Genomic DNA, 55,535 nt, shown 5'->3' with positions numbered 1-55,535 from the left:
GCAGCGGTACGAGCCGTCCCCCGAGGTCGAGGCGGTCTGGGCCGGGATCTACGCGGACGCCGACCAGAACGGCGAGCTCGTCCGCCTCGGCGAGGCCCTCAGCGACGTCGCCGAACTCGTCTGGCGCTGGCGCAACGACCACCTGGTCGCGACCCGGCGCGCGATGGGCGCGAAGACCGGCACCGGCGGCTCGGCCGGCGTGGCCTGGCTGGAGAAGCGGGCCCAGAAGAACGTGTTCCCCGAGCTCTGGACGGCCCGCAGCCATGTCTGACCGCCTCAGGGACAGGGCGGTCGAGCTCGACGCCGCCGACGGCCTCGCCAAGCACCGCGAGAGGTTCGCCCTCGACGACGCCACCGTCTACCTCGACGGCAACTCGCTCGGCGCGCTGCCCGCGCACGTCCCGGCCCGGATGGCCGACGTCATCACCCGCGAGTGGGGCGAGCTGCGCATCCGCTCGTGGGACGAGTCCGGCTGGTGGACCGCGCCCGAGCGGATCGGCGACCGCATCGCGCCGATCGTCGGCGCCGCACCGGGACAGGTGGTCGTCGGCGACTCGACGAGCGTGAACGTCTTCAAGGCGGTCGTCGCGGCCGCCCGGCTCGCCGGCGACGACCGGGACGAGATCCTCGTCGACGCGACGACCTTTCCCACGGACGGGTACATCGCGCAGTCCGCGGCGCGGATGACGGGCCACGCCATCGTGCCGTGCGACCCGGCCGACATGGCGGCCGCGGTGAGCGGCCGCACGGCCGCCGCGCTCGTCAACCACGTCGACTACCGGACCGGCCGGCTCCAGGACCTGCCCGGCATCACCGCCGCCCTCCACGCGGCGGGCGCGCTCGCCGTCTGGGACCTGTGCCACAGCGCGGGCGCGCTGCCCGTCGGGCTCGACGCCCACGGCGTCGACCTGGCCGTCGGCTGCACCTACAAGTACCTGAACGGCGGCCCCGGTGCGCCCGCGTACCTGTACGTCGCCGAGCGCCACCAGGCCGCCTTCGACTCGCCGCTGCCCGGCTGGAACTCGCACGCCGACCCGTTCGCGATGACCCCCGGGTACGAGGCGGCCGCGGGCGCCGTGCGGGGCCGGGTCGGGACCCCCGACATCCTCTCCATGCTGGCGCTCGAAGCGGCGCTCGACGTGTGGGACGGGGTCGCCGTCGAGGACGTGCGGGCCAAGTCCCTCGCGCTGACGGACTTCTTCCTGGAGTGCGTCCGCGCGTACGCCCCCGAGGGCAGGGTCGAGTCGGCGACGCCCTCGGAGCACGCCGAGCGCGGCAGCCAGGTCGCGCTGCGCTGCGCCGGGGCCCCGGCCGTGATGGCCGAGCTGATCCGGCGCGGTGTGATCGGCGACCTGCGCCGCCCGGACGTGCTGCGGTTCGGCTTCACGCCGCTGTACGTCGGCTTCGCGGACGCGGAGCGGGCCGCACGGGTCCTCGCGGAGGTCCTGACCGACCTCGACGTCTGAGGGGCGCAGGTCCGATGATCGCCTGATCTGCGGGGGCTCCGGTGCTGATACCGTCCCCGCAGGTCAGGCCAATTCGGCCCCGTACCCGAGAGGTTGGAACAGCATGCCGGACCCCGCCGCGCGCGATGCCGCCGAAGAGGCGTCGGCCTTCTCGCACCCGGCCGTCCCCCCGGACGCCTCCGCCGCGTACGGCGACCACCCGGACCAGGTGGTCGACTTCCACGCCCCGCGCGACGGACGCACCCGGGCCCCGCTCGTCGTCGCCCTGCACGGCGGCGCCTGGCGGGCACCGTACGACCGGCAGCACCTGACCCCCTTCGTGGACTTCCTGGCCCGCCGGGGCTTCGCCGTGGCCAACGTCGAGTACCGGCGCGGCAGCGACGTCCCCCGCCAGGGCGGTACGGCCCCGGTCGCCGGCCGCTGGCCGGAGACCTTCGACGACGTGGCCGCCGCCCTCGACGCCGTCGCGGAACTGGCTGCCCAGCACCTGCCGCAGGCCGACACCGGCCGGATCGTCCTCACCGGCCACTCCGCCGGCGGCCACCTCGCCCTCTGGGCCGCCGCCCGCCACGTCCTGCCCGCCGGCTCCCCCTGGCGCCTCCCCGAGCCGCCCGCCCTGCGCGGCGTCGTCTCCCTCGCCCCCATCGCCCACTTCGCGCGGGCGGTCGAGCTCGGCGTGTGCGGCGGCGCGGTCACCGAACTCCTCGGCGGCGAGGCCGAGTACGCGGCGCGCGCGGCCCACGCGGACCCCGCCCTGCTCCTCCCGACGGGCATCGCGACCACCCTCGTCCAGGGCCGCGAGGACGTCGTCGTCCCCCACGCCGTCGCCGACGCCTACGCCGAGGCGGCCGCCAGGGCCGGCGAGGAGGTCGGCCTCACCCTCCTGGAGGACGTCGGCCACTTCCCCCTGATCGACCCGGCCGCAGACGCCTGCGCGGTCGTCGCCGAGGAGATCGCCCAGCTGGCCTTCTAGGGCCCCTGCCGGGGACCTTCCTAGTACTCAGGGGGGACCCGGAAGGATCCGTACAGAGCCGGACGACCGGGTTCGCGGGCACCCGTACCGTGGTTCGCGTGACCCAGACACAGGCTTCCGAGACGAGCCGCAGCCCCGAGTTCCGCCTGGTGCAGGTGGCCCTCGGGGGGCTGCGCCAGGAACTCTTCCACGACGCGTTCGCGTACCGGCCGCTGCCGCGCATGGACGTGGAGAGCGGCCCGACCCGCTTCCTGCCGGCGCGGATACGGGTGTACGCCGGGCTGCTGCCGCACGCGGTCGTCGCCTTCATGGCGATGATCGTGTTCTTCATCGGTCTCGAACGCTTCCACGGCGGCATCGGCCCGATCGGGCTCGTCGCCACCCTCACGCCGACCGCGATCGTGCTGCTCACCCTGGTCAGGCCGGTCCTGTCCTTCTGGGCGTCGCTCGGCACGACGCCGTTCATCGGGGCGGTCGCCGGGTTCGGGACGGGCTGGCCCTGGGCGGCGAACTCGTTCGCCGCGCACCTCGTGGTGCTCGGCGTGGTCGCGGCCCGCACCCGGCCCCGCACCGCCGTGTGGATGTGGACCGGGACGGCGTGCTACGCGCTGTTCGCCGAGGTGTTCCTCGGCAGGGGCGGCGGTACCGACGCCGTGCCGATGCTGTTCGTGGCGGCGCTGGTCCTGCTCACCGTCACCGTCTTCCAGGTCCGCCGCCAGGCCGACCGCGAGGTCACCGCCCAGCAGACCGTCACGGCCCGGGAGATCTCCAAGCGGACCGTCCTGGAGGAGCGGACCACCATCGCCCGCGAGCTCCACGACGTCGTCGCCCACCACATGTCGGTGGTCGCCATCCAGGCGGAGGCCGCCCCGTACCGCGTCGAGAACCCGCCGCCGGAGCTGGAGCAGGCCTTCCTCACCATCCGGGAGAACGCCGTCGCCGCACTCACCGAGCTGCGCCGCATCCTCGGCGTCGTACGGGCCGAGGACTACGAGGCGCCCGACGCCCCGCAGCCGACCCTCGGCGACCTGGACGCGCTGATCCGCAACGTCGCCGAGGCCGGCCTCGACGTCGAGAAGACGGTGACCGGCGCCGTGCGCGAGCTGCCCCAGGGCGTCGAGCTCTCCGCCTACCGCATCGTCCAGGAGGCCCTGTCGAACGTGCTGCGGCACGCGCCGGGCGCGGCGGCGAAGGTCGAGGTCAGCTATGTCCTCGGCGGCCTGGGACTCCGGATCGCCAACGGGCCGGCGCGCGGCCTGGCGAAGCCCTCCCCGGGCGCCGGGCACGGCATCACGGGCATGCGGGAGCGTGTGACGATGCTGGGCGGGGAGATGACGGCCGAGGCCACCGACGACGGCGGCTACGAGGTGACGGCCTTCGTCCCCGTGAGCCGCGAGGAGGCCCCGCAGTGATCCGCGTACTGATCGTCGACGACCAGATGATGGTCCGCGAGGGCTTCTCGGTGCTGCTCGGCGCGATGCCGGACATCGAGGTCGTCGGCGAAGCCGTCAACGGCCGGGAGGCGATCGCCCAGGTCGCCGCCCTCCACCCGGACGTGGTCCTCATGGACATCCGGATGCCCGAACTGAACGGCATCGACGCCACGCGGGAGATCGTCGCCGCCGACGCGGACGCGAAGGTGCTCGTCCTGACCACCTTCGACCTGGACGAGTACGTGTACCAGGCGCTGCGCGCCGGTGCCTCCGGCTTCCTGCTCAAGGACGCCTCGGCCCGGCAGCTCGCGGACGGGGTGCGGGTGGTCGCGGCCGGTGAGGCGCTGCTCGCGCCGACCGTCACCAAGCGGCTGATCACCGAGTTCGCCAAGGCGCCGGGGACCTCCCCGCGCCCGCCGGCGATGGCGCAGATCGGGGAGCTGACCGAGCGGGAGACGGAGGTCCTCGTCCTCATCGCCCAGGGCCTGTCGAACGCCGAGATCGCCGAGCACCTCGTCGTCGCCGAGTCCACGATCAAGACGCACGTCAGCCGCATCCTGGTGAAGCTGGGCCTGCGCGACCGCACGCAGGCGGCGGTCTTCGCGTACGAGGCGGGCTTGGTGCGGGTCGGCGGCTGACCCCGGTCGACGGGGGTAGCGTCCGCCCATGGACGCTGCAGACGCTGTGTACGACCCCTGGTCGCCGGAGTTCGTCGCCGACCCGTATCCCGCCTACGCCGAGCTGCGCGCGACCGGCCGCGCGCACTGGCACGCCCCCACCCGCCAGTGGCTGGTCCCGCACTACGAGGACGTGTCGGCGCTGCTCCGCGACCGGCGGCTCGGCCGGACGTACACGCACCGCTTCACCCACGAGGAGTTCGGGCGGGAGGCGCCGGACGCCGCGCACGAGCCGTTCCACACGCTCAACGACCACGGGCTGCTCGACCTGGAGGCGGCCGATCACGCGCGGATCCGGCGGCTGGTGTCGAAGGCCTTCACGCCGAGGACGGTCGAGAACCTGGCGCCGACGGTACGCGGGCTGGCCGCCGGGCTCGTCGGGGACCTGGTGGCGGCGGGCGGCGGCGACCTGCTCGCCACGGTCGCCGAGCCCCTGCCGGTGGCGGTGATCGCCGAGATGCTGGGGATCCCGGCGGATGACGAGGAACGGGGGCGGCTGCGGCCCTGGTCGGCGGCGATCTGCGGGATGTTCGAACTGAACCCGTCGGAGGAGACGGCCCGGCGGGCGGTCCGGGCCTCGATCGAGTTCTCCGACTACCTGCGGGAGCTGATCGCGCGGCGGCGGAAGGCGCCGGGGGAGGACCTGATCTCGTCCCTGATCGCGGTGGAGGGGCTGACGGAACAGGAGATGATCTCCACCTGCGTCCTGCTCCTGAACGCGGGCCACGAGGCCACGGTGAACACCACGGTCACCGGCTGGTGGACCCTCCTCAAGGAGGACGTGCGTCCGGATCCCGAAAAGTTGTCCACAGCTGTGGAAGAACTTCTGCGGTACGACACCCCGCTCCAGATGTTCGAGCGCTGGGTCCTCGACGACATCGAGCTCGGCGGCCAGGTCATCCCGCGCGGCTCCGAGGTCGCCCTGCTCTTCGGCTCCGCCAACCGCGACCCGGCCCGCTTCGGCCCCACCGCCGACGCGCTCGACCTCACCCGGGCCGACAACCCCCACGTCACCTTCGGCGCCGGCATCCACTACTGCCTCGGCGCCCCGCTCGCCCGCCTCGAACTCACCGCCGTCTTCGGTGAGTTGCTGAGGCAGGCGCCGGGAATGCGGCTCGCGGCCGAGCCGGTGCGGACACCGGGGTACGTCATCCGGGGCTTCGAGGAACTGCTCGTCGAGGTGTGAGCCGCCGGGCCGCACCCGGTCACGTCCCGGCGTCCCGGCCCCGCCGGGCCGGCCGCCGTCACCCGGTCACGTCCCGGCGGCGCAGCCCCGCCAGGCCGGCCGCCGTCAGGGCCGTCGCCAGGGCGGTCAGGACCAGCACCGGCGGCCAGGCCATGGCCGGGCCCGGCAGCCTGGGCAGATGTCCGAACGGGGAGAGGTCCAGGGCCGCCTGCGGCAGCCCGAGCGCCGGGCCGACCCAGCCGAGGGCCAGACAGAGACCGGCCACCCCCCAGGCGGCGCCGGCGGCCCGGGGGAGGGCGCCCCACAGCAGGACGGCGACCCCGGCGAGCACCCACACGGCCGGGAGCTGGACGAGCGCGGCGCCCAGGATCGGGCCGGCGTCGTGCCCGTACGAGAGGGCGAGGCCGAGCCCGGCCAGGGCCAGGATCAGGGCCGAGCCGCCGAACGCGATCACCAGGTGCCCGGCGGCCCAGCGGAGCCGGCCCAGGGCGCCCGCGAGGAGCGGCTCCGCCCGGCCCGAGGTCTCCTCGCCGTGCGGCCGCAGCACCGAGCCGACCGCGTACAGGGCGGCGACCATCCCGAAGAGGGACACCATGGTGGCGAGGAAGGCGTCCGTCAGAGCGCTCTGCCCGCCCATCCGCTCGAAGACCTCGCGGACCCGCTCGTTGTCGCCGACGATGTCGGCCGCGCCCTCCACCATCCCGCCGAACACGAGCCCGCCGAGCAGGAACCCGGCCGACCAGCCGAGGAGCGTCCCGCGCTGGAGCCGCCAGGCGAGCGCCCCGGCCGTCGCGAGGCGCCCCTCGGCCGGGCCCGGCCGGGTCGCCAGGAAGCCCGCCCCGACGTCCCTGCGGGCGGCCAGCGCGTACGCCGCCGACGCCTGGAGCAGGACGGCCGCACCGGTCAGGAGCAGCACCCACCAGCGTTCGCCGGCGAAGGCGCGGACCTGCTCGGCCCAGCCGACGGGGGAGAGCCAGGTGAGGACCGAGGAGCCGTCGGAGGTCCCCGCGTCGCCGGCCGCCCGCAGGACGAAGGCCAGGCCGAGGACGGCGGCCGCCAGGCCCTTGGCGAGCCGGGCGCTCTCCGTGAACTGGGCGGCGAGCGCGGCGGCGGTCGCGAAGACCATGCCGGTGCCGCCGATCGCCAGACCGAGCGCGAGCGCTCCGGCCGCGCCCTGTCCGGCGAGGCCGGCGGTGACGATGAGGGCGACGGCCGCGTTCAGGCCGAGGGCGGCGAGGAGGGCCGCGGTGAGCGGGGCGCGGCGGCCGACCGCCCCGGCGGACAGCATCTCCTGACGGCCCGTCTCCTCCTCCTCGCGGGTGTGCCTGACCACCACGATCAGGCTCGCGACGGCGGCGAGGACCGCGCCGAAGGTGCCGAAGCGCCAGGCGACGAGCCCGCCGAGGGAGTCGCCGAAGACCGGTCCGTACAGCGCGCGCATCGAGCTGTCGGCGGTCATGGAGGCGGCGAGTTCGGCCCGCTCGGGGGCCGTGCCGTACAGCCCCTCCAGGGAGCCCGCGCCGCTCGCGGCCATCCCGCCGACGACGAGCGCCCAGACCGGGATCGTCAGGCGGTCGCGGCGCAGGGCGAGCCGGGTGAGGGCTCCGGTGCCGGCGAGGCTCATGACGCCACCTCGTCGGTGTAGTGGCGGAGGAACAGCTCCTCCAGGGTCGGCGGGGTCGAGGTCAGGCTCCGTACGCCCGACTCGGTAAGGGAGCGCAGGACGGCGTCGAGCTTGTCGGTGTCGACCTGGAACCGCACGCGGCCCCCCTGGCCCCCCTCGGTCTCCTGGAGGGCGAAGCCGTGGACGCCGGGCAGGCGGGCGAGTCCGTTCGGCGGGCCGGCGAGTTCGGCGGTGACGCTGGTACGGGTCAGGTGACGCAGCTCGGTCAGCGAACCCGACTCGACGGTCCGGCCCTTGCGGACGATGCTGACCCGGTCGCAGAGCGCCTCGACCTCGCTGAGGATGTGGCTCGACAGCAGGACGGTCCGGCCCCGGTCGCGGGCCTCCTCGACGCAGCTCCGGAAGACCTCCTCCATCAGCGGGTCGAGGCCGCTGGTCGGCTCGTCGAGGACGAGCAGGTCGACGTCGGCGGCGAAGGCGGCGACGAGCGCGACCTTCTGCCGGTTGCCCTTGGAGTAGGTGCGGCCCTTCTTGGTGGGGTCGAGCTCGAAGCGCTCGATCAGCTCCGCGCGCCGGGCCCGGTCGAGGCCGCCGCCCCCGCGCAGCCTGCCGTACAGGTCGATGACCTCGCCGCCGGAGAGGTTGCGCCAGAGGGTCACGTCCCCGGGGACGTACGCGATGCGGCGGTGCAGGGCGACGGCGTCCTGCCAGGGGTCGCGGCCGAGCACCCGGGCGCCGCCGGAGTCGGGCCGCAGCAGGCCCAGGAGGACCCGGATGGCGGTGGACTTCCCGGCGCCGTTGGGACCGAGGAAGCCGTGGACCTCGCCGGTCTCGACGGCGAGGTCGAGGCCGTCCAGCGCGTGGGTGCGCCCGAAGGACTTGTGGAGTCCGGCGACGCTGATTGCCTTCGTCATGCTTCAGAACGTACGGTGATTTCACAAAATTGTGAAGTTAAGGAACCGTATAAAGTCAGGGGATGGGTGAGAGCGAGATGACCAGGGCCGACGGGGGCCGCGAGGAGGCGGTCTCCCGCTTCGTGGAACGCTTCGCCGCCGAGATGACCGCCGCCGGCATGCAGCGCATGGCGAGCCGCGTCTTCGCGGCCCTCCTCGCCTCCGAGACGGCGTCCATGACCTCGGCCGAACTCGCCGAACAGCTGCGGATCAGCCCGGCCGCCGTCTCCGGCGCGATCGGCTACCTCACCCAGGTCGGCATGGTCAGCCGCGAGCGCGACCCCGGCACCCGCCGCGACCGCTACGTCCTCCACAACGAGCTCTGGTACGAGACCTTCACCCGCCGGGACCAGGTCCTCGTCCGCTGGGAGAAGGTCCTGGGCGAAGGCGCCGAGACCCTCGGCCCCGACACCGCCGCCGGCCGGCGCACCGCCGAGACCGCCGAGTTCTTCCGCTTCCTCCACGGCGAGATGGCCGGGATCATGGACCGCTGGCGCGACCACAGGGCCGCGCGCGGCACCTCTCAGGGGACCTGAGCCTCCACCGGCGGCGCGAGCCGGTCGAGCAGCGCCGGGAACTCCTTCCCGTCGGCCTCCCGGTACGGCCCCGCCGGCCACAGCGGGCGCCCGTCGATCCACGGCACGACGAACGGCGCGCCCGACGGGGTGCGGTCCCGCCAGCCGTGCAGCCCCGCGGGACCCGTCGGCCGCTCCGGCAGCCCGCGCCGCGGGTGCTTCGGCGAACCCGGCAGCACGAGCGGCAGCACCCCCTCCGGCCGGTCGTCCGGGCCGCCGTGCATCGGGAAGAACACCAGCACGGGGGCGCCGCCGTGCGGGTCGTACAGCAGCACGTACCGGCGCGGGACGGGCGTGTGGCTCGTCGCGGCCCGGGCCATCAGCCGGGCCACGCGCCGCCCGTGGGCCAGCACGTGGTGGCCCGCGTACACCAGTCCGGCCAGCGGCAGCGCGGCCGCGAACCACAGCTTCGGGACGTCCTCCTCCGGCGGCCCGGTCAGCGCGACCGCGCCCACGGCCGCGCAGAACGCCAGCGCGACCAGCACCCGCTGCACCCCCGCCAGCCGCCGCAGGCTCCGCACCCGCCACCACCGCACCCGCCGCACGTCCGCCTCCGGGCGCGGCGCCCTGTCCTGCGGCATCGCCTGCCGCTGGGCGTGGGCGGCCAGCACGGCGTACGTCGGCCGGTACCCGGCCGTCGCCTCGCCGCCGCCCTCCGGCGCGAAGGCGCCCGGACCGTGCCCGGTCTCCGCGTCGTGGTCGTGGCCGATCTCGGCCTCCGGCGGCCCGCAGCTGAGAACCGGATGCGGGTCCTCCCACACGAAGGGACGCGGACCGGACGGGGCGACGGGGCCGTCCACGGCGACGGAGCCGTTCGTGGTGAGGGCGTCCGGGCCGGTGAGGAGGCGGTCCGGGCCGGCGACGGGGCTGTTCGTGGTGAGGGCATCCGGGCCGGTGAGGAGGCGGTCCGGGCCGGCGACGGGGCTGTTCGTGGCGAGGGCGTCCGGGCCGGTGGCGGGGCCGTTCACGGTGACGGCGTCCGGGCCGGTGAGGGGCTCGGAGGGCCGGTCCTGCGGCTGCCTCGGGACCGGCCGGTACGCCAGGCCCTCCGCCGCCGCGTCCGCCACGACCCGGCGGCGCACGCGCTCGCCGCGGAGCGGCTTCGCCCAGATCAGCGGCCCGCCGCCGGGCGGTGCGAGGATCCCGCCCACGCGCGGGTCGCCGCACCACCAGAGCACGCCGTCCGGGCCGGGCCGCACCGACTCGTACCGGTGCCGGGTCGCGATCACCGTCAGCGGCCACGTCTCGGTGCCGTCCGGGGCGCGCAGGACCAGGGTCGTCGCGTGCCCGGTGCGGGCGAGCGCCACCGCGGGGTGCGCCGACCAGGTGCCGGCGGCGAGCGTCCGCCGCATCCGTCGCGCGAGGGCGAGCGAGCCGGTCCCGGCGCCGAGCGCGAGGATGCCGACCACGCAGAGCAGCACGGTCGTGTCCTCGCGCCACGGCTCGCCGAGCAGCGCCCAGGCGCCGGCGGCCGCGGGGAGCACCGCCGCTCCCGCGACGATCAGCGCGCCGGCTCTCCGCCGGTACCGCTCCAGTGCCCCCGCCGTCTCCTCGACGTCCAGCGCGCACGCCATCGCACGTTCCCCCCGCCCGTTGAATGTCCGCTGACGCTAGGCCCCGCCCGGCGCCCGCGCCAAGCCCCGCCGAGGCGGTGGCCGGAACAAGACGACCGGAAAATGCCCCCGGCGGATGTCGAGCGGTGTCCGGGAGCTCCGACCCCTGGGCGAGAGCGGGCCGCAGGGGCGGTCCGCGGCACCGGAAGGCAGGACCCCGTGAGCGGCCGGATCATCCACTTCGTCCACCAGTCCCTCGACGGCTTCATCGCCGGGCCGAACGGCGAGTTCGACTGGCCGGCCATGGGCCCCGAGCTCTCCGCGTACACCGACGAGCTGATCGCCGGCGACACGGTCTTCCTCTACGGCCGCCGGGTCTGGGACCTGATGTCCGGCTTCTGGCCGAACGCCGGGCAGTACTCGCAGGACCCGCACGACCTGGCCTTCGCACCGGTCTGGCGGGAGGCCCCCAAGGTCGTCGTCTCCCGGACGCTCGCCGGAAAGGACCCGGGCTTCAACACCACGGTCGTCTCCGGCGACGTGGTCGCGGAGCTGACCGCGCTCGCCGCGACCGGCAAGAACCTGGTGCTCTTCGGCGGCGCCGAGCTCGCCGCCCACCTCGGCGCGCACGGCGCCGTCGACGAGTACCGCGTCGTCGTCCACCCCGTCGTCCTCGGCGGCGGCACCCCGGCCTTCCGCCCCGCCGAGCACCGGACGGAGCTGGAGACCGTGGAGACCCGGATCTTCGACGGCCGCTCGGTCCTCCTCCGCCACCGCGTCGTACGGGGCGCCTGAGCCGGCCGTCGTAGGGGGCGGCTGGGGCGGCCGTCATACGGGGCGCCTGAGCCGACCGTCGCACGGGGTGCCTGAACCGGCCGTCGTGCGGGGCAGCGGCTCAGGCCGGCGGCAGGAGCTCCCGGGCCGGGTCGCGGGGCAGGGTCAGCCCCCAGGCGCCAGGGCGGACCGTCCAGGTGCGGCGGCGGACGGGGCCGGTGAGGCGGCCGTCGGCGCGGTAGCGGAAGTCCGGGCCGGAGACGGTGAGGACGTGGGCGGTGGCCCGCCGGGGCGGCGCCGCGGACGGGTGGACGGTCACCTGGGCCGTACCGGCGGCCGAGCGGACCGTGAGGCCCTCGACGGGGTCGTCCACGTCGGCGAGGAGGACGCCGTCCACCTCGACCCGCAGCCGGTGGGTGCGGACCGCGAGCGCCGTGGGCGCCGGTCGGACCAGCGTGCGGACGAGGGAACGGCAGGTGCCCCAGACGGACGGGGCCGCCGACGACAGGGCCGGCACGGCCGGTACGAGGAGGTCGCCCAGGACCACCCCGTCGCTGTCGTCGACCAGCAGGTCCAGGCGGCGCACGGCCCCGTCCAGGACCGCCCTGGCCGCCGCCGGCGTGGAGTGCGGCACGCCGAGCGCGTGGGCCACTTCCCGGGCGTCCGGCGGGCCGATCGGGACGAGCGCCAGGGCCGCCCCGGCGAGCTCCCGCTCCCGGTGCAGGAGCGCCACCGTACGCAGCAGCGCGCGGTCGTCCCCGAGCACCACGAGGCGCCGGGAGCCGCGCCGGGCCAGGGCCCGGCAGAATTCCTCGGGGCCGTCCGGCAGGCAGATCTTCGCCTCCGCGCCCGCGGACAGGACATCCTTCGCGATCCGCACGGACTCGCCGTCACATCGGCGGGCGACCGGGTCGACGATGACCAGCAGCTGGTCGTGATCCGACACCTCGGTCCTTCCTCGGGTAGCATCTTTGTGCAAGAGCCCCTTGCGCTATTGCGCCAGGGGCTTCGTCTATTCCGGGGCACACCGGTGAGGCGGCGTACGCCCCCTGACCTTGGACATGCCCCACCCGGAAGGGGTGTACGCCTGTGCCCGCACTTGTGCTGCTCGGTGCTCAGTGGGGTGACGAGGGCAAGGGAAAGGCCACCGACCTCCTCGGTGGTTCCGTTGACTATGTAGTGCGTTACCAGGGCGGCAACAACGCCGGCCACACCGTCGTCGTAGGCGACCAGAAGTACGCGCTGCATCTTCTCCCTTCCGGAATCCTCTCGCCGGGGTGTACCCCGGTGATCGGAAACGGTGTCGTCGTCGACCCGGCGGTCCTGCTCTCCGAGCTGAGCGGACTGAACGAGCGCGGCGTGGACACGTCGAAGCTCCTGATCAGTGGCAACGCCCACCTGATCACCCCGTACAACGTCACCCTCGACAAGGTGACGGAACGGTTCCTCGGTAAGCGCAAGATCGGCACCACGGGCCGGGGCATCGGCCCCACCTACGCCGACAAGATCAACCGCGTCGGCATCCGGGTCCAGGACCTGTACGACGAGTCGATCCTGGAGCAGAAGGTCGAGGCGGCGCTGGAGGGCAAGAACCAGCTCCTCGCCAAGCTCTACAACCGGCGCGCGATCCAGGCCGAGCAGATCGTCGAGGAGATGCTCCAGTACGCGGAGCAGATCAAGCCCTTCGTCGCCGACACGACGCTGATCCTCAACAAGGCGCTCGACGACGACAAGGTCGTGCTCTTCGAGGGCGGCCAGGGCACCCTGCTCGACGTCGACCACGGCACGTACCCCTTCGTCACCTCCTCGAACCCGACCGCGGGCGGCGCCTGCACCGGCGCCGGCGTGGGCCCGACGAAGATCAGCCGCGTCATCGGCATCCTCAAGGCCTACACGACCCGTGTCGGCGCCGGCCCGTTCCCGACGGAGCTGTTCGACGCGGACGGCGAGGCGCTGCGCCGCATCGGCGGCGAGCGCGGCGTCACCACCGGCCGTGACCGCCGCTGCGGCTGGTTCGACGCGGTCATCGCCCGTTACGCCACCCGCGTCAACGGCCTGACGGACTTCTTCCTCACCAAGCTCGACGTGCTCACCGGCTGGGAGCAGATCCCCGTCTGCGTCGCGTACGAGATCGACGGCAAGCGCGTCGAGGAGCTGCCCTACTCGCAGACCGACTTCCACCACGCGAAGCCGATCTACGAGATGCTGCCCGGCTGGTCCGAGGACATCACCAAGGCCCAGACCTTCGCCGACCTGCCCAAGAACGCGCAGGCCTACGTGAAGGCCCTCGAGGAGATGTCCGGCGCCCCCATCTCCGCCATCGGCGTCGGCCCCGGCCGCACCGAGACCATCGAGATCAACTCCTTCCTGTAGGAGCCCGGTCCCCTCTCACCGCCTGCGCCTCACTCGCACGAGGCGCAGGCGGTGTGCTTTGCCGCCGCGCTCGTGGACGGCTCGGCCCGCCGGCCGCCGGCCGCCGGCGGATCCTGGCGGGGACGTCAGCCGCCGAGCCCGGTGTCCCGACCGGGTCGGAACGGGAGAGTGCGGTCCGTCCAGGATCCCCAGAGCCGCTCCCGGTGTGGCACGAGGCTTGAACTCGCCTTGTGGGACTGGTGGTTCGGCCGCGTAATGAGGGGTCACGTCTGAGCGGCTCCACCTCGGGGGGATGCATGGAAGCGAACGGAACGCCGCCACCGAAGCCGACCCACACACCCGCGCCCAAGCCGGCGCACGCGCCCGCGCCGGCACATACGCCCACGCCCAAGCCGGCACATACGCCCGCGCCCAAGCCGGCGCACGCGCCCACGCCGAAACCGGCGCACGCTCCGCCGCCGGCCGCTCCGCCGCCGCGGCACGGGCTGGTGATCAGCAAGCGGCTGCTGTGGGTCCACGGGGGCGCCTACCCGCTGGAGAACATCGTCCGCGTCTACACCTTCGTGCTCAGGCCGCGCCGGGCGGAGGCCTTCGCCCGTTTCCTGAAGCGGGGCGGGGTGACGCTCGCCCTGTTCCTGATCCTCCTGCAGATCGAGGACTCGTCGTCGAGCTCATGGGACTCCTACGGTTCGAGCAACGACGACGGCCTGATCGAGGTCGCCCTGTTCCTCGTCGGGATCCTGCTGCTCTACTTCTTCGGCGCGATGTGCGCGGTGGTCTTCGCGATGCCCCACGACGTCCTCGCCATCGAGACGAACGGGCGGTCCACGGCCCTGGTGACCGGCAAGCGCGCCTACCTGGACGGACTCGTCCGCTCGATCGCCGAGGCGATCGACAAGCCGGACGCCGAGTTCCAGGCCCCGGTGGGAACGCTCTCGATCACCAACTACGGCGACTACTACTTCGGGGACTCGGTGAACATGTACGGCGGCAGCGGCAACACGGGGGTGTCCAAGTGACCGGCGGCGACCACTACTACGGCGACGTGGTGCGGATGGACCACACCACGAACAGCGTCGGCATCGACAAGCGGACGGTCGTGACCGGCGGAACCGCCGCCGTCCCGGAGCTGGAGCGGGCCGTCCAGGAGCTGCTGCCGCTGCTCCAGGAGCTGCGCGGGCAGCTCCGGCCCCTCGCGGCCCGGACCGTGGAGGCGGCCGAGGCGGAGATCGGCGGCTCGGCCGACCCGGAGGCACGCCGCACCGCCCTGGAGCGGGTCGGCGGGATCCTGGAGTCCGTGGGCACGGCCGGCGCGCCCGCCCTCGCCCTGATCCACCAGATCCTGGGCATGCTCGGCGGCTGAGCGCCGCCGACGCCGCGAACGGCCGAGGCTGCCCGCCCGGCCGAGGCTGCCCGGCCCGGCAGGGACCGGTTGTGTCCGGCCGGGACCGGCCGTGCCCGGTCGTGCCCGGTCCGGACCCGCCGTGCCTGGTCGGGACCGTTCGTGTCTGGTCAGTGCCGGTCGCGCCCGGCCGGGACCGGTGGTCGTTCAGGACCGGTGGTACTCGTTCGGTTCGCCGTCCAGCATCGGGTAGAGGAGCAGCCGGTCCTTGCCGTTCAGCTTGTCGACGACCGCGTGGCGGGACAGGCCCTCCTGGCATTCGCGGTCCCAGGCGGTCGTGTCGCGGGTGCTGGGGCCGAGGATCAGCATGTCGCCGACGCCCGCGAGGACGGCCGTCGTGCCGCAGGCCCAGTCCTCGGAGGTGGTGACGCCGTCGATGGTGCGCGGGTATCCGTCGATGACGCTGATCACGGGGGCGCCGACCGGGCCCTGGGTGATCGTGACCTCCGAGGTGTAGCGCTCGTCGTTCTTGCCGTACATCTCCGGCGCGGGGACGCGCGACCAGTGGCCGAGGAACTCGGCCGGGACGACCGCGGGGCCGCTGGGAGCCTTGCGGAAGGTGGCCTTCGCCGCGCCCGAGGTCCATTCCAGGACGTCGGGGGAGCGCAGGCTGAGGGTCTGGTGGGCGGCGGGCGTGCAGCGCGCGGCGGGCACGCTGGTGGTCACGTCGGACTCGCCGTAGACGACCTTGTCCTCGTCGGCGGAGACGAGCCGGGAGCGGCCCATGCACAGCCGGTTCTCGGTCACCTGGACGTAGACGGCGCTCTTGGAGCCCGCCGCTCCCTGGGTGATCTCGATCCGGGCGGTCTCCCGGGGGAACTGGGGCGACCCCTGGAGGACGCCCTCCCAGGCGCCGAGGAAACCGGCCGGGACGATCCCGGCGGGACGGGCCGAGACGTCGCCCGTCGTGCCGACGGGCTTGTTCTTCTGCTCGTCCGTGCCGGTGTCCGGGTCGGGCCAGAAGGTGTACGCGACACCGGCCGTGGCCGCCACCACGAGGGCCGTGAGACCGGCGACGAGCGCGGTACGGCGCGGCCGCCGGGCTGGGGTCCCGGGCGCGGTGGAGGCGGTGGAGGACGCCGGGGCCGTGGTGGAGGAACCGGTGGCGGAGGAACCGGTGGCGGAGGCGGCCGTGGAGCGGGTGGACGGCAGGGGAGTGGGCGGGGTCGGGTCGCCGGCGGCCGGCGAGAAGCCGCCGCTCCCGGTGCTCGTGCCGGAACCCGTGGGGGCTCCGTCCCCCGTCATGCTCTCCGCCTCCGTCTCCAGGAGCCGCGCCGTGTGGCGGCCGATGGGGGCGAGGACGTCCGCCGGGAGCCAGGGATCGGCGACCGGGACGGTCTCGGCGATCTCGGCGGCGGACGGGCGGGCCGCCGGGTCCTTGGCGAGGCAGGCCCTGATCAGCCCGGCGAGCTCGGGAGCCACGTCCGTCAGGTCGGGCTCGTCGTGGGCGATGCGGAACATGGTCGCGTGGACGCCGCTGTCGGCCGTCCCGAACGGCGCCCGCCCCGTCGCCGCGTAGACCAGGACCGAGCCGAGGCAGAAGACGTCCGACGCGGGCGTCAGACGGTCGCCGCGCACCTGCTCGGGCGACATGAAGCCGGGCGACCCGACGACGGCTCCGGTGCTGGTGAGACCGCCGCCCTCGGCGACCGTGTCGACGGCGCGGGCGATGCCGAAGTCGATGACCTGCGGCCCGTCGACGGTCAGCAGCACGTTGGACGGCTTGAGGTCGCGGTGGACGAGCCCGGCGGCGTGGATGTGGACGAGGGCCCGGGCCAGACCCGCGGCCAGCGAGCGCACGGTCGTGGGCGGCAGCGGCCCGAACTCGTCGCCCACCACCGTCCGCAGCGACGGCCCCGGCACGTAGCCGATGGCCACCCACGGCGCCTCGGCGTCGGTGTCCGAGCCCAGCACGGGCGCCGTGCCCGTGCCCCCGACCCGCTCCAGGGCGGCGACCTCGCGGGCGAACCTCCGCCGGAACTCCTCCTGGGCCGCGAGCTGCGCGTGCACCACCTTCACCGCGACCGTCCGCCCGCCGGCCGAACGCGCCAGGAACACCCGGCCCATCCCGCCGACCCCGAGGCGGCCGATCAGTCGGAACGGGCCGATGCCGACCGGGTCTTCCGCGTTCAATGGCTCCACGTCGTCAGAGCATGCCAGACAGTCCCCCACCCGTCCCGTGAAGATCCCGTCGAGGTCCACCGGGCGCAGGGGCTCCTCGCCGCGGTCGGGGGCTCCTCGTCCCGCACGGGCGCTTCTCCCTTCCTTCGGGTGGACGGGCCGGGGTTGCCGGGGGTGGGGAGCGTGGGTGTAATGGCGACGAGGGGGCCTTCCGTCTGAGGAGTACCCCATGCGTGTCGTCGAAGTGACCGCCTACGGCGGACCCGAGGTCCTCAGAATGGCCCGGCGGCCCGAACCGCAGGCCGGGGACGTCCCGGGCCGGGTACGGGTGGCACTGAAGGCCGCCGGAGTGAACCAGGCGGATCTGCGGATCCGCGCCGGCCACTACGCCGATGCCGTCGGCGCGCTCAAGCCCCCCTTCGTCCTGGGCACCGACTTCGCGGGCAAAATGCTCGACCCCGTCCCCGGGATGCCCGCCGGAACCCGCGTCGCCGGTTTCGTGCCCTGGTACGAGGAGCTGACCGGCGAAGGCACCTACGCCGAGGTCGTACAGGTCGCCCCGGAGTGGCTCGCCCCGATGCCGGACGATCTGGAGTTCACCAAGGCCGCGTCCCTCCCCCTGGCCTCGGCCACGGCCCAGCAGGCCCTCGACCGCCTCGACCTCCCGGCCGGGGCGACGCTGCTCGTGACGGGTGGCAGCGCGGTGGTGGGCCGACTGGCGATCCAGTACGCCTCGGCCGCCGGGATGCGGGTCGTGGCCGTCGCCCACGAGGGCGACGAGAGCGAACTGAGGCTCCTCGGCGCGGAGCACGTCGTCACGCGCGGCACACCCGAGGACGTGATCGCCAAGGTGATCGCCGGTGATCCGGACCGCGTGGACGCGGTCTTCGACGGGGCGCTCGTCGGCGGCGCCCTCCTCCCCGTCCTCAAGGACGACGGTGTCTTCCTCGCCATCGCCCCCGACCGCGTCCCCCCGTCCGAACGGGACATCCGCGTCGAGGCCGTCCGCGCCACACCGGACGCCGTCCGCCTCCGCCAGAGCCTCCAGATGGTGGCGGACGGGAAGCTGATCACCCGAGTGGCCGACGTCATGCCCCTCGCGGAGGTCGCGGAAGCCCACCGCCGAGCGGAGGCCGGCCACCGCCCCGGTCGCATCATCCTGATGATCTGACCCCACCCGAGGCACTCCCTGCGGGGCGCGGCGGGTCAGGCCGCACCCCGCAGGGAGTCAGCACGCGCCCGACCCGCCCCGCGGGTCACGCCGCCCCGCCCCGCGCCTCACCCGGCCCCGCCCCGCGGGTCACGCCGCCGTCAGGCCCTCCGTGTCCGCCCACGTGGTGAGGGCGGTGGCTATCGCCTGCGGCTGGTCTTCCGGGGCCTGGTGGCCCGCCGGGCCGCAGGGGACGGTGGTGAGGGCGGATATGTGGGCGGCGCACCAGGCCGCCGTGGGCGGGTCGATCATCAGGGTCGGGGAGTCGGAGAAGGTCAGCAGCAGCTTCGGGACCTCCGGGGAGGCCGCCAGCCAGGCCCCGTACGCCTCGACGCGGGCCACGACCTGTGCCGGGTCCCCGTCCAGCGGCATCGCGCGGGCCCACTCCAGCATCGGCCGACGGGACTCCGGCGTCGGGTAGGGCGCCCGGTAGACGTCGTGGTCGGTCTTGCCGAGCCCCGTCGCGACGGTGTGGGCGAAGGAGTCCTCGACGAAGGTGTTCTCCTCCAGGACCATCCGCTCGCCCACCCCCGGCGTCCGGAAGGCGTCCCACCGCTCCCGCGCCCTCTCCGGGAACTCCTCCCAGCCCATCGGGCGCACGATCGTCTCCATGAACGCCATTCCCCGCACCCGCCCGGGGTGCCGGGCGGCCCAGTCGAAGGCGAGCGAGCCGCCCCAGTCGATCCCGACGAACACGACCTCGTCGAGCTCCATCGCCTCGATCCAGGCCTCCAGGTACCGCGCCTGGTCCGCGTAGTCGTAGGCGATGTCCGGCTTCCCCGAGCGGCCCATTCCGATGAGGTCCGGCGCGAGCAGTCGCCGCCCGCCGCCGACGGCCGGCAGGACGTGGCGCCACAGGTGGGACGAGGTCGGGTTGCCGTGCAGGAAGACGAAGGGAGTGCCGGTCCCTTCGTGGGACTCGTGGAACATCGTCGAGTCGAGGACGTCGATCACGGGCATGGCGTTCACTCCCCTAACGTTCGGACCACTAACGTTCGTGGCACTAATGAAGGTATACCGTTCGGGGCACCAACGCAACGGGTAATCTGCGCGCCATGACCGAGCACTCGCCGGAGTTCCGGGAGACCCCGGAGCGCCTTCGCGCCCTTCCCAGCCGTCTCCTCGCCCTCACCGCCGCCCAGGCCGACCGCCTCGTCAGTGCGGGACTCGCCGCCGAGGACGCCCGCAAGTGGCACTACGCGGCCCTGGTCTCCCTCGACGAGCACGGTCCCGCCAGTCAGGCCGACCTCAGCCGCCGCACGGGCGTCCACCGCAGCGACCTCGTCTCCGTCATCAACGAACTCGCCGACCAGGGGCACGTCGAGCGCACCCCCGACCCCGCCGACCGCCGACGCAACGTCATCACCCTCACCGCGCGCGGCCGCAGGCACCTCGCACGCCTCGACCAGATCCTCGCCGACGCCCAGGAAGAGCTGATGGGTCCCCTCACCGTGGCCGAACGGGCTCTGCTCTCAAGCCTGTTGGAGCGTCTCCTCGACCGCTGAGGCGAAAACGGAGTGCGCTGAGCGGACGCGTCGAGACAACCGGAACCCCAACCGTCACAACTTCTGGTCTAGACCTTGACAGGTCCAGACCAATCGCGCTTCGCTGTGCCTTCCCACCCGGAACCCACCGGGAGTCCCCCGGTGTCCCGCCCGGATTCCGTCAGGACTCCACCCGGACCCCCACCCGGAAGGAAGCACGCATGCTGCGCAAGTTGGTCACCTCGCTGGCCGCGCTCTGTACGGCCGTCGGACTCACCGTTCTCCTTCTCCCCGCCGCCTCCGCCGGTGCGGCCGCCGCCTGCGCGGCCGCATGGAACTCCTCGAGCGTCTACACGGGCGGGATGACGGCCTCGCACAACGGCCATAACTGGCAGGCCAAGTGGTGGACCCAGAACGAGACTCCCGGCACGACCGGAGAGTGGGGCGTCTGGGCCGATCAGGGCGCCTGCGGCGGCGGGCCCACCACCCCGCCCACCACCCCGCCGCCGAGCTCCGGATTCGTCGTCTCCGAGGCCCAGTTCAACCAGATGTTCCCGAACCGGAACCCCTTCTACACGTACGCCGGGCTCACCGCCGCGCTGAAGTCGTACCCGGCCTTCGCCACCACCGGCAGCGAAACGGTGAAGAGGCAGGAGGCCGCGGCCTTCCTCGCCAACGTCTCCCACGAGACCGGCGGCCTCTACTACATCGTCGAGCAGAACACCGCCAACTACCCCCACTACTGCGACACGAGCCAGTCCTACGGCTGCCCCGCCGGCCAGGCCGCGTACTACGGCCGCGGCCCCATCCAGCTCTCCTGGAACTTCAACTACAAGGCCGCCGGCGACGCCCTCGGCATCGACCTGCTCAACAACCCCTGGCGCGTCGAACGCGAACCGGCCGTCGCCATGCAGACCGGCCTCTGGTACTGGAACACCCAGAACGGCCCCGGCACCATGACCGCCCACAACGCCATGGTCAACGGCGCCGGCTTCGGCCAGACCATCCGCTCCATCAACGGCTCCCTGGAGTGCGACGGCCGCAACCCGGCCCAGGTCCAGAGCCGCGTCACCAAGTACCAGGAGTTCACCCAGATCCTCGGTGTCCCCGCCGGCGCCAACCTCTACTGCTGACGCCCGCCGTACGGCCACCGGAAGGGGCCGGTCCGCACCCGCGGACCGGCCCCTTCCCGTCGCCCCTTCCCGTCGCCTTTTCCCGTCGCCCCTTCCCGTCGCTCACTCCCGCCGGGCGGCGAACGCCGGCCGGGCCCCGGCTCCACGCTGGACCCGGGCCCGTCCCGCACCTCCGAATCCCGCAGCCGCACGCGCTGTCACTGCCTGGACACCCAGGTCATCGCCAGGGGTGGAGCGAGAACGGCGAGGAGGGCGGGCAGCTGGTCGAAGCCCGCCACCTCGAACTCCAGGGCCATCGGCAGGAGCAGGACCAGGCCGGTCAGCAGGATGCCGAGTGCGGGCAGGTGGGTGCGGGGGCGGAAGCGGCGGAGCCGGTGCATGTCGTCCGCGTCGACGTACCCCTTCGTGAAGCCACCCGCGATCAGGAGCCACGGCCAGATCCAGATGGCGAAGGTGATGAACCAGCCGGGTCCGTCGCGCTCGGCGTTCTCCGCCACGCGCGCCCCGGGGTCGCGCGGCGCGAAGTACACGTCCACCTTGGTGCCGGGGGCGGGCGGCTCGTAGCGGGTGTACACGCCGGGGAGGGTGACCTCGCGCGCGTGGTCCTCGTACGGGATCCGCAGGGTGAGGTCGGTGAGGTAGTACGGGTCCTCGTCCTGGCCGCCGGGGTGGAACTCGGGTTCGCCGGCGAGGCGGACGACGGCGACCTCGTACTCGCCGTATCCGGCGCGCTCCAGGCGCTCGGTCTCGCGGCCGTAGTCGCCGCTGACCATGAAGACCAGCACGAAGGCGGCGAAGGCGGCGAACGGGGTGCCGAAGGCGAACAGGTACGGCAGGACGGGGTTCGGCCGCCGGGTGTCCCGGTACGGCTTGGCCAGCGGGTCGTGCGCGCGTGCGGCGGCCTTGTAGGAGGCGAGGACCCAGCCGGCCGCGAAGAGCACGGCGAGGCCGGCGAGGGCCGGTTCGACGACGAGCGGGGGGTACGGGGCGACCGACCAGAGCGTGGCGGCCACGGCGGCCGTCCCGCTCAGGAGCATTCCCCAGCCGGTGATCGTGGTGGCAGCGCTACGCCCTGGCGTGTCCATGGCGCGCACTGTGGCACAGGGGCCGGTCCGGGCCGCCTGCCGCCCCCCTGGCCCGGGTCCAGGGCCCTGGCCCGGCTCCAGGGGTCGGCAGGCGACCGCCCCCTGGTCCGGCCAAGGGCCGGCAAGTGACCGCCCCCTGGTCCGGGCGCCGTTGAACCTTCCCGCGCCTCCAGCCCTCCGCGCCTCCCACCCCCACCCCCCGGGGCTACTCGGTGGGCACCCGGCCCTCGGGCTGTGCGCTGACGGCCTCCAGGGCGGCGGAGAGCCGCTCCAGCACCCGTACCGTCTCGTCGAAGGCCTCCTGCCCGCCCAGCTCCCGCAGGAGTGCGGCGGCCAGTTCGGCGTGGCCGGGGTCGATGCGGCGGACGGCGGCGCGGCCGGCCTCGGTGGGGGCGAGGAGTTTGGCCCTGCGGTGGGCCGGGTTCGGCTCGTAGACGGCCAGGCCCTCCCGTACGAGCAGGTCCGCGATCCGCTGCACGCTCTGGCGCGTGATGCCCATGGCGCGGGCGATCCCGGCGACCGGCAGGGGCCGGGGGAGTACGGCGCCGAGGACCTGCCACCAGGCGGCCGTCAGGCCGGCGGGTTCGGCCAGCTTCTCCGAGACGGCGAGGAACTGGCCGTTGAGCCGGAAGACGCCCAGGGCCGTACGGGAGAGGGCGTCCTGCCGCTGCCGGCGGCTCTCGGGTTCGGAACTCATGCGCGCCTCACGAGTTCAGCTCGGCGAAGGCCGCCGGGTCGGAGTCGTGGAAGAGGCGGAACCAGGCGTCCCGCTTGCCCTCGTAAGCGCCCAGTCGGGCGAAGATCTCGCGGGCGAAGGCGACCGGTTCCGTCGGGCCCGCCGTGATCAGGTCGCCGGCGGTCACCGCGTCGGCGTCGACGTAGTGCCCGGCGCCCTTGTAGCCGGTCGCGGCGAGGTGGAACGAGACGGCGCCGGTGTGCGGGCGGTCGTCGAGCAGGCCCTCCTTCGCGAGTCCCGCGGTGGCGCCGCAGATCGCGGCGACCGGCACGCCGGCGTCGAGGAAGGTGCGGGCCTTGGCCGTGAAGGGGGCGAGCTCGTCGCCCTCGTCGTACTTCTCGGCGCCCGGAAGGATCAGCAAGGCGCTGTCCTCGGGGCCGAGCTCGTCGAGCGCGAGGTCGGGGACGATCCGGATCCCGGCGATCGTCGTGACGGGCTGCCCTGCGACCGGGCCGACGGTCCGGACGGTGAATCCGGCGCGGGCGAGCCAGGCCGTGGCGTGGCCCGTCTCCCAGTCGGCGAGGGTGTCGTAGACGGCGAGATGAACGGTCCTGGTGTCGCTCTCGGTTCCCATGACAGAAGGCTGTCATGATGACAGTTTGCTGTCAATCAAGAGCCTGGACGAGGCCCGGCAGAGCAAGGTGTCGCGTCCGGCCCGGTCTCGGTGGACAAGATGGCCATGGCCCGTCCCACCTGCGATTCCTTACCCTCGACCGCATGACCCCTCATGTCATCGAACCCGATCCCCAGGCCGGCGCGGCCGTCAAGGCCGCCGACCGCGCGCACGTGTTCCACTCCTGGTCCGCCCAGGGCCTGATCGACCCGCTCGCCGTGGCCGGCGCGGAGGGTTCGTACTTCTGGGACTACGACGGAAACCGCTACCTGGACTTCACCAGCGGTCTCGTCTACACGAACATCGGCTACCAGCACCCCAAGGTGATCGCCGCGATCCAGGAGCAGGCCGGGAAGCTCGCGACCTTCGCGCCCGCCTTCGCCGTGGACGTGCGCTCCGAGGCCGCACGCCTCATCGCCGAGCGCACCCCGGGCGACCTGGACAAGATCTTCTTCACCAACGGCGGTGCCGAGGCCGTCGAGAACGCCGTCCGCATGGCCCGGCTGCACACCGGCCGTACGAAGGTGCTCTCCGCCTACCGCTCGTACCACGGCGCCACCTCCACCGCGATCAACCTGACCGGTGACCCGCGCCGCTGGGCCTCCGACAACGGCTCCGCCGGCGTCGTGCGCTTCTGGGCGCCGTTCCTCTACCGCTCGCCCTTCTACGCCACCACCGAGGCGGAGGAGAGCGCGCGGGCCCTCCAGCACCTGGAGGACACGATCGCCTTCGAGGGTCCGGCGACGATCGCCGCGATCATCCTGGAGACCGTGCCCGGCACCGCGGGCATCATGACCCCGCCGCCCGGCTACCTCGCCGGCGTCCGCGAGATCTGCGACAGGTACGGCATCGTCTTCGTCCTCGACGAGGTCATGGCCGGCTTCGGCCGCACCGGCACGTGGTTCGCCGCCGAGCACTTCGACGTCGTGCCCGACCTGATGACCTTCGCCAAGGGCGTGAACTCGGGTTACGTGCCCCTCGGCGGCGTCGCCATCAACGCCGAGATCGCCGCCACCTTCGACAAGCGGCCCTACCCGGGCGGACTGACCTACTCCGGCCACCCGCTGGCCTGCGCCGCCGCCGTCGCCACGATCAACGTGATGGCGGACGAGAAGGTCGTCGAGAACGCCGCCCACATCGGCGAGACCGTCCTCGGCCCCGGCCTGCGCGAGCTCGCCGAGCGCCACCCGTCGGTCGGCGAGGTCCGCGGCATGGGCGTCTTCTGGGCGCTCGACCTGGTCAAGAACAAGGAGACCCGCGAGCCGCTCGTCCCGTACAACGCGGCCGGCGAGGCCAACGCGCCGATGGCCGCCTTCGCCGCCGCCGCGAAGAAGCAGGGCCTGTGGCCCTTCGTGAACATGAACCGCACCCACGCCGTTCCCGCCTGCAACGTCTCCGAGGCGGAGGCCAAGGAGGGCCTGGCGGCGCTGGACGCGGCGCTTTCGGTGGCCGACGAGCACACCGCGTAACCGCAGTACCGGGGAGGTCTCCCCCGTCTGGACTAGGGTGTCCCGAAACCGGACGGAGGGGGCCTGCCCATGCCCGCGAGCGGAGCTGTCACCCGCAACACCTTGCGACAGCAGATCGCCGACGCGCTGCGTGACGAGGTGCTCGCGGGCCGTCTCCAGCCGGGTGAGGAATTCACCGTCAAGCAGATCGCCGAGCAGTACGGGGTGTCGGCGACGCCCGTACGGGAAGCGCTCGTCGACCTGTGCGCGCAGGGACTCCTCGATTCCGACCAGCACCGCGGATTCCGCGTCCACCAGTACTCGGTCGACGACTACCGGCGCATGGTCGAGGCACGGATGCTCGTCGTCGACGGCATTTTCCGCCGCCACGCGCCCGCGGTGGTCCTGGCCCCGCAGACCCCGCGGAGCCCGTCGTCCCCGCCGCTCTCCGCCCCCGATCCCGACCTCGGCGTCGGCGTCGCCCTCGTCTCCGTACGCCGACGGGGCGAGGCCGCCGCCCGCGCCGCCCGTGCCGGGGACCTGGACATCCTCATCGGCTACGACATCCGCTACTGGCGCGAGCTGGGGCGGCTCGTCGCCGCCAACACCTACATCGCCGACTTCCTGCACAGGCTGCGCGTCCAGGCCTGGGTCTTCTCCGTGCCCTACCTGCGCTCCGAGCAGGACCTCCTCGGCTGGCTCTGGGGCGGGCACGTCGAGCTGGTGGACGCGGTCACCCGCGGCGACGCGGAGGCCGCCGTCGAGGTGGTACGGGCCTACAACGCGCACTCGCTGGAGTGGGCGGACCGCCTGGAGCAGCGGGCGAGCTGAACGTCACGGGGCCGACAGGTCGGGTTGAGGCCCGGCCTCCGGGGGCAGGTCCTGAGCGGGTGGGCGTCGTCGGTCGCGCCGCCGACTACCCTGGCCGTCCCTGCAACCGACGGAGAGCGAGCCTCCCTTGGCCTGTGACCTGTGGCTGGTCCCCCTCGTCGACGTGCTGTGCCACAGCCCCGACAACCCCTTCGCCGAAGAGATAGCCGTCTTCGACTCCGTGCTCAGCGCGTCCGGTCTGCCGACCGTGCCCGTCTACGCGTACATGCCGGGGCTCTCCGGGGACGTCGCCCCCGTCGCGGGCTTCGACTACGAGGCCCTGCACTTCCTGCGCCGCGCGTACCTCCTCCAGGTGTGCGGGCTGCCGGTCGAGCCGGTGGGCGAGCTCGGCGGGGACTACGAACAGCTCCTGGAGATGTTCGAGGCGACCGCCCAGCAGTCCCACCTGGTCTGGCACTACGACCACGCGGGCGCGTACGTGCCGGTCGACTTCCCGGCGCCGCTCACCACGGACGAGCTCCTGGAGGGCGGCGGTCCGCTCGGCTCCTCGTACGGGCTGCTCAGGGAGCTCGAGTTCGTGGCGCCCTCGATCGGCATCGACCCGGCGAACCCGCCGGCCGCCCCGCTGCCGCCGGAGCGACCGACCTCCCTGGAGGAGCCGGCCGCCCCGGTTCCGTCCGACGGCGGCCCCTTCGCGCGGGAGCGTCACGTGTGGCTGGGCCTGCACGCGGCGGCGGTCCGCAGCCTCGCCCAGGGATCGATGATCATCCTGAGCTGAGCTGAGCTGAGCCCCGCCAGCGCCCCCCGACAGGCCCTAGCGGGCCTCCGGGGGGCGCTGGCGGGGCATGTTCGGGCGGGTGCCGGGCGGAAGGGGGAAGCGGCCCGAGGGGTGGTGGCTCTCGGCGCGCGCGGGCATCACGCCCACCGACTGGAGCGCAAGCGGCGCCGGGCCCGAACGGAACTCGACCATCCAGTCCGCGGTCTCCGCCCGTACGAGCTCCGTCACGTCCTCCGAGAAGCGGCGCAGCACCCCGAGACATCGCTCGGCGGCCTCGCTCGCGGTGCCCTCCGTGGGCCCCAGTACCTCCCGGACGCTCTCCGAGGCCCAGTCGAACTGCAGCGCCTGGAGACGGCGCTGCACGGCCTGCGCCGTCGCCACGTCCCTTATCCAGCCCGACGTCAGCCCGAAGTACCGGTCGCAGGCCATGCAGGCCGCGCCGAGCAGCAGCGACAGGTAGCCCCAGCCGGCCGTGCCCGCGGCCACCCCGGTCAGGTCGAGCAGCGGCAGCGCGGCGCCCGCGATCACGCCGACGGCCGTGCCGATCCGCAGGGCCCGGGCGCAGCGGCGCTTCCAGACGCGGTCCGAGAGGTACCACTCGGCGGTGCGCAGGGCGTTGGACTCCACCCAGCGGTACAGCTCGTCGAGCCGTTCCGCCGGTTCACCCCAGTCGCCCAGGGGGAACGGCGTACCGGTCAGATCGCGGTGGACGTCTCCCCCGGGGGGTCCCGGCGGCGGCTGCATCTCCGGCTGCTGGCTCACCGGGGGACTCCTCTGTTCAGCTCAGTGCTCATGTCCTTCTGTGACGTGCGGTGCACGTGGTGCCTGCCCTTCCTACCGCCGAATGGTGGGCGGCGGGCCCGGAATCCCGGGATTTCCGCCCGCAAGAGGGTGTTGATCAGGTAGAGGAGGCCGCAGTTTCTCACCCGAAAGAGTGATGGAGGCAGGGCGGGCGGGGACCACGTAGGCTCGGCGTACCGACACATACGGACGTACCGAACTCCAGGAGTGACCGTGATCCCCGGTGGCCAGCCCAACATGCAGCAGCTTCTCCAGCAGGCCCAGAAGATGCAGCAGGACTTCGCCCGTGCGCAGCAGGAGCTGGCCGCGACCGAGGTCGACGGGCAGGCGGGCGGCGGTCTGGTGAAGGCGACCGTCACCGGCTCCGGCGAGCTGCGCGGCCTCGTCATCGACCCCAAGGCGGTCGACCCGGAGGACACCGAGACCCTCGCCGACCTGATCGTGGCCGCCGTCCAGGCCGCCAACGACAACGCGCAGCAGCTCCAGCAGGCCAAGCTCGGCCCGCTGGCGCAGGGCATGGGCGGCCTGCCGGGCATGGGCTTCTGAGCCCGGTCTTCTAACGAGCACTTCCAGCCACTACCGTAAGAATCAAGCACTCCCGAGAAGGGCGTTCCGTTGTACGAAGGCGTGGTTCAGGACCTCATCGACGAGCTGGGCAGGCTGCCGGGCGTCGGTCCCAAGAGCGCGCAGCGGATCGCCTTCCACATCCTCCAGACCGAGCCGACGGACGTCCGCCGGCTCGCGCACGCGCTCCTGGAGGTCAAGGAGAAGGTCAGGTTCTGCGCGGTCTGCGGCAACGTGGCGCAGCAGGAGCAGTGCAACATCTGCCGGGACCCGCGCCGCGACCTCAGCGTCATCTGCGTGGTCGAGGAGCCGAAGGACGTCGTCGCGATCGAGCGGACGCGCGAGTTCCGCGGCCGGTACCACGTCCTCGGCGGCGCGATCAGCCCCATCGAGGGCGTCGGCCCCGACGACCTGCGCATCCGTGAGCTCCTCGCGCGGCTCGCGGACGGTGCCGTCACCGAGCTGATCCTCGCGACCGACCCCAACCTGGAGGGCGAGGCCACCGCGACGTACCTGGCGCGGATGATCAAGCCCATGGGGCTGAAGGTGACCCGTCTCGCGAGCGGGCTCCCGGTCGGCGGCGACCTGGAGTACGCCGACGAGGTGACCCTCGGCCGAGCCTTCGAGGGACGGAGGCTGCTCGATGTATGACGACAGGGCCGGTGCGCTCTCGTGCGCGCTCTCAGAGAGGCTGCTCGATGTCTGACGCCACACTGCACTCCGTCACCCAGGACCCCGACGACTTCGCGGTCCAGATCTCCGACTCGATCGAGAGCTTCATCGTCGCGACCACCGAGGTCGCCAAGGGCGACGAGCCGGACAGCGCGGTCCCCTTCCTGCTCCTGGAGATCTCCCAGCTGCTCCTGACGGGTGGCCGGCTCGGCGCGCACGCGGACATCGTCCCGGACGAGCGGTACGAGCCGGACACGGGCCCCGAGCCGGACGTCGACGACCTGCGCGAGCGGTTCGCGGTGATGCTCGACCCGGTCGACGTCTTCTCCGAGGTCTTCGACCCCTACGAGCCCCGCAAGGCCCCGGTCCCGGCCCGCATCTCCGACAACCTCGCCGACATCGTCACCGACCTCCGCCACGGCCTCGCCCATTACCGCGCCGGCCGCATCAGCGAAGCCCTCTGGTGGTGGCAGTTCTCCTACTTCTCCAACTGGGGCCCCACCGCCTCGGCCACCCTCCGCGCCCTCCAGTCGCTCGTCGCGCACGTCCGCCTCGACCAGCCCCTCGCCGCCCTCGACGGCCTCGACACCGACGAGGACCTCGCCGAGGACGACCTCGCCGAAGAGGCCGGCCGCGTCATGCTCGAAGAGATCGCCGCCCCCCTGGGCCTCCGCGGCCGCTCCCTGAGGAAGTGACCGCCCGTTCCCCGTCCCCCGCCATGGCGCCATGGCGGGGGACGGGGAACGGTGGTTCCGGCGCGGTGGCGGAGGCCTTGCCGGGACGGCGGGATGATCACTGGGTGAGCGGGGTGTCTCAGCATTCGATATCACGCTGGCGTTTCCGGGTCCCTCGATAGACTGAGCCGATCGCAGCGCCGGCTGCGGCACAGACTGAGCGAGGAGCGCACGTGGGCCTTGTCGTGCAGAAGTACGGAGGCTCCTCCGTTGCCGATGCCGAAGGCATCAAGCGCGTCGCCAAGCGGATCGTGGACACCAAGAAGGACGGCCATCAGGTCGTCGTCGTGGTGTCGGCGATGGGCGACACGACGGACGAGTTGATCGATCTCGCCGAGCAGGTATCCCCGATTCCTGCCGGGCGTGAGTTCGACATGCTGCTGACCGCCGGAGAGCGGATCTCCATGGCCCTGCTGGCCATGGCGATCAAAAACCTGGGCCACGAGGCCCAGTCGTTCACGGGCAGCCAAGCGGGCGTCATCACCGACTCGGTCCACAACAAAGCGCGCATCATCGATGTCACGCCGGGCCGGATCCGTACCGCCCTCGACGAGGGCAACATCGCCATCGTCGCCGGCTTCCAGGGCGTGTCCCAGGACAAGAAGGACATCACCACCCTGGGCCGCGGCGGTTCCGACACGACGGCCGTGGCGCTCGCCGCCGCGCTCGACGCCGAGGTCTGCGAGATCTACACCGACGTCGACGGCGTCTTCACGGCCGACCCGCGCGTCGTGAAGAAGGCGAAGAAGATCGACTGGATCTCCTTCGAGGACATGCTGGAGCTCGCCGCCTCCGGCTCCAAGGTGCTGCTGCACCGCTGCGTCGAGTACGCACGCCGCTACAACATCCCGATCCACGTCCGCTCGTCCTTCTCGGGACTGCAGGGCACGTGGGTCAGCAACGAACCGCAAGGGGACCAGAAGGTGGAGCAGGCCATCATCTCGGGTGTCGCCCACGACACCTCCGAGGCGAAGATCACCGTCGTCGGCGTGCCGGACAAGCCGGGCGAGGCCGCGGCCATCTTCCGTGCCGTCGCGGACGCCGAGATCAACATCGACATGATCGTGCAGAACGTGTCCGCGGCCTCCACCGGCCTCACGGACATCTCCTTCACCCTCCCCAAGGCCGAGGGCCGCAAGGCCATCGACGAGCTGGAGAAGGCGAAGAGCGCGATCGGCTTCGACTCGCTCCGCTACGACGACCAGATCGGCAAGATCTCCCTGGTCGGCGCCGGCATGAAGACGAACCCGGGCGTCACCGCCGACTTCTTCAAGGCGCTGTCCGACGCGGGCGTGAACATCGAGCTCATCTCGACCTCCGAGATCCGCATCTCGGTCGTCACCCGCGCCGACGACGTCAACGAGGCCGTGCGCGCCGTCCACACCGCCTTCGGTCTGGACAGCGACTCGGACGAGGCCGTCGTCTACGGAGGCACCGGCCGATGACGTCGAAGCCGACGCTCGCGGTCGTCGGTGCGACCGGAGCCGTCGGCTCGGTGATGCTCCAGATGCTGTCGCACCACGCGGACGTCTGGGGCGAGATCCGACTCCTCGCCTCCCCGCGTGCGGCGGGCCGCAAGGCCTCCGTGCGCGGGGAGGAGTGCGAGATCCTCGCGCTCGACGAGGACGCCCTCGAAGGCGTCGACCTGGCGCTCTTCCTGGTGCCCGAGGCGGTCGCGGCACAGTGGGCGCCCGTCGCCGCCGCCAAGGGCGCCGTCGTGGTGGACACCTCGGCGGCCTTCCGGGCCGACCCCGACGTGCCCCTGGTGGTCCCCGAGACCAATCCCCACGCCGCGCGCGTACGGCCCCGGGGCATCGTGGCCAGCCCCGGCTCCACCACCCTCGCGCTGATCGTCGCCGTGGGCGCCCTGCACGCCGAGTTCGGCCTCGCCGAGCTGGTCGTCACCGCCCAGCAGGCCGCCAGTGGCGCCGGCGCCGGACACGCGGGTGTCGAAGCACTCCGGGCCCAGCTCGACCTGGTGGCCGGCGGCGGGGACCTGGGCACCCACCCCGGCGACGTACGGCGCTTCGTCGGCGAGAACACCGGACCCTTCCCCGGGCCCCTCGCGCTCAACGTCCTGCCCTGGTCGGGCACGGCCGGCGCCGACGGCGCCTCGTCGGAGGAGGAGCGCGTCCGGGACGAGACGCGCCGGATCCTCGGGCTGCCCGGACTGCGGGTCGCCGCCACCTGCGTCCGCGTGCCCGTCGTGACCGGGCACTCCGTCTCCGTGCACGCGCGCTTCGAGCACCCCGTGCCGGTCGGGCGCGCGCACGAGGTCCTGGCGACCTCGCCCGGCGTCGTCCTGTACGACGACCCGGCCGCGGGCGACTTCCCCACTCCCGCCGACGTCGTCGGCACCGACCCCGCCTGGGTCGGCCGGGTCCGGCGCTCCATGGACGACGAGCGCGCGCTCGACTTCTTCGTCTGCGCCGACAACCTGCGCAAGGGCGCGGCCCTGAACGCCCTTCAGATCGCGGAATCGGTTGTCACGGCTTTGTAGGATCTGTGAACGTCCTGTGAGCAATTAGGCGTCAGATATCTCTTGAACTGCGGCGATGCCGTGGAAGAGGATGCTCTTCCCCCCTGCCGCAACCAACGGCCGGGTGGAGGGCGTCTCTGCGTTCACCCACGACCTCGTGGTGCGGAAGACGCCGTGAAAGCGGGGCACAGGGGGAGAACGGTTGCGCATGAGGACATACGACTCACCGTCAAAAAGGGTGGCGTACGCGTACAACCCTGTCGGGGGGATGTGGGTCCAACAAGCGTGGCAGAGGTACTCGACATCGCGACAATCGCCCCGCTCCGCGGCGCGGGCACAGGCGTGCTCCCCGTGCGCAGCGCCGCGGTGCTCCCGCTCCGCGGCAGCGCCGTCGGCCCCGTGCGCGGCTCCGCGGTCCGCCCGTTCAGGCGGTCGCGCGCACTCGGCGGGATGCCGGTGATCGCCCCCGTGCCCGCCGCGCCCCGCACGACCGGGATGGACGCCATCCCCTCGCCCCGCGCCGGCGCCGAGGCCGACCTGGTCGCCGGCACCACCGTGGACCACCTGACCGAGACCTACCGCGCCCACTACCGGTCGCTGCTCGGCCTCGCCGCGCTGCTCCTCGACGACACGGCCTCCTGCGAGGACGTCGTCCAGGAGGCGTTCATCCGCGTCCACTCGGCCCGCAAGCGCGTCCGCGAGCCCGAGAAGACGCTCGCCTACCTGCGCCAGACCGTCGTGAACCTCTCCCGGTCCGCGCTCCGCCGCCGCATCCTCGGCCTCAAGCTGCTGTCCAAGCCCATGCCGGACATGGCCAGCGCGGAGGAGGGGGCGTACGAGCAGCTGGAGCGCGAGGACCTGATCAAGGCGATGCGCGGACTCCAGCGGCGCCAGCGCGAGGTGCTGGCCCTGCGGTACTTCTCCGACATGACCGAGGCGCAGGTCGCCGAGACGCTCGGGATATCCCTGGGGTCCGTGAAGGCGTACGGCTCGCGGGGCATCGCGGCGCTGCGCGTCGCGATGGGAGCGAGCGCATGAGCGAGACCCCGGACGAGACCCCGGACGAGACCCCGGACGGGACCCCCGGCGAGGTGTCTGACGAGGTGTCCGGCACGGCGCCGGAAGAGACCCCGGACGAGGCCCTCGACGAGGTGTCTGACGAGGTGTCCGGCACGGCGCCGGAAGAGACCCCCGACGAGACCCCCGACGAGACCCCCGACGGGGCCCCCGACGGGGTGTCAGGTCGGACGCCCGACGAGGCCTCCGCCAAGACGCCCGGCCGGGCCCCCGGCAAGGCCCTCGGCGAGGCATCCGGTGAGGTGCTCCGGGAGGACGGCGGCGCTCGTGACGGGCGCGACGCCGTGGATGAACGCAACGACGTGAGTGGACAGCGCATGGTGAAGATCGAGCTCGGGCCCGGCGAGGGCGACGGGGACGAACTCGCGCTGCGGCGGCTCTTCCAGGGAGCCGTGGCCGGCCTGGAGCCCACCGCGGGCTCGCTGGAGCACCTGCGCCGCGCCGTCCCCGCGCGGCGGGCCCGCAAGCGCCAGGCGTTCGTCGGCGCCTGCGCCGCCGCGGTCCTCATCGGGACGGCCGTCCCCGCCTTCGTGCACGTCGCCTCCTCGGGCGGTCTCTCGGCCTCCGACGCGGTGAACGCCGGCCACGGTGAGGACGCCCAGGGCGGCACCGGTGACGATGCCGGCGCCGGGGGTGCCCAGAGCACCAAGGCCCCGGTCGGCGGCGCCTCGCCCAGCCAGGGCGCCGACGAGGGCTCCGCGGGCGACCCGCGGTCCCCGGGAGCCGCCGGCGGCCCGCGCCAGTCGCAGGAGGCGGGCGGCGGTTCCGCTCCCCGCTGCGCCGCCGACCAGCTCGGCGTCAGCAGCGAAGGAGCCCAAGGTCCCGACGACCAGGGCAGGTTCCACGGCAACTTCCGCATCGCCAACGTGTCCGGCCAGGACTGCGCCGTGGACGGCGCCGGAGTCGTCGGCTTCGAGGCCCGCGGCGCCGCCGACCCGGGCCGGATCTCGGTGGTCCGGCACACCTCGGGGGACGGCGCCGACGGGCTGCCCGACCCCTCCCAGGAGTCGTCCTCGCTCGTCCTGAAGCCGAACGGCTCGTACGAGGTGAAGTTCGTCTGGGTGCCGAGCGAGACCTGTCCCACGACCGGGACCTCGCCGACCCCGGCGCCGCCCACCCCGACCGAGCAACCGACCGAGCAGCCCCCGACGGCCCCGCCCACCACCACCGTCGACCCCGGGCCCACCACGGGCACCGGAGACACCGGCACGGCGGGCACCGGCGCGGAGGCGGGCGCGGGCTCCGAGGCCGGGGCCGGTGTCGCGGCCCAGCTGCTCCACGACGACGGGGCCCCGGCGGACGGCAGCGTCGTGATCAGCCACACCGCCGAGCCGGGTGGCCCCACGGCCTCGGCGGTCGTCACCAACGCCTGCGCCGGCGTCATCTACCGCACCGGGATCCTGAGCGCCTCCTGAACCACGCTCGGGGCCCGGTAGGGACCCCGTAGGGCCCCAGTCCGGGACACGCTCCGTCCGGGGCACGCTCCGTCCGGGGCACGCTCCGTCCGGGGCACGCTCCGTCCCGGGCACGCTCCGGGCGGGGCACGGCTCCGTCCGGAACACGCTCCGGGCGGGGCACGGCCCCGTTCCGGGGCCTTACAGCCCCAGGGCCTCGTCCCGGGACGCCTCCGCCTCGCGGCGCACGAGGCGGAACCACATGAAGACGACGAAGCCGGCGAAGACGAACCACTCCGCGGTGTAGCCGAGGTTCTGGAAGGCCTTCGCGTCCAGGCCGGTGCCCGCCGCGGCGGCGGCCGGGACCGGCGTCAGGCCGGCGGGGGAGTCGGCGAGGGTGATCCAGGCGTCGTAGACGTCGTCCGTCACCACGTTGACCAGGGACGCCGCGCTGATCATGCCGAGCTGTCCCTCGGGCAGTCCGCCGGCGCTGTGGACGCCCTTCGTGCCCGCGTTCTCCGAGGCCTGGAGCGCGCCCACCACGGTGACCTCGCCGGACGGCGGAGCGGGGGCCTTCGCGCCCGTCGGGAGCCAGCCCCGGACCACCGGCAGGGAACGGCCGCCGTCCGTCTTCAGCAGCGTCAGGACGTACGCGCCGGTGCGGCCGTCCAGCTCGCGGTCCGGGACGAGGAACTGCTCGCCGAACCTGCCGCGCGCCTCGGCCGGACGGCCCGAGGTCTCGGTGTCCACCGGCAGCAGGGACGCCAGCGGCTCGGCCTTCAGCGAGCTCGGCGCGGGCCGCTGCTCGGCGTCCTGGTGGGAGTCGACGCGGTCCTCGAACTTGCCGAGCTGCCAGGTGCCCATGAAGACGCAGAACGGGATCGCGAGGAGGACGAAGGCGTTGATCCCCCACCAGCGGGGCGTTCTCAGGAACCGGTACACGCCCCCACGGTACGCAAGCCCGCCCCGCTCCCCCTCGGCCGGGTCCCCGCCGGGCCCGCCGCCCGGACCCGATCCGGGTCCCCGCCGGGCCCGCCGCCCGGACCCGATCCGGATGCACGCCCGCGTCGCGGTCCGGGCCCGTGTCCGGCCCGGTGGTCAGACCGGGCCGGACGCCCCGGCGCCTCGCGCCCACCCGAAGCCGCCCGGGCCGGCGCCTCGCCCGTCAGGTCCGGCTGCCCGGGGCCTCGCCTCCCAGATGCCTCGCGGCGAAGGCCAGGTCCAGGGCGACCTGCTTGATGCGCTCCTCGACCACCAGCGAGCCGTGGCCGGCGTCGTACCGGTAGACGTCGTGGACCGCGCCACGGGCCGCGAGCCGGCCCACGTAGTTGTCGATCTGCCGGATCGGGCAGCGCGGGTCGTTGACGCCGGCCGAGATGTGCACCGGGGCCTTCACCGCGTCCACGTACGTCAGCGGGGACGAGGCCGCGTACCGCTCGGGCACGTCCTCGGGCGAACCGCCGAGCAGGGTCCGGTCCAGCGCCTTGAGGGCCTCCATCTCGTCCTCGTACGCCGTGACGTAGTCCGCGACCGGGACCGCCGCCAGGCCGACCGCCCAGTCGTCCGGCTGGGTGCCCAGGCCGAGGAGCGTGAGGTAGCCGCCCCAGGAGCCGCCGGAGAGGACGATGCGCGACGGATCGGCCAGGCCGCTCGCCACCGCCCACGCCCGGACCGCCGCGATGTCCTCCAGCTCGATCAGACCGACCCGGTGCTTGAGCGCGTCGGTCCACTCCCGGCCGTACCCCGTCGAGCCCCGGTAGTTGACCCGCACGACCGCGTACCCGTGGTCCACCCAGGCCGCCGGTCCCGACGCGAAGGCGTCGCTGTCGTGCCAGGCCGGGCCGCCGTGCACCTCGAAGATCGTGGGGAAGGGGCCCTCGCCCTCCGCCGGGCGCTGCACGAGCGCGTGGACCCTGCCGCCGGGGCCGTCCACCCAGACGTCCTCCACGGGCACCGACGGCGGGGCCTTCGCGCCGGGCGGGTCGAGGACGACGCCGCCGGCCGTGGAGAGCACCACCGGCGGCTCGGCGGCCGAGGACCACAGGTACTCGACGCTGCCGTCGGGCCGGGCCGTCGCGCTCGACACCGAGCCGGCCGGGGTCTCCACCCCGACGAGGGCGCCGGTGGCGATCTCGTACCGCCACAGCTCGCTGCGCGCCTCGAAGCTGTGCACGATCAGCAGGCCGGAGCCGTCCGGGTACCACTCCGCCGACACGTCGCCCGGCAGGTCGAGCCGCAGGTCGGTCTCGGTTCCGGCCGCCACGTCCCACAGCATCGGCTCCCAGCGGCCGCGCCGCTGGTGGCCGACGAGCAGCCGGGTGTCGCCCGCCACCGGGGCGAAGCCGAGGACCGCGAGCCCGAGCTCCTCCGTGCCGCCCTTGGTGTCGTCCAGATCGGCGAGGACGGTCCCGTCCGAGGCGCGCAGCACGCGCAGCGCCGAGTGCATCGCGTCGCCGTGCTCGGTGTGCTCGATCGCGATCAGCGAACCGTCGTACGACAGGTCGCCGACCCCGGCCGACTCCCGGTGCCGGTAGATCTCGACCGGAGCGCCGGCCCCGGGGCGTACGAGGTGGACCGTGGAGCCGTCCTCGTCCGTGGAGCGGCCGACCACGAGGGTGCCCTCGCGGCCGATGGCGAGCCCGGCCGGGTAGGAGGCGGCGAGGTCGGGCACGGCGGGTTCGTCCGGGCCGCCGGCGAACGGCTGGCGCATCCACACGCCGAACTCGTCGCCGTCGGTGTCCGCGAACCACCAGATCCACGCGCCGTCCGGGGAAAGAGTGCCGTCCGTCGTCCCGTTGGGCCGGTCCGTGACCTGCCGCTGTGTGCCGCTCGCCCGGTCCCAGGCGTACAGCTCGTACGTCCCCGTCGCGTTGGAGACGAACAGCGAGCGGTCGGGGGCCTCCTCGGCCCACTCGGGCAGGGAGACGCGGGGTGCGCGGAAGCGCTGCTCCCATGCCGGCGTCTCCGCGGTGAGCTCGGTGTTCCTGCTCTCAGTCATGGACCCATGATGCTCCGGGCGGGCGACAATTCGGGTCGCGTCCTCCCCGGCCTGTGGATAACCTCGCCGACATGTACTCTCCGACCCCCGAAGACTGGCTTGAGGCCAACCGCGCGCGGTGGGACGAGCGCGTCCCGCTCCACGCCGCGAGCGAGTTCTACGACCTCGACGCCTTCCGCGCGGGCAAGGACGCCCTCCGCGACTTCGAGCTGGCGGAGGTCGGCGACGTCGCCGGGCGCTCCCTGCTGCACCTCCAGTGCCACATCGGCCTGGACACGCTGTCCTGGGCGCGGCACGGCGCCTCGCGCGTCGTCGGCCTGGACTTCTCCGAGCCGGCCGTCGAGACGGCCCGCTCGCTCGCCGCCGACCTGGACCTGCCGCAGGACCGGGCCGCGTTCGTCGCCGCCGACGTGTACGACGCGGCGGAGGCGGTCCCGGACCGCGCGTACGACATCGTCTACACGGGCAGCGGGGCGCTGTGCTGGCTCCCGGACATCGACCGCTGGGCGGAGATCGCCGCCTCGCTGGTGGCGCCCGGCGGCTTCCTCTACGTGGCGGAGTTCCATCCGCTGACCGACTCGCTCGACGACGAGACCGGCAGCCGGATCGTCCACGACTACTTCGTCCGTGAGCCGTGGGTGGACACCACGCCGGGCACGTACGCCGATCTCGACGCGACGACCGTCCACAACCGCAGCGTGGAGTGGGTGCACCCGGTCGGCGAGGTCGTCACGGCGCTCGCCAAGGCCGGTCTGCGGATCGAGTTCCTCCACGAGCACGACGCGTCGCTGTTCCCGCGCTACGGCGCGCTCCAGCGGCACGAGGACGGCTACTACCGCTTCCCGGCGGACCGCCCCCGCATCCCCCTGATGTACTCGGTCAAGGCCTCCCGCCCGGCCTGAGCGCTTGAGGAGTCCGCTACGGCCGGCCGAGCCTGAGGACGCCGACAGGGGTCTCAGGGGGCGCAGTAGGGCCGTACGTGGTGGGTCCGGCGGCCGTCGGGGCCGAGGACCTGCGCCCCGATCTTGTGGGTGCGGAGCGAGAGCGAGGTGCCCGCGACGCGGAGCGCCGGTGCCGCCCGCACCATGGCCGCGGTGATGTCGTGCAGTTCGTCGACGGTACGCAGCCACATGGCGAGGGCCAGGTTGTGCGGCCCGGTGACCGAGGTGATCACGCGGGTCTGCCGCAGCCGGGCGAGCGCCGCCACCGTCGCCGGCACCTCCAGGGGCGGGACGTCGGCCGTGACCATCGCCCAGACCGGGCGCCCGGAGAACCGGGGGGCGGCCTGGCAGTGCTGGTGGAGCACGCCGGCGCCGGTGAGGGTGTCCAGGCGGCGGCGCACCGTGGACTCGCTCGTGCCGCACTGCCGGGCGAGCTCGGCGGCGCTGCGGCGGGCGTCTCCGGCCAGTTCCGCGACGATCCTGCGGTCGAGCTCCGTGACGTACGGGTACGCGCGCGCGTGCGCGGGGCGGGGCCGCCGGTCGCCGTTCACGGTCTCGGCGAGGAGCCGGGCCTTCCCCGGGGGGAGCTGTTCGAGCCGTGACCGGTACGGGCGGTTGTGCAGCCGTGTGACGACCTGGGTGCGGGACCGGATCACCCCGGGCAGCCGCCGGATGCGGTCGGCGAGGTAGGCGTCGAGCGCGTACAGGTCGGGCGAGACCACGAGCAGGACCAGATCGGCCTCGCCCGTGACCTGGTGGACGCCGAGGGTGCAGGGGTCGCCGGCGACGTCGATCGCGGTGGCCTCCGCGTCGCCGGGGACGCACTCCAGCTCGATCCAGGCGTGCAGCGTGGCCTCCGTGCCCAGCCGGGCGGCGAGCAGGGAGTTCCAGGCGTAGCCTCCGGAGCTGAGGTGCTCCCAGCGGCGGGCGAGGGTGTCGGGGCTCGTGCCCAGGACCGTCGCCAGCTGGGTCCAGCTGGCACGCGGGGCGATCTGCAATGCGTGGATCAGTGACAGATCCGCTTCTCCCAGGACGGATTCCCCGGTATCCATGTACCTCCTTGGCCGATCCCGGGCAAACCCTGGGTGTGGGCTCCGGTAAGCCCCAGGATGTGGACCAGGGCAAATGCATTCAAGCCGCGACGGTGGCTGATTTCCATTAAATCCGTCCCACGTCACAGGAGAAGGACGGAGAAGGAATACGGGGGCAGGGCGATGTGGGCAGGAGAATCGGCGGAAAACGCGATCTTGTGGGGCGAGCCGGTCGCCTTCGACCAGCTCGTCGCCGCCGAGCGAGGCTACGACAGCTGCGGACCGGCCGAACAGCTCCTGTGGGAGCGGCTGTCCGTCTTCGAGGGTGCCTTCGGCAGGGACGCCGTCCGTGAGGTCTGCGCCTCCGGCGCGCTGCCCGCCGGGCGGATCCAGACGGTTCTGGACCGGCTCGCGCCCCTCGCGCTGCTCCCCGTGGACGACCTCTTCGACGGCGAGGAAGGCCTGCCCCGCTACTGGATGCCCCACCCGATGCGGGCCGTCGGCGCCCGCCGGCTCACCGCGCGCGGGGACCGCTGGGTGGTCGTCCTGCACCACCGCAGGTGGTGCGTGAGGCTCGCCCGGCAGGCCGCCGACTGGTGGCAGCGCGGCCGGCAGCTCGACGCCCGGGACCTCGCCCTGCGGGAACTCCCCGACCTGGCGGTCGCCATGGACCCCACGACCGCCCCGCTGTCGTCGAGCACCGAGGCCGACACGGCGCTCGAGATCGCGGTCTCCCTGTGGTTCCTGTGGGTGGCCTGCGGGCGCGTCACCGAGGGGCGCACCCGGCTGCGGCACGCCCTCAGCCTGCACGCGGGCCCGGCGCCCGCCCGCGCCCTGTGGCTCGCCGCCTTCCTGGAGCTGGAGTCGGGCCGCCCCGAGGACGCCGACCCGCTCCTCGCGCAGGCGTGGGCGGCGGCCGTCCGCGACGGGGACGACCGCTGTCTGACGCTCCTCGCCCATCTGCGCGGTGCGACCGCCCTCCACCAGGGGCGTACGCGCGCGGCGGCGGCCGAATTCCGGGACGCGCTGGCCCTGATGGAGGAGCACCCGGAGTTCGGGCCGACCCGCCGGGCGTGCTGGGTCGGCCTCGCGCTCTCCCTGTGCCGTTCGGAGCCGGAGGCCGCCCAGGAGGCGCTGGACCAGGCCGACCTGGACCGGGAGAGCCGCCGGGCCTGGGTGGGCCGCGACCTGTTCGCCGACGCCTGGGCCTCCCACGTACGGGCCGAACTCGTGGCCTGGGACGGAGACCGGGAGCGGGCCGCGGAGTACGCCCGACGGGCCCTGCGCGAGCACCTGCGCCTCGGCTCCGCGGTGGGCGCGGCCTGCGCCGCGGAACTCCTGGCCCAGATGCGGGCGATGGACGGCCGGCACGACGAGGCGGCCCATCTCCTCGGCGCCGTCGACCTGTTGCGCACCTCGGTCTTCGACTCCTCGTACCGGCCGGCGGAGTACTGCATGGTGACCCGTGCCCGCGGCGAGGCCGCTCTGCGGGCCCTGCTCGACGACACGGACCTGAGGAGCGCGTACGAAGAGGGCGCGAGGCGGGGCCTGTTCACGCTCGCGGGCGAAGGCTAGGGGGCGCTTCGCCGGTCACGCCCGGGCTGATCGGCAGGACGCCCCTCCAGGAGCTGCCGGTCCGGAAGACCGGGCGGGTTCCGATCTTCCGCGGCGGGTCCGTCGTCCGTCGCTCTGCCTACGATGTCGGAATGTTCGCCTTCGTCGTGGCCGCCGTGTTCCTGCTGCTCTTCGGGGCGGGTGTGCTGCGCGACCGGCGCCGCTTCGGCAACGCGGTGTACCTCGGACTCGCCGTCACCTTCCTCGGCATCGGGCTCCTCGCGGGCATCGACGACGCCCCGCCCGGCGTCGCCGAGACCGTGATGATCGTCGTGCTGCTCGTCCTCGGCCTGGGCCCGGTCGTCCTCGCCGGACTGCTCTGCGCCAACGGCGTGGAGATGGTCCGCAAGGAGGGCAGACGCCCGGCCAACCTGCTCGCGCTCCTCGCCGGACTCGGCATGTTCGCGGTGATGGGCCTCGCGATCGCCGCCGCCGTCACCCGCTCGCCGGTCCTCGGCGTCCTCGTCGGCACCACCCTGCTGGTGCTCGCCTACGTCTCGTTCCTCTTCGCCTGCTTCGTCGGCTACGCCTACCTGTACGGCCGGATGCGGATCCGCCGCGACGCCGACTACGTCGTGGTGCTCGGCTCCGGGCTCGTCGGCGGCCGCCGCGTGCCGCCGCTCCTCGCGAGCCGCCTGGAGCGCGGAAGGCAGGTGTACGACATGCTGCTCGCGCGCGGCGGGGACGCACCCGTCCTCATCACCTCGGGCGGGCAGGGCCCCGACGAGGAGCTGCCCGAGTCGCACGCGATGGCCGACTGGCTCGTCGAGCGCGGCTTCCCCGCCTCCGCGGTCGTGCGCGAGGACCGCTCCCGCACGACTGAGGAGAACATGCTCCTCAGCAAGGAGCTCATGGAGCGGGACCGGCCCGGATCCTCCTGCGTGATCGTCACCAACGACTTCCACGCCTTCCGGGCCGCCCTGACGGCACGCCGGGCGGGCGTGGACGGCCAGGTGGTGGGCTCCCCGACCGCCGCCTACTTCTGGCCGACGGCGACCATCCGCGAGTTCGTCGCGGTCTTCCTCCAGTACAAGGTGGTCAACATCGGGATCTGCCTGATCCTGATCCTGCTGGGGGTCCTGGCGTGGGCCGTGCGCTGAGCGCGGTCGGTCCGGTTCATCGAGGGCTCCTCACGGCGTGACGATCGGGAAGAACGGGTCGGGCTTCGTCACGTACGACAGGAGCCGCGTGAGCAGCCGGGGATCGCCCTCCACCCCGATCCCGAGCTCCTCGGGGCCCTGGCCGGCGAGTAGACCGAGCAGCTGGGCCTTCCCCCCGAGGGTGAGGGTGAGCCCGGCGGGCGTCCGGGGCGCGGCGACCGCCCGGTGGGTGAGGGCCCCGTTGCGCAGGGTCAGGCGGCGCCGCTCGCCCGCGTCCGTCGGGCCGTCCAGCAGGACCAGGTCGATCGTCAGGTCCTCGTCCCAGGCCCGCGGCCCGTCGATCGCCACGGCGACCGAGTCGATCAGCATCGGGACGGTGAGGGCCATCGCCATCTCCGGGTTGGTCGTGTCGACCATCTCGCCGGCGACGCCCTCGCGGAGCTCCTGGGCGCCGCGCAGGTAGAAGTTGCGCCAGGTGGCGTTCTCGGCGCCGTACCCCAGCCGCTGGTACACCCCGGCGAGGACCTCCTTCGCCTCCCCGTTCCCGGGGTCGGCGAAGACCAGGTGGTCGAGCAGGGTCGCGGCGAAGCGCAGGTCGCCGTCCTCGGCGTACGCCCGGGCCTTGGCGAGGGCGTCGGCGGCGCCGCCGGCCACCTCCACGTACCGCGCCGCCAGCTCCGCGGGCGGCAGCTCCCAGAGGTGGGCCGGGTTGCCGTCGTACCAGCCGAGGTAGCGCTGGTAGATCGCCTTCGTGTTGTGGCTGAGCGAGCCGTAGTAGCCGCGGCCGTGCCAGGCCCTCTCCAGGGCGGGCGGCAGCTCGATCCGCTCGGCGATCTCGGTGCCCGTGTATCCCGCGTTCAGCAGCCGGAGCGTCTGGTCGTGCATGTACGCGTACAGGTCGCGCTGCTCGGCGAGGAACGCCACCACGTTGTCGTGACCCCAGGTGGGCCAGTGGTGGGAGGCGAAGCCGACGTCGTACCGCCCGTGGAAGTACTCGATCGCCTCGTCCAGGTAGTGCGCCCAGATCCGCGCGTCGCGGACGACCGCGCCCCGCAGGGTGAGCACGTTGTGCAGGGTGTGCGTGGCGTTCTCCGCCAGGCACAGGGCCCGGTGGTCGGGGAAGAGGAAGTTCATCTCCGCCGGTGCCTCGGTGCCCGGAGTGAGCTGGAAGACGATCCGCACGCCGTCGACCGTCTCCTCCTGCCCGGTCTCCGTGATGTCCACGGTCGGCGGGATCAGGCTGATCGTGCCCGTCGAGGCGGCCTGCCCCAGGCCAACACCGATCTGGCCGTCCGGGGCCTTCGGGAGACCGACGCCGTACATGAAGCTCGCCCGGCGGGTCATGGCGTTGCCAGCGTACACGTTCTCGCTGACCGCGTGCTCCAGGAAACCGGCGGGGGCGAGGATCGGCACGCCCTTTTCGGTGCCGTGCGGGAGGACGCCCCGGACGCCGCCGAAGTGGTCGCCGTGCGAGTGCGTGTAGATCACCCCGGTGACCGGCCGGTCACCGCGGTGCTCCTTGTACAGCGCGAAGGCGGCGGCCGCCGTCTCCACGGAGATCAGCGGGTCGATGATCACGACCCCGCGCTCGCCCTCGACGATCGTCATGTTGGAGAGGTCCAGGCCCCGCACCTGGTAGATGCCCGCGGTGACCTCGTAGAGGCCCTGGCGCGCGCACAGCCGGCCCTGCCGCCACAGGTTCGGGTGCGCGGTCTCCGGGCACTCCTCCTTGAGGAATCCGTAGGCGTCGTTGTCCCAGATCACGCGGCCGTCGTCGGTCGTCACCGCACTCGGGACGAGGGCGCCGAGGAAGCCCCGGTCCGCGTCGTCGAAGTCGGTCGTGTCCTCGAAGGAGGGCAGGGCGTCGCTCATGGACCAGGGGCTCCGTTCCGCGGGGACGGTGGTTCGGCGTACCGGTCCATCTGAACACCGGGCCACTACGACCGCACTTCGGAGCGGCGGGACCGCCGGACCGTACCTACTCTGGAGATACGCGTCCCACTCCGGCGGCACGGAGGTGGCCCATGAGGGCACGCCACCACTTCCACATCGACTACCTCGGGCACTCGGTCTCCGCGACCGTCCAGACCGGGCACACACCCGTCGTCGAGGTCCTCGTCGACGGCAAGGAGACCGGCTACGCCACGACGAAGGCCGACCGGCCGGTCACCGTCCCCATCGAGCTGCCCACCGACCCCCCCACGCCCGTCACCATCCGGGCGACCCCGGGGCCCGGCGTCCCCCGCTGCCTCCTCCTCGCCACGGCCGACGGAGAGGGACAGGTGATGGCCCCCCGGCTGTACTGACCGAGTGCCGTCCCCAGGGCCGTGCGAATCCCTCGTACGGCTCCGGTCCGCCCGGCTCAGGAGAGCCAGGCCGCGTCCCCGGGCCGTGCGAATCCCTCGTACGGCTCCGGTCCACCGGGCTCAGGAGAGCCAGGCCGCGTCCCCGGGCCGTGCGAATCCCTCGTACGGCTCCGGTCCGCCGGGCTCAGGAGAGCCAGGCCATCCCGATGATCAGGAAGACGACGAAGGCGATCGCCCCGGCGACGGCAGCCGTCTTGCGGGGCCGCCGTCTGGAGAGCTCGGCGAGCCCGCCGCCCGCGCTCCCCGGCCGCTCACGCCGACGCGAGGCCGCGCCGGCGCCGGCCGCCGGGCGGGGCGCGGACCGGGACGACCGGGGCTGCTGCGGGATGGCTCCGCGCAGGGGCGCGGTGCCCGGCAGGGGAGCGGCGCCGGGCATCGGTGCCGCTCCCGGCCTGTGCGCCGCGGGCATCGACCCCGATCCCGCCACCGCCACCGGCATCGGCGCCGGGTGTGCGGCGACGCCGGGGACGGGTCCGGCGGTGTGGTGCGGGGCATGGGACGGACCGGCCGTGCTCGGGGCGGGCCGCGCGTAGGACCGCCACGCGCCGGAGGAGAACCAGTCCGCGATCGACTGCGCCGAAGGCCGCTGTTCCGGCTGCTTGGCCAGCAGGCTCAGCAGATACGTCTCGAACTCGGGCGGCAGGGACGCCCCGAGCCGGGTGGGCGGCACCGGCGGGGTGTCGATGTGCTGGTACAGCAGGGCCGTCGCGGTGTCCGCGCGGAACGGCGGTCGGCCGGTGACCAGTTGGTAGAGGACGCAGCCCAGCGAGTACACGTCCGACGCGGGCGAGGCGGGCTGGCCGAGGGCCCGCTCGGGCGCCAGGTACAGCCCCGTGCCCACGATCTGACCCGTCGTCGTGAGCGCCGCCGAGGGATCGTCGACGAACCGCGCGATGCCGAAGTCGGCCAGCTTCACCGTCCCCTCGCCGTCGACGAGCAGGTTCCCCGGCTTGATGTCCCGGTGCACCACGCCCTGCCTGTGCGCGGCCGCGAGCCCGGCGGCGGCGTGCGCGGCGACCACGGCGACCCGCTCGGCGGGCAGCAGCAGGGGGTCGGACGGGTTTCCGGCGAGGCTGTCGCCCTCGACCAACTCCATGACCAGGAACAGCTTTCCGTCCCACGTGCCGAAGTCGAAGACGCCCACCACGTGCGGGTGGCTCAGCCGGGCGGCGGTCTGCGCCTCCAGCCTGAACCGGTCGGCGGCGGAGGGGTCGGTCCCCTGCGCCAGCATCAGCTTCACGGCCACGGCCCGGCCCAGCACCTCGTCGGTGGCCTGCCACACCTCGCCCATGCCGCCCCGGCCGATACACACGTGAAGCCGATATCGGTCCGCGACCAGCACCTGGAGACCACCCTTTCGACGATCGATCAACCTGACGGAAGAGAACCAGCGTAGAGCCGCCCGCCCCCGTCCTTCGCCGCGCTCCCCTCCGTACGGGCCCCCGGGCGTGACGGCCCACCGGAAGTGGCGCCCCGCGGGCGCGGCGGAGTACCGGGCGGGACGGTTCGCGGGGCGTGACCTGCCACCGGTGTCCGGCTGTACGCCGGGTGAACGGGGCGTGTCGGCAGGCGGTTAGCATCGCGGCCCGGAGTATTCACGTGTGTGGGACGGAGTGGGTCGTGGCGCGACCGCGTATGGGTGTGGCGGTACTGACGATGGGCACGCGCCCCGCCGAGCTGGGGGCGCTCCTCGACTCCGTGGCGCGGCAGGACGAGCCGGCCGCCCGGATCGTCGTCGTCGGCAACGGCACCGGCTCGCTCCCGGACCTCCCCGAGGGCGTGACGGGCGTCGAACTGCCCGAGAACCGAGGGGTGACGGGCGGCCGGAACGTCGCGATCGAGACCCTGCGCGCCTTCGGCGACGTCGACGTGGTCGTCGACCTCGACGACGACGGCCTTCTCGTCGACACCGACGTCCTGCGTCGCCTCGCCGACCTGTACGCGGCGGACCCGGCCCTCGGCGTCGTCTCCTTCCGCATCGCCGACGAGACCGGCGAGACGCAGCGCCGGCACGTCCCCCGCCTCGGAGCGAAGGACCCGCTGCGCGGCGGCGAGGTCACGACCTTCCTCGGCGGCGGCCACGGCCTGTCGATGCGGATGCTCGACCGGATCGGCGGCTGGCCGGAGGACTTCTTCTTCACGCACGAGGAGACCGACCTCGCCTGGCGCGCCCTCGACGCCGGCTGGAAGATCCTCTACGCGCCCGAGCTCCTCCTCCAGCACCCCAGGACGAGTCCCGCCCGGCACGCCGTCTACTACCGGATGACCGCCCGCAACCGCGTCTGGCTCGCCAAGCGCAACCTCCCGGCCCTCCTCGTTCCCCTCTACCTCGGCGTCTGGATCCTTCTCACCCTCGCCCGCACCCGCTCCCTGTCCGGCCTCGCCGCCTGGTTCGCCGGCTTCGCCGAAGGCCTCCGCCGGCCCTGCGGCCCCCGCCGCCCCATCCGCTGGTCCACCGTCCAGCGCATGACCCGCCTGGGCCGCCCGCCGATCATCTAGCCCGCCCCGGGGGCTTCCGGGGCTTCGGCCCGGGCCCGGAAGCCTCCCCGGCCCCGCGGGAAACACAAACAGGTGAGGCCGGTACTGGAATCAGTACCGGCCTCACCTGCTGTTTCGGCTGTCGGGGTGGCGGGATTTGAACCCACGACCTCTTCGTCCCGAACGAAGCGCGCTGCCAAGCTGCGCTACACCCCGATGTCACTGCTCTGTTCTTCACGTCGCGGCGACATCGCTTACTTTAGCCCACGCGCGCGCTCAGACGAAATCCGGTATTCGGGGGACGGCGGCGCAGGTCGGATGCGGTCGAGGCCGACGATGGCGAGGCCGAGGAGGTAGAAGGCCGTGCCGAGGACGACGGCGACCAGGATGTCGGACCGGATCGTGAAGTGGCTGAGGGCGACGGGCACGTTGCCGTGGACGCACTCGATGACCAGGCCCGTCGCCGCGGCCGGGGCGATCAGGCCCCGGAAGGCCGCGGCGTACGGCCGGCGCGGGGCGGGGGCACGACGGCGGAGGCCGGCACGGCCGAGGGGCGGGGCGTGAGCACGGCCCCACCGTAAGTGCTCAGGCACGTGCCGTCAGGGTGAGCAGGGTGGCCTCGGGCGGGCAGGCGAAACGGACCGGGGTGTACCGGTTGGTGCCGCAGCCCGCGGAGACGTGGAGGTACGAGGTGCGGTCGGCGACCGTGTGGGTGGAGAGCCCCTTCACCCGGTCCGTGTCGAGGTCGCAGTTGGTGACGAGCGCCCCGTAGAAGGGGATGCACAGCTGCCCGCCGTGGGTGTGTCCGGCGAGGATCAGCTCGTATCCGTCGGCGGTGAAGGCGTCGAGCGAGCGTAGGTACGGGGCGTGGACCACGCCCACCGTGAAGTCGGCCGACGCGTCGGGGCCGCCGGCCACCCGCTCGTAGCGGTCGCGCTTGATGTGCGGGTCGTCGAGGCCGGTGAACGCCAGATCGGCCCCGGGCAGCTTCAGCCGGCCCCGGGTGTTGGTGAGGTCGACCCAGCCGGCCGCGTCGAAGCCGTCCCGCATGGGCTCCCACGGGTTGTGGCGGGCGCCGACGACGGGCCCGTTGCCGTTGAGGCCGTGGCGGCCCTGGGCCTTCTCCTTCAGGTAGCGGGCGGGGTTGCGCGGCGTCGGCCCGTAGTAGTCGTTGGAGCCCATGACGTACACGCCCGGGAACTCCATGAGCGGGCCGAGCGCGTCCAGGACCTCGGGCACCGCTTCCGGGTCGGAGAGGTTGTCGCCGGTGTTGACGACGAAGTCGGGGCGGAGCCCGGCGAGGGACTGGAGCCAGGCCTGCTTCTTGCGCTGGCCGCGCACCATGTGGATGTCGGAGACCTGGAGGACGCGCAGGTCGCGCATGCCGGGCGGGAGGACCGGGACCGTCAGTCGGCGCAGCCGGAACGAGCGGGCCTCGAAACCGGCGGCGTAGACGAGTCCGGCCGCGGCCGCCGCCGTCAGACCTGCCGTGACCTTCAGGGGGATCCCGTACCGTGCGCGCATCCCCCCATCGTCGCAGACCCGCGGGGTGGAAATGCGCGGGCGGGTGGGGCGGGACACCTGCCACACTGGACCCCATGACCACGCTCAAGGAGAAGCTCAAGGCCGACCTCAACGAGGCGATCAGGGACCGCGACGAACTGCGTTCCTCGACGCTGCGACTCACCATCACCGCCATCACGAAGGAGGAGGTCGCGGGCAAGACCAAGCGCGAACTCTCCGACGACGAGGTGCAGAAGGTGATCGCGAAGGAGGCGAAGAAGCGCCGCGAGGCCGCGGACGCCTTCGCGCAGGGCGGTCGCCACGAGTCCGCCGAGCGGGAGAAGGCGGAGGGTGTCCTCCTCGACGCCTACCTGCCGAAGCAGCTCAGCGACGAGGAGCTCGACGGGATCGTCGCGGCGGCCGTCGAGGAGGCGAAGGCCGCGGGCGCCGAGGGGCCGCGGGCCATGGGCGCCGTCATGAAGATCGTGAACCCGAAGGTGGCCGGCCAGGCCGAGGGCGGCCGCGTCGCCGCCTCCGTCAAGAAGCTGCTCGCGGGCTGACCCCGCGCGGCACGGCCGCCTCCACGCGAGAGGGCGCCCCCACCGGGTGGGGGCGCCCTCTCGTATGTCGGCGCGTCAGCGGTTGCCGCGGCCGCCGCGGCCGTCGCCGCCGCCCAGCATGTCCGGCGGGATCGTGATGCCGGGGAACGGGTTGGTCGGGTCGGTGTCGCCCGGCTTGGCGTCACCCGGCTTGCGGGGCTTGTTCGGGCCCTCGTCGCCCTCCGGGTCCTTGGGCTTCTCGGCCCGCGGCACGGGGACGGTGTTGAAGCCCGGCGTCTCGGAGGCGTCGAGCGCGCCCGTCATCGCGATCTTCCAGATGGGGCCGGGGAGGCAGCCGCCACAGACCTTCTCGTAGTACTCGCCGCCGATGGTGATGTCGTACATCGACTTCTTCTCGCCGACGTCGTCACCGACCCAGACGGCGGTGGACAGGTTCGGGGTGTAGCCCACGAACCAGGCGTCCTTGCGGTCGTTGGTGGTACCGGTCTTGCCCGCGTTGTCGCGGTCGCTCAGACCGGCCTTGGTGCCGGTGCCGTCCTCGACGACGCCCTTCAGCATCTGGTTGATGACGTCGGCGGTGTGCTGCGACATCGCGCGCGAGCACTTCGACTGGGGCACGTTCAGCTTGTCGCCGTTGGCGGCCTTGATCGACTCGATCACGACCGGCGTGCAGTACATGCCGCGGTTGGCGAAGGTCGCGTAGACGGACGCCATGTCGAGCGGGGTGCTCTCGATACTGCCGAGCGTGATGGACGGGCTCTGCTTCACGGGCTTGCCCAGCTCGCGCTCGTAGCCGACGTGCTTCGCCATCGTCAGCGTCTCGCACAGGCCGGCCATCTGCTCCAGCTTGGCGAAGTACGTGTTGATGGACTTGCCGAGGGCGCTGGTCATGTCATAGGCGCCCTTCTCCGACTTGATCTCGTTGTTCACCTCCCAGTTCCCGTAACCCGCGGGGCTGCCGTCGCAGCGGGTGTAGTCGGTCTCCGGGATGTTGATCTGGGTGGGGGTGTCGAAGACCTGTGCCGGGCTCAGGCCCTTCTCCAGGGCCGCGGCCGCGGTGATCGGCTTGAACGTCGAGCCGACCTGGAAGCCGTACGTCGTGCCGCCCATCTTGCTGCCGACGGCGAGGTTGAGCGTCGTCTGGTGCTGCTTCTGGTCCAGGCCGTACGGGCGGGACTGACCCATCGAGACGATCTTGCCGGTCCCGGGCTGGACCTGGACGACCGAGGCGGCGACCGGGTCGTCCTTGTTGACCCTCGCGATGGCGGCCTCGTTGGCGGCGGCCTGCGCGCGCGGGTCGAGCGTGGTCTTGATGGTGAGACCACCCAGGTTCCACAGCTTCTGACGCTCCTCGGCCGTCTTGCCGAAGACCGGGTCGTTGAGGATCGTCTTGCGGACGTAGTCGCAGAAGAAGCCGGAGCCGTCGACGGCGGTGATGCAGCCGTTCTTCGGCGTCTTGACCTTCAGCTTCAGCGGGGCGGCCTTCGCCTTGTCGGCCTCGGCCTGGCTGATGTCCTTCACGTCGGCCATCCGCTGGAGGACCACGTTGCGGCGCTTGGTCGCTTCCTGGATGTCGTTGATCGGGTCGTAGCGGCTCGGCGACTGGACGAGGCCGGCCATCATGGCCGCCTCGCCGAGGTCGAGCTTGGCGGCCGGCTTCGAGAAGTACCGCTGGGAGGCGGCCTCGATGCCGTACGCCTGCTGCCCGAAGAACGTGATGTTGAGGTAGTTCTCCAGGATCTTCTTCTTGCCCAGCTCCTCCTCGACCTGGATCGCGAACTTCAGCTCGCGGACCTTGCGGCCGATGGTCTGCTGGGTGGCCTGGGCGACCTTCTCGGGGTCGTCACCCGCCTCCTCGACGAAGACGTTCTTCACGTACTGCTGGGTGAGGGTGGACGCGCCCTGCGCGACACCGCCCGACTGCGCGTTGCGGTTGATCGCGCGCAGCACGCCCTTGAGGTCGATCGCGCCGTGCTCGTAGAAGCGGCCGTCCTCGATCGCGACGATCGCCTTCTGCATGTACGGGGAGATCTTCTCCAGCGGGACGACCTGCCGGTCCCGGGAGTACACCGTGGCGATGAGCCCGCCCCTGGAGTCGAGAATGGTGGTGCGCTGACTCAGCGGCGGGGTCTTCAGGTTGGAGGGGATCTCGTCGAACCCCTCGACCGTGCCCTTCGCGGCCAGTCCGAGTGCGCCGGCCGCGGGCAGGGCGATGCCCGCCAGCACGGCTCCGGAGAGCACACTGACACCGAGGAACTTGGCGGCCTGCTGGGTCCCGGTCAGACCACCGCCCGAGCGCTTCTTTGCCATGGGGGGCAGCCTACGTTCTCATTCGCCGGACACGCGTATATGCCTTGGCCTAAGCTGCTCACAACTGTCACAGCAGTGCGGTCCCGCATCAAGACCCGTGCGTGACATCGGTATGAATTCCCGTGACCCCGAAACGCGGGAAGCTCGTGTCCGATTCCGGCTCATGTGTCACGCGGTGCCCGGAGTGGCCCCGCCGAGGAAGGGCATATCTGCACGGTATGCCCGCTATCACACGCATGTCCTTCGGTCACTCCCCTGGGTGATCTGACGCGCACACATAGTCCGTTCGGGCCATCCAAGATTGGGCCCGAAGGGGGTGTTGCGCTGTGCCCACCTTCCGTAACGTCCCAACTGGCAGCGGTGAATATGCCGCTGTCGCCGTGGGGGAGCCTCGATTCGGGAGAGGACGGCGCCGGTATGGGCTGGGTAGCTGACTGGAGTGCGCAGGCGGCCTGCCGCACTACCGATCCGGATGAACTTTTCGTGCAGGGAGCGGCGCAGAACAGGGCGAAGGCGGTGTGCACCGGGTGTCCGGTGCGGACCGAGTGCCTCGCCGACGCTCTCGACAACCGTGTGGAGTTCGGCGTGTGGGGCGGCATGACGGAGCGCGAGCGCCGCGCCCTGCTGCGCCGGAGACCGACCGTCACGTCGTGGCGCCGGCTCCTGGAGACCGCACGCACCGAGTACGAGCGCGGCGCGGGCCTGCTGCCCGTCGCCATGGAGGACGACGCGACGTACGAGGCGTACGCGGCGGTCGGCTAGACCGGATCCGTACGCGGTGATCCGGCCACGCGGCACGGAGACGTGCGCGGCGGTCGGCTGGATCCGACCTGTACGCCGTGGTCGGCTCGGACTCGACCTGTACGCCGTGGTCGGCTCGGACCCGGCCCGTACGCCGTGGTCGGCTTGGACCCGACCCGCACGCGGCGATCCGGACGTGCGCGGCGGTCGGCGGACGCCGGCCGATACGCGGTACGGAGACGTGCGCGCGTCACGGAGACGGTGACACCGCTCAGGCCGAGGGCATCCGCCCGGCCGTGAGCCGGTCACCGATGGCCCGCAGCCCGGCGAGGTCGTGCACATCGCCGGGCAGGGCGGCCACTTCGGTCACCGCCACCTCGGGGTGGAGCGCGGTGAAGCGGTCGCGCGTGCGCTGCTCACGTGCGAGCACCCGCATGCGCTCGGCATGCAGGCGCAGAAGTCCCGCGGTGAGTCGGCGGACGTCGACGTCCACGTCTTCGACAGCCGTGTCTTCGACGACCGTGTCTTCGAGGTCCGCGTGCTCCGTGTCTGAGTCCGTGCGTGGGTCTGCGTCTTCGTCGTCGTGCTGTGCGGCCGGTTCGGCTGTGGGGGCAGCCTCGGTTGCGGGGATTGCGGCGGCGGTGGCGAGATCGGACGGCTCGGGCTTGGTGGCCGGGGAGCCACGCAGTTCAGCTTTCCCGCCCCCCTGATCCACAATGCGCCCCTCGTCAAGATTTTCCGCGGCGGCCCGCGCCCGCTCGGCCGACAGTCGAACGGCGCCGCTGCCGTGGACGCGGTTGAGGACGAGACCCGCCAACGGCATCTCCTCGGCGGCCAGCCGCTCCACGAAGTACGCGGCCTCGCGCAGCGCGTCCCGCTCCGGCGTGGCGACCACGAGGAACGCCGTGCCCGGGGCCTGGAGCAGCTTGTAGGTGGCGTCGGCGCGGGTCCGGAAACCGCCGAACATCGTGTCCATCGCCGCCACGAACGTCTGGACGTCCTTCAGGAACTGACCCCCGAGCAGTTTCCCGAGGGTGCCGGTCATCATCGACATGCCGACGTTGAGGAACTTCATCCCCGCCCGGCCGCCCACCTTCGCCGGGGCCATCAGCAGCTTGATGAACGTGCCGTCGAGGAAGGACCCGAGCCGCTTGGGCGCGTCGAGGAAGTCCAGCGCGGACCGGGACGGCGGCGTGTCGACGACGATCAGGTCCCACTCGTCCCGCGCCCGGAGCTGGCCCAGCTTCTCCATCGCCATGTACTCCTGCGTACCGGCGAATCCGGCCGAGAGGGACTGGTAGAAGGGGTTCCCCAGGATCGCCTGCGCCCGCTCGGGGTCCGCGTGCGCCTCGACGATCTCGTCGAAGGTCCGCTTCATGTCGAGCATCATCGCGTGCAGTTCGCCGCCGTCGGAGCCCTTGATGCCGTCGACCTTGCGCGGCGTGTTGTCGAGGGAGTCGATGCCCATGGACTGGGCGAGCCGACGGGCCGGGTCGATGGTGAGGACGACGACCCGCCGGCCCCGCTCGGCGGCCCGCACGCCGAGCGCCGCCGCCGTCGTCGTCTTCCCGACCCCGCCCGCGCCGCAGCAGACGATGATCCGGGTCCCCCGGTCGTCGATCAGCGGATCGAGCTCCAGGACCGGCACGGAGTCGAGCCCGCCGGCAGCAGCCTTCTCCGTCACGCGCCCACCCCTTGCTTCCGCAGTTCCTTCGCGAGCCGGTAGAGCCCCGCGATGTCCGCCCCGTCCCCCAGGAAGGGGAGTTCGTACGCGGGGACGCCGATGCCGTCGAGGACCGCGCGCTGCTCCCGCTCCAGCTCCACCCGGCGGGCGTGCTCGACCGCCTCGTCGAGGAGCGGCTCGACGAGGCGGGCGCCGCCCGTGACGCCGACGGACGCCAGGGTCCGGGCGATGGCGTCGCGGTGGTCGCCGGAGGCGGCCCGTACCGCCGCGCCGTCGAGGACGTGCGGTCGGACCATGTTCACCACGACCCGGCCGACCGGCAGTTCGGCGTTCCGGAGCTCCGCGACGCCGTCCGCGGTCTCCTGGACCGGCATCTCCTCCAGGAGGGTCACCAGATGGACCGCCGTCTCGGGGGACTTGAGGACCCGCATGACGGCCTGCGCCTGGTTGTGTATCGGGCCGATCCTGGCCAGGCCCGCCACCTCGTCGTTGACGTTGAGGAAGCGGGTGATGCGGCCGGTGGGCGGCGCGTCCATGACGACGTGGTCGTAGGTGTGGCCGCCGTGCTTCTCGCGCCGCCGGACCGCCTCGCAGGCCTTGCCGGTCAGCAGGACGTCCCGGACGCCCGGGGCTATCGTCGTCGCGAAGTCGATCGCGCCGAGTTTCTTCAGGGCCCGCCCGGCACTGCCCAGTTTGTAGAACATCTGGAGGTAGTCGAGGAGCGCGCGCTCGGCGTCGATCGCCAGCGCGTACACCTCGCCGCCGCCCGGCGCGACGGCGATCTTGCGCTCCTCGTACGGAAGCGTCTCCGTCTCGAAGATCTGTGCGATGCCCTGTCTGCCTTCGACCTCGACGAGGAGGGTCCGCTTCCCCTCCGTCGCGAGGGCGAGGGCGAGGGCGGCGGCGACCGTCGTCTTACCGGTACCGCCCTTGCCGCTGACGACCTGGAGCCTGCTCACGCTGTCGAGCCTAACCACTGGCGGCCGTGCCCAATCAGCTGACCGCCCCGGAGAAGCCCCCTAGGGGCCGCGTCGGGGCAGCCGCGGCGCAGCCCGCGGGGGCCGTCCCGGAGGCCGCCTCGGAGGGCGGCCCGCCGGCAGCGGATACAGTCGGCCCATGACCAAGTGGGAGTACGTCACGGTGCCGCTTCTGGTGCACGCGACCAAGCAGATTCTGGACACCTGGGGCGAGGACGGCTGGGAGCTCGTCCAGGTCGTGCCCGGGCCGAACAACCCCGAGCAGCTCGTGGCCTACCTGAAGCGGGCCAAGTCGTGAGCGGGGCCGTCGAGGCGAGGCTGGCCGAGCTCGGCCTGACCCTGCCGGAGGTCGTGCCCCCATTGGCCGCGTACCAGCCGGCCGTGCAGTCGGGCGTGTACGTCTACACGTCGGGCCAGCTCCCGATGGTGGCGGGCAAGCTGTCGGTGACCGGCAAGGTCGGCGACGAGGTGACCGCCGAGGAGGCCAAGCAGCTCGCCGCCACGTGCGCGCTCAACGCCCTCGCGGCCGTGAAGTCGGTCGCCGGTGACCTCGACCGCATCAAGCGCGTCGTGAAGGTCGTCGGTTTCGTCGCCTCCGCCTCGGACTTCACCGGCCAGCCCGGCGTGATCAACGGCGCCAGCGAGCTGCTCGGCGCCGTGCTCGGCGACAAGGGCGTGCACGCCCGCAGCGCCGTCGGCGTGGCCGTGCTGCCGCTCGACGCCCCGGTCGAGGTCGAGGTCCAGGTCGAGCTCGTCGAGGCCTGATCGTCCCGCACACGCGCGTGGAGCCGGCTTTCCCGTCCGGGGGAAGCCGGCTCCCGTGCGTTCCGACGCCCGTCCGGAGCGGTTCCCGTGCGTTCCGAGGCCCGTCCGGAGCGGTTCCCGTGCGTTCCGAGGTGCGTCCGGAGCGGCTCCCGTGCGTTCCGATGACCGTCCGGAGAAGGCGGCTCCCGGGCGTCGCGACGCTCGTCCGGGGAAGTCGGCCCTCGTGCATTCCGATGCTTGCGCATAGCATCCGGCCATGCCGAATGGTCAGCCGAATCAGTCGAACGGTCAGTGGTACCCACCGGAATGGCCCGACCG

General features: G+C 72.9%; 54 protein-coding genes and 1 tRNA gene (2 of these 55 only partly in view). 34 read left to right on the top strand and 21 right to left on the bottom strand.

Annotated features, from left to right (window positions below; genetic code table 11):
- The 6 genes from AC067A_RS21575 to AC067A_RS21550 all read left to right on the top strand — a co-directional run.
- A protein-coding gene (locus tag AC067A_RS21575; RefSeq protein ID WP_479244100.1) for a tryptophan 2,3-dioxygenase crosses the window boundary here: on the top strand, window positions 1–271 show its 3' end. It extends 578 nt beyond the left edge of the window; 271 of the gene's 849 nt are visible here — the last part of the coding sequence; the start codon falls outside the window, past its left edge; the stop codon is at window positions 269–271.
- Entirely contained in the window at window positions 264–1,466 is a 1,203-nt protein-coding gene (kynU, locus tag AC067A_RS21570) for a kynureninase (RefSeq protein WP_479244099.1), read from the top strand. Before AC067A_RS21575 ends, kynU begins: the two co-directional genes overlap by 8 nt.
- Window positions 1,467–1,569: 103 nt before the next feature.
- Entirely contained in the window at window positions 1,570–2,439 is an 870-nt protein-coding gene (locus tag AC067A_RS21565; RefSeq protein WP_479244098.1) for an alpha/beta hydrolase, read from the top strand.
- An 89-nt stretch (window positions 2,440–2,528) separates the two neighbouring features.
- Window positions 2,529–3,851, top strand: coding sequence for a sensor histidine kinase (locus AC067A_RS21560; protein WP_479244097.1), 1,323 nt, complete (start codon window positions 2,529–2,531; stop codon window positions 3,849–3,851).
- Entirely contained in the window at window positions 3,848–4,510 is a 663-nt protein-coding gene (locus AC067A_RS21555) for a response regulator (protein WP_017240191.1), read from the top strand. Before AC067A_RS21560 ends, AC067A_RS21555 begins: the two co-directional genes overlap by 4 nt.
- Before the next feature lie 28 nt (window positions 4,511–4,538).
- Window positions 4,539–5,735 carry a cytochrome P450 gene (locus AC067A_RS21550; RefSeq protein WP_479244096.1) on the top strand — a complete coding sequence of 399 codons (1,197 nt, stop codon included), beginning with the start codon at window positions 4,539–4,541 and terminating at the stop codon, window positions 5,733–5,735.
- A 58-nt stretch (window positions 5,736–5,793) separates the two neighbouring features.
- Here the strand turns inward: AC067A_RS21550 and AC067A_RS21545 are convergent, their stop codons facing one another.
- Entirely contained in the window at window positions 5,794–7,359 is a 1,566-nt protein-coding gene (locus tag AC067A_RS21545) for an ABC transporter permease (RefSeq protein WP_479244095.1), read from the bottom strand.
- Complete coding sequence (locus AC067A_RS21540) at window positions 7,356–8,273, bottom strand: ABC transporter ATP-binding protein (protein ID WP_479244094.1); 918 nt, start codon at window positions 8,271–8,273, stop codon at window positions 7,356–7,358. The genes AC067A_RS21545 and AC067A_RS21540 overlap by 4 nt, the downstream gene beginning before the upstream one ends.
- A 62-nt stretch (window positions 8,274–8,335) precedes the next feature.
- On the opposite strand from AC067A_RS21540, the gene AC067A_RS21535 reads away from it, so the two are divergent.
- The gene (locus AC067A_RS21535; protein WP_479244093.1) at window positions 8,336–8,848 is read left to right on the top strand and encodes a GbsR/MarR family transcriptional regulator; all 513 of its coding nucleotides are present in this window, start codon (window positions 8,336–8,338) and stop codon (window positions 8,846–8,848) included.
- Here the strand turns inward: AC067A_RS21535 and AC067A_RS21530 are convergent.
- Window positions 8,836–10,461: a hypothetical protein gene (locus AC067A_RS21530; RefSeq protein WP_479244092.1), complete on the bottom strand. Its 1,626-nt coding sequence runs from the start codon at window positions 10,459–10,461 to the stop codon at window positions 8,836–8,838. The genes AC067A_RS21535 and AC067A_RS21530 overlap by 13 nt on opposite strands.
- A 198-nt stretch (window positions 10,462–10,659) precedes the next feature.
- Here AC067A_RS21530 and AC067A_RS21525 point away from each other — a divergent pair, with 198 nt between their 5' ends.
- Window positions 10,660–11,235, top strand: a complete 576-nt coding sequence (locus AC067A_RS21525) for a dihydrofolate reductase family protein (protein ID WP_479244091.1) — start codon at window positions 10,660–10,662, stop codon at window positions 11,233–11,235.
- Between the two features lie 100 nt (window positions 11,236–11,335).
- Here AC067A_RS21525 and AC067A_RS21520 read toward each other — a convergent pair whose 3' ends face one another.
- Entirely contained in the window at window positions 11,336–12,160 is an 825-nt protein-coding gene (locus AC067A_RS21520) for a diacylglycerol kinase (RefSeq protein ID WP_479244090.1), read from the bottom strand.
- A 143-nt stretch (window positions 12,161–12,303) separates the two neighbouring features.
- Between AC067A_RS21520 and AC067A_RS21515 the strand changes: the two genes are divergently transcribed.
- From AC067A_RS21515 to AC067A_RS21505, 3 genes are all read left to right on the top strand, one after another.
- On the top strand, window positions 12,304–13,587 hold the full coding sequence (locus AC067A_RS21515; protein WP_402457353.1) for an adenylosuccinate synthase: 1,284 nt from the start codon (window positions 12,304–12,306) through the stop codon (window positions 13,585–13,587).
- A gap of 488 nt (window positions 13,588–14,075) precedes the next feature.
- A complete protein-coding gene (locus AC067A_RS21510; RefSeq protein ID WP_479244089.1) occupies window positions 14,076–14,606 on the top strand; it encodes a DUF6232 family protein in 531 nt (176 codons plus the stop codon).
- On the top strand, window positions 14,603–14,950 hold the full coding sequence (locus AC067A_RS21505; RefSeq protein WP_479244088.1) for a hypothetical protein: 348 nt from the start codon (window positions 14,603–14,605) through the stop codon (window positions 14,948–14,950). Before AC067A_RS21510 ends, AC067A_RS21505 begins: the two co-directional genes overlap by 4 nt.
- 186 nt (window positions 14,951–15,136) lie before the next feature.
- Here AC067A_RS21505 and AC067A_RS21500 read toward each other — a convergent pair whose 3' ends face one another.
- Window positions 15,137–17,131 (bottom strand): serine/threonine-protein kinase, encoded by a 1,995-nt coding sequence (locus AC067A_RS21500; RefSeq protein WP_479244087.1) that lies wholly within the window; start codon window positions 17,129–17,131, stop codon window positions 15,137–15,139.
- 208 nt (window positions 17,132–17,339) lie between these two features.
- Here AC067A_RS21500 and AC067A_RS21495 point away from each other — a divergent pair, with 208 nt between their 5' ends.
- Entirely contained in the window at window positions 17,340–18,281 is a 942-nt protein-coding gene (locus tag AC067A_RS21495; protein WP_479244086.1) for an NADP-dependent oxidoreductase, read from the top strand.
- Window positions 18,282–18,410: 129 nt separating this feature from the next.
- On the opposite strand, the gene AC067A_RS21490 is transcribed toward AC067A_RS21495, so the two are convergent.
- Window positions 18,411–19,280, bottom strand: a complete 870-nt coding sequence (locus AC067A_RS21490; protein WP_479244085.1) for a haloalkane dehalogenase — start codon at window positions 19,278–19,280, stop codon at window positions 18,411–18,413.
- A gap of 95 nt (window positions 19,281–19,375) precedes the next feature.
- Here AC067A_RS21490 and AC067A_RS21485 point away from each other — a divergent pair, with 95 nt between their 5' ends.
- Both AC067A_RS21485 and AC067A_RS21480 read left to right on the top strand, forming a co-directional pair.
- Window positions 19,376–19,825, top strand: a complete 450-nt coding sequence (locus AC067A_RS21485; protein ID WP_479244084.1) for a MarR family winged helix-turn-helix transcriptional regulator — start codon at window positions 19,376–19,378, stop codon at window positions 19,823–19,825.
- Window positions 19,826–20,025: 200 nt separating this feature from the next.
- Window positions 20,026–20,937, top strand: coding sequence for a glycoside hydrolase family 19 protein (locus AC067A_RS21480; protein WP_479244083.1), 912 nt, complete (start codon window positions 20,026–20,028; stop codon window positions 20,935–20,937).
- 197 nt (window positions 20,938–21,134) lie between these two features.
- On the opposite strand, the gene AC067A_RS21475 is transcribed toward AC067A_RS21480, so the two are convergent.
- From AC067A_RS21475 to AC067A_RS21465, 3 genes are all read right to left on the bottom strand, one after another.
- The gene (locus AC067A_RS21475) at window positions 21,135–22,022 is read right to left on the bottom strand and encodes a hypothetical protein (RefSeq protein ID WP_479244082.1); all 888 of its coding nucleotides are present in this window, start codon (window positions 22,020–22,022) and stop codon (window positions 21,135–21,137) included.
- Between the two features lie 205 nt (window positions 22,023–22,227).
- Window positions 22,228–22,719 (bottom strand): MarR family winged helix-turn-helix transcriptional regulator, encoded by a 492-nt coding sequence (locus AC067A_RS21470; protein ID WP_479244081.1) that lies wholly within the window; start codon window positions 22,717–22,719, stop codon window positions 22,228–22,230.
- Window positions 22,720–22,726: 7 nt separating this feature from the next.
- Window positions 22,727–23,332 (bottom strand): DJ-1/PfpI family protein, encoded by a 606-nt coding sequence (locus AC067A_RS21465; protein ID WP_479244080.1) that lies wholly within the window; start codon window positions 23,330–23,332, stop codon window positions 22,727–22,729.
- Between the two features lie 143 nt (window positions 23,333–23,475).
- Between AC067A_RS21465 and AC067A_RS21460 the strand changes: the two genes are divergently transcribed.
- The 3 genes from AC067A_RS21460 to AC067A_RS21450 all read left to right on the top strand — a co-directional run bounded on the left by AC067A_RS21460 (window position 23,476) and on the right by AC067A_RS21450 (window position 26,428).
- A complete protein-coding gene (locus AC067A_RS21460; protein WP_479244079.1) occupies window positions 23,476–24,840 on the top strand; it encodes an aminotransferase class III-fold pyridoxal phosphate-dependent enzyme in 1,365 nt (454 codons plus the stop codon).
- Window positions 24,841–24,909: 69 nt separating this feature from the next.
- Window positions 24,910–25,650, top strand: coding sequence for a GntR family transcriptional regulator (locus tag AC067A_RS21455; RefSeq protein WP_479244078.1), 741 nt, complete (start codon window positions 24,910–24,912; stop codon window positions 25,648–25,650).
- A 127-nt stretch (window positions 25,651–25,777) separates the two neighbouring features.
- Window positions 25,778–26,428, top strand: a complete 651-nt coding sequence (locus AC067A_RS21450; RefSeq protein ID WP_479244077.1) for a hypothetical protein — start codon at window positions 25,778–25,780, stop codon at window positions 26,426–26,428.
- Between the two features lie 36 nt (window positions 26,429–26,464).
- Here AC067A_RS21450 and AC067A_RS21445 read toward each other — a convergent pair whose 3' ends face one another.
- The gene (locus tag AC067A_RS21445) at window positions 26,465–27,172 is read right to left on the bottom strand and encodes an SLATT domain-containing protein (protein WP_479244143.1); all 708 of its coding nucleotides are present in this window, start codon (window positions 27,170–27,172) and stop codon (window positions 26,465–26,467) included.
- Between the two features lie 270 nt (window positions 27,173–27,442).
- Between AC067A_RS21445 and AC067A_RS21440 the strand changes: the two genes are divergently transcribed.
- From AC067A_RS21440 to AC067A_RS21410, 7 genes are all read left to right on the top strand, one after another.
- Window positions 27,443–27,775, top strand: a complete 333-nt coding sequence (locus AC067A_RS21440) for a YbaB/EbfC family nucleoid-associated protein (protein WP_479244076.1) — start codon at window positions 27,443–27,445, stop codon at window positions 27,773–27,775.
- Window positions 27,776–27,844: 69 nt separating this feature from the next.
- Complete coding sequence (recR, locus tag AC067A_RS21435; RefSeq protein WP_479244075.1) at window positions 27,845–28,444, top strand: recombination mediator RecR; 600 nt, start codon at window positions 27,845–27,847, stop codon at window positions 28,442–28,444.
- Window positions 28,445–28,491: 47 nt separating this feature from the next.
- Window positions 28,492–29,160, top strand: a complete 669-nt coding sequence (locus tag AC067A_RS21430) for a DUF5063 domain-containing protein (RefSeq protein WP_479244074.1) — start codon at window positions 28,492–28,494, stop codon at window positions 29,158–29,160.
- Window positions 29,161–29,372: 212 nt separating this feature from the next.
- Window positions 29,373–30,644 carry an aspartate kinase gene (locus AC067A_RS21425; protein ID WP_479244073.1) on the top strand — a complete coding sequence of 424 codons (1,272 nt, stop codon included), beginning with the start codon at window positions 29,373–29,375 and terminating at the stop codon, window positions 30,642–30,644.
- The gene (locus AC067A_RS21420) at window positions 30,641–31,699 is read left to right on the top strand and encodes an aspartate-semialdehyde dehydrogenase (protein WP_479244072.1); all 1,059 of its coding nucleotides are present in this window, start codon (window positions 30,641–30,643) and stop codon (window positions 31,697–31,699) included. The genes AC067A_RS21425 and AC067A_RS21420 overlap by 4 nt, the downstream gene beginning before the upstream one ends.
- 264 nt (window positions 31,700–31,963) lie before the next feature.
- On the top strand, window positions 31,964–32,716 hold the full coding sequence (locus AC067A_RS21415) for a SigE family RNA polymerase sigma factor (RefSeq protein ID WP_479244071.1): 753 nt from the start codon (window positions 31,964–31,966) through the stop codon (window positions 32,714–32,716).
- The gene (locus AC067A_RS21410) at window positions 32,713–34,170 is read left to right on the top strand and encodes a hypothetical protein (RefSeq protein WP_479244070.1); all 1,458 of its coding nucleotides are present in this window, start codon (window positions 32,713–32,715) and stop codon (window positions 34,168–34,170) included. The genes AC067A_RS21415 and AC067A_RS21410 overlap by 4 nt, the downstream gene beginning before the upstream one ends.
- 180 nt (window positions 34,171–34,350) lie before the next feature.
- Here AC067A_RS21410 and AC067A_RS21405 read toward each other — a convergent pair whose 3' ends face one another.
- Window positions 34,351–35,091 carry an SURF1 family protein gene (locus AC067A_RS21405; protein WP_479244069.1) on the bottom strand — a complete coding sequence of 247 codons (741 nt, stop codon included), beginning with the start codon at window positions 35,089–35,091 and terminating at the stop codon, window positions 34,351–34,353.
- A gap of 223 nt (window positions 35,092–35,314) precedes the next feature.
- Complete coding sequence (locus tag AC067A_RS21400; RefSeq protein ID WP_479244068.1) at window positions 35,315–37,147, bottom strand: S9 family peptidase; 1,833 nt, start codon at window positions 37,145–37,147, stop codon at window positions 35,315–35,317.
- 71 nt (window positions 37,148–37,218) lie between these two features.
- On the opposite strand from AC067A_RS21400, the gene AC067A_RS21395 reads away from it, so the two are divergent.
- Complete coding sequence (locus AC067A_RS21395; RefSeq protein WP_479244067.1) at window positions 37,219–38,049, top strand: class I SAM-dependent methyltransferase; 831 nt, start codon at window positions 37,219–37,221, stop codon at window positions 38,047–38,049.
- A 53-nt stretch (window positions 38,050–38,102) separates the two neighbouring features.
- Here the strand turns inward: AC067A_RS21395 and AC067A_RS21390 are convergent, their stop codons facing one another.
- Window positions 38,103–39,140 (bottom strand): Lrp/AsnC family transcriptional regulator, encoded by a 1,038-nt coding sequence (locus tag AC067A_RS21390; RefSeq protein WP_479244066.1) that lies wholly within the window; start codon window positions 39,138–39,140, stop codon window positions 38,103–38,105.
- A gap of 195 nt (window positions 39,141–39,335) precedes the next feature.
- On the opposite strand from AC067A_RS21390, the gene AC067A_RS21385 reads away from it, so the two are divergent.
- Together AC067A_RS21385 and AC067A_RS21380 are read left to right on the top strand one after the other, a co-directional pair.
- Complete coding sequence (locus AC067A_RS21385) at window positions 39,336–40,694, top strand: tetratricopeptide repeat protein (RefSeq protein WP_479244065.1); 1,359 nt, start codon at window positions 39,336–39,338, stop codon at window positions 40,692–40,694.
- A 131-nt stretch (window positions 40,695–40,825) separates the two neighbouring features.
- Window positions 40,826–41,833 (top strand): YdcF family protein, encoded by a 1,008-nt coding sequence (locus AC067A_RS21380; RefSeq protein WP_479244064.1) that lies wholly within the window; start codon window positions 40,826–40,828, stop codon window positions 41,831–41,833.
- A gap of 30 nt (window positions 41,834–41,863) precedes the next feature.
- On the opposite strand, the gene AC067A_RS21375 is transcribed toward AC067A_RS21380, so the two are convergent.
- Complete coding sequence (locus AC067A_RS21375) at window positions 41,864–43,705, bottom strand: alkyl/aryl-sulfatase (RefSeq protein WP_479244063.1); 1,842 nt, start codon at window positions 43,703–43,705, stop codon at window positions 41,864–41,866.
- A 152-nt stretch (window positions 43,706–43,857) separates the two neighbouring features.
- Between AC067A_RS21375 and AC067A_RS21370 the strand changes: the two genes are divergently transcribed.
- Window positions 43,858–44,139, top strand: coding sequence for a hypothetical protein (locus AC067A_RS21370; RefSeq protein WP_017240151.1), 282 nt, complete (start codon window positions 43,858–43,860; stop codon window positions 44,137–44,139).
- A 184-nt stretch (window positions 44,140–44,323) separates the two neighbouring features.
- On the opposite strand, the gene AC067A_RS21365 is transcribed toward AC067A_RS21370, so the two are convergent.
- Window positions 44,324–45,541 carry a protein kinase domain-containing protein gene (locus AC067A_RS21365; RefSeq protein ID WP_479244062.1) on the bottom strand — a complete coding sequence of 406 codons (1,218 nt, stop codon included), beginning with the start codon at window positions 45,539–45,541 and terminating at the stop codon, window positions 44,324–44,326.
- Window positions 45,542–45,819: 278 nt separating this feature from the next.
- Between AC067A_RS21365 and AC067A_RS21360 the strand changes: the two genes are divergently transcribed.
- Window positions 45,820–46,698 carry a glycosyltransferase family 2 protein gene (locus AC067A_RS21360; protein WP_479244061.1) on the top strand — a complete coding sequence of 293 codons (879 nt, stop codon included), beginning with the start codon at window positions 45,820–45,822 and terminating at the stop codon, window positions 46,696–46,698.
- A 121-nt stretch (window positions 46,699–46,819) separates the two neighbouring features.
- Here AC067A_RS21360 and AC067A_RS21355 read toward each other — a convergent pair.
- The 3 genes from AC067A_RS21355 to AC067A_RS21345 form a co-directional block, all read right to left on the bottom strand.
- Window positions 46,820–46,893 (bottom strand) — tRNA-Pro (locus AC067A_RS21355).
- Window positions 46,894–46,931: 38 nt separating this feature from the next.
- The gene (locus AC067A_RS21350) at window positions 46,932–47,270 is read right to left on the bottom strand and encodes a hypothetical protein (RefSeq protein WP_479244060.1); all 339 of its coding nucleotides are present in this window, start codon (window positions 47,268–47,270) and stop codon (window positions 46,932–46,934) included.
- Entirely contained in the window at window positions 47,263–48,201 is a 939-nt protein-coding gene (locus AC067A_RS21345) for a metallophosphoesterase (RefSeq protein ID WP_479244059.1), read from the bottom strand. The genes AC067A_RS21350 and AC067A_RS21345 overlap by 8 nt, the downstream gene beginning before the upstream one ends.
- Window positions 48,202–48,275: 74 nt before the next feature.
- Here AC067A_RS21345 and AC067A_RS21340 point away from each other — a divergent pair, with 74 nt between their 5' ends.
- Entirely contained in the window at window positions 48,276–48,740 is a 465-nt protein-coding gene (locus tag AC067A_RS21340) for a GatB/YqeY domain-containing protein (protein WP_479244058.1), read from the top strand.
- 75 nt (window positions 48,741–48,815) lie between these two features.
- Here the strand turns inward: AC067A_RS21340 and AC067A_RS21335 are convergent, their stop codons facing one another.
- On the bottom strand, window positions 48,816–51,050 hold the full coding sequence (locus AC067A_RS21335) for a transglycosylase domain-containing protein (protein WP_479244057.1): 2,235 nt from the start codon (window positions 51,048–51,050) through the stop codon (window positions 48,816–48,818).
- A gap of 417 nt (window positions 51,051–51,467) precedes the next feature.
- On the opposite strand from AC067A_RS21335, the gene AC067A_RS21330 reads away from it, so the two are divergent.
- The gene (locus tag AC067A_RS21330; protein WP_026058363.1) at window positions 51,468–51,812 is read left to right on the top strand and encodes a WhiB family transcriptional regulator; all 345 of its coding nucleotides are present in this window, start codon (window positions 51,468–51,470) and stop codon (window positions 51,810–51,812) included.
- A 250-nt stretch (window positions 51,813–52,062) separates the two neighbouring features.
- On the opposite strand, the gene bagB is transcribed toward AC067A_RS21330, so the two are convergent.
- Both bagB and bagA read right to left on the bottom strand, forming a co-directional pair.
- Complete coding sequence (gene bagB / locus AC067A_RS21325) at window positions 52,063–53,475, bottom strand: ATPase BagB (RefSeq protein ID WP_479244056.1); 1,413 nt, start codon at window positions 53,473–53,475, stop codon at window positions 52,063–52,065.
- Complete coding sequence (gene bagA, locus AC067A_RS21320) at window positions 53,472–54,434, bottom strand: ATPase BagA (protein ID WP_479244055.1); 963 nt, start codon at window positions 54,432–54,434, stop codon at window positions 53,472–53,474. The genes bagB and bagA overlap by 4 nt, the downstream gene beginning before the upstream one ends.
- Window positions 54,435–54,591: 157 nt before the next feature.
- On the opposite strand from bagA, the gene AC067A_RS21315 reads away from it, so the two are divergent.
- From AC067A_RS21315 to AC067A_RS21305, 3 genes are all read left to right on the top strand, one after another.
- The gene (locus AC067A_RS21315) at window positions 54,592–54,750 is read left to right on the top strand and encodes a Sp36 family protein (protein WP_015034547.1); all 159 of its coding nucleotides are present in this window, start codon (window positions 54,592–54,594) and stop codon (window positions 54,748–54,750) included.
- On the top strand, window positions 54,747–55,217 hold the full coding sequence (locus AC067A_RS21310; protein ID WP_267044426.1) for a RidA family protein: 471 nt from the start codon (window positions 54,747–54,749) through the stop codon (window positions 55,215–55,217). The genes AC067A_RS21315 and AC067A_RS21310 overlap by 4 nt, the downstream gene beginning before the upstream one ends.
- Window positions 55,218–55,473: 256 nt before the next feature.
- Window positions 55,474–55,535, top strand: partial view of an NUDIX hydrolase gene (locus AC067A_RS21305; RefSeq protein WP_479244054.1) — the 5' end (the start) only. Its footprint extends 823 nt past the window's final position; 62 of the gene's 885 nt are visible here — the first part of the coding sequence; its start codon is at window positions 55,474–55,476; its stop codon lies beyond the right edge, outside the window.

Source organism: Streptomyces sp. NPDC043176 (assembly GCF_056436715.1).
This window is presented reverse-complemented; position numbering and strand designations above follow the sequence as displayed.

What these genes read in the sequence shown, in the direction of transcription:
- AC067A_RS21465 (WP_479244080.1), bottom strand. Translation starts at nt 23,332, where the DNA reads ATGGGAACCGAGAGCGACACCAGGACCGTTCATCTCGCCGTCTACGAC.
- AC067A_RS21455 (WP_479244078.1), top strand. Translation starts at nt 24,910, where the DNA reads ATGCCCGCGAGCGGAGCTGTCACCCGCAACACCTTGCGACAGCAGATC.
- AC067A_RS21395 (WP_479244067.1), top strand. Translation starts at nt 37,219, where the DNA reads ATGTACTCTCCGACCCCCGAAGACTGGCTTGAGGCCAACCGCGCGCGG.
- AC067A_RS21475 (WP_479244082.1), bottom strand. Translation starts at nt 22,022, where the DNA reads ATGGACACGCCAGGGCGTAGCGCTGCCACCACGATCACCGGCTGGGGA.
- AC067A_RS21445 (WP_479244143.1), bottom strand. Translation starts at nt 27,172, where the DNA reads ATGCAGCCGCCGCCGGGACCCCCCGGGGGAGACGTCCACCGCGATCTG.
- AC067A_RS21545 (WP_479244095.1), bottom strand. Translation starts at nt 7,359, where the DNA reads ATGAGCCTCGCCGGCACCGGAGCCCTCACCCGGCTCGCCCTGCGCCGC.
- AC067A_RS21345 (WP_479244059.1), bottom strand. Translation starts at nt 48,201, where the DNA reads ATGCGCGCACGGTACGGGATCCCCCTGAAGGTCACGGCAGGTCTGACG.
- AC067A_RS21340 (WP_479244058.1), top strand. Translation starts at nt 48,276, where the DNA reads ATGACCACGCTCAAGGAGAAGCTCAAGGCCGACCTCAACGAGGCGATC.
- AC067A_RS21490 (WP_479244085.1), bottom strand. Translation starts at nt 19,280, where the DNA reads ATGCCCGTGATCGACGTCCTCGACTCGACGATGTTCCACGAGTCCCAC.
- AC067A_RS21370 (WP_017240151.1), top strand. Translation starts at nt 43,858, where the DNA reads ATGAGGGCACGCCACCACTTCCACATCGACTACCTCGGGCACTCGGTC.
- AC067A_RS21460 (WP_479244079.1), top strand. Translation starts at nt 23,476, where the DNA reads ATGACCCCTCATGTCATCGAACCCGATCCCCAGGCCGGCGCGGCCGTC.
- AC067A_RS21530 (WP_479244092.1), bottom strand. Translation starts at nt 10,461, where the DNA reads ATGGCGTGCGCGCTGGACGTCGAGGAGACGGCGGGGGCACTGGAGCGG.
- AC067A_RS21540 (WP_479244094.1), bottom strand. Translation starts at nt 8,273, where the DNA reads ATGACGAAGGCAATCAGCGTCGCCGGACTCCACAAGTCCTTCGGGCGC.
- AC067A_RS21470 (WP_479244081.1), bottom strand. Translation starts at nt 22,719, where the DNA reads ATGAGTTCCGAACCCGAGAGCCGCCGGCAGCGGCAGGACGCCCTCTCC.
- AC067A_RS21550 (WP_479244096.1), top strand. Translation starts at nt 4,539, where the DNA reads ATGGACGCTGCAGACGCTGTGTACGACCCCTGGTCGCCGGAGTTCGTC.
- AC067A_RS21410 (WP_479244070.1), top strand. Translation starts at nt 32,713, where the DNA reads ATGAGCGAGACCCCGGACGAGACCCCGGACGAGACCCCGGACGGGACC.
- AC067A_RS21400 (WP_479244068.1), bottom strand. Translation starts at nt 37,147, where the DNA reads ATGACTGAGAGCAGGAACACCGAGCTCACCGCGGAGACGCCGGCATGG.
- AC067A_RS21535 (WP_479244093.1), top strand. Translation starts at nt 8,336, where the DNA reads ATGGGTGAGAGCGAGATGACCAGGGCCGACGGGGGCCGCGAGGAGGCG.
- AC067A_RS21390 (WP_479244066.1), bottom strand. Translation starts at nt 39,140, where the DNA reads ATGGATACCGGGGAATCCGTCCTGGGAGAAGCGGATCTGTCACTGATC.
- AC067A_RS21485 (WP_479244084.1), top strand. Translation starts at nt 19,376, where the DNA reads ATGACCGAGCACTCGCCGGAGTTCCGGGAGACCCCGGAGCGCCTTCGC.
- AC067A_RS21375 (WP_479244063.1), bottom strand. Translation starts at nt 43,705, where the DNA reads ATGAGCGACGCCCTGCCCTCCTTCGAGGACACGACCGACTTCGACGAC.
- AC067A_RS21480 (WP_479244083.1), top strand. Translation starts at nt 20,026, where the DNA reads ATGCTGCGCAAGTTGGTCACCTCGCTGGCCGCGCTCTGTACGGCCGTC.
- AC067A_RS21420 (WP_479244072.1), top strand. Translation starts at nt 30,641, where the DNA reads ATGACGTCGAAGCCGACGCTCGCGGTCGTCGGTGCGACCGGAGCCGTC.
- AC067A_RS21430 (WP_479244074.1), top strand. Translation starts at nt 28,492, where the DNA reads ATGTCTGACGCCACACTGCACTCCGTCACCCAGGACCCCGACGACTTC.
- kynU (WP_479244099.1), top strand. Translation starts at nt 264, where the DNA reads ATGTCTGACCGCCTCAGGGACAGGGCGGTCGAGCTCGACGCCGCCGAC.
- AC067A_RS21565 (WP_479244098.1), top strand. Translation starts at nt 1,570, where the DNA reads ATGCCGGACCCCGCCGCGCGCGATGCCGCCGAAGAGGCGTCGGCCTTC.
- AC067A_RS21335 (WP_479244057.1), bottom strand. Translation starts at nt 51,050, where the DNA reads ATGGCAAAGAAGCGCTCGGGCGGTGGTCTGACCGGGACCCAGCAGGCC.
- AC067A_RS21380 (WP_479244064.1), top strand. Translation starts at nt 40,826, where the DNA reads ATGTTCGCCTTCGTCGTGGCCGCCGTGTTCCTGCTGCTCTTCGGGGCG.
- AC067A_RS21315 (WP_015034547.1), top strand. Translation starts at nt 54,592, where the DNA reads ATGACCAAGTGGGAGTACGTCACGGTGCCGCTTCTGGTGCACGCGACC.
- AC067A_RS21495 (WP_479244086.1), top strand. Translation starts at nt 17,340, where the DNA reads ATGCGTGTCGTCGAAGTGACCGCCTACGGCGGACCCGAGGTCCTCAGA.
- AC067A_RS21330 (WP_026058363.1), top strand. Translation starts at nt 51,468, where the DNA reads ATGGGCTGGGTAGCTGACTGGAGTGCGCAGGCGGCCTGCCGCACTACC.